Origin of the sequence: Streptomyces canarius (assembly GCF_014650735.1) — a bacterium.
GTDB classification, from domain to species: domain Bacteria; phylum Actinomycetota; class Actinomycetes; order Streptomycetales; family Streptomycetaceae; genus Streptomyces; species Streptomyces olivaceoviridis.
On record NZ_BMVN01000006.1, the window covers coordinates 226719 to 283456 of the forward strand.

Genomic DNA, 56738 nt, shown 5'->3' on the forward strand with positions numbered 1-56738 from the left:
CGTGGTGGCCGGGAGTTCGCGGACCTGCTCATTTCCCATGGGGGGTCACCTTCCACCAGGGCAGGAGCCGGTTCTCCACCGGCGTGGGCGGCCGCCGCCCGGCCGCTGTGCCGGGCGCGGCGACGGGTGCTGTGACGACCCGGAGCTGGATGAACTCGAACGTGCCTCCGCGGTGACCGGCGACGCGGGCCGCGGCGATGTTGCTCAGGTACTTCTGCATCATCGCGGCCCGCGGCGAGCGTGCCGTGTCGTCAGCGCCGTGTGTGTCGACGTAGGAGGTCCAGGCACGGCGCAGGAGGTTCTGAGCTGTGTGGCTGGGAAACGGGTCGTGTTCGACGGCGGCACGATCCAGGGTGGTCAGGTCGATCCAGGGGCTGACCCGCGTCGAGCCGTCGTGCCCGGTGTGCGCGGTCCTCGCCCACACCCTGTGATTGACGGAGTCGGGATTGGGTGCGAAAAGCCGCCAGTTCTGTTCGAAAAGGGGGTACACCCACGCATCGACCTGCCGGCTGTACCGCTGTGAGACGGGATTGGGGGGCGCCACATGGAGAAAGACGGCACCGAGATGAACCAGGGTCGTCACCACGCACATGAGGACGGCGGTGTGCAGCCCCGCTCTCAAGACCCTGGCACCACGGGACCGCTCGCGGGGCGGTTCGGCGTCCTTTCGCCGTTCCCCCGGCAGCGGGCCGGCATCGGTCCGTCGGTATTCCCTTACGTGTGCTGAATCAGTTCCGCTCGACACCGCCCACCTTGCTTTCTCTGTGTTCGCTGCCTGGCGCCCGAGGATTTCCGCGGACCGGCATCGGCGGCGTGCGGCGGAATCGAGAGATCCCGCCGCACGCCGTCATCCGGTGTACGGGCTCGCAACCTGCCGACTAGCTTTCGTGGCCTTCCTGACCGTCGGACTTCGGTGCGTCGCCGTAGCCGTAATTGCCGAAGTCGCCGTAGTCGCCGTAGCCATGACCGTTGTTGTCGTCCGGCCGATCACCATGGCCGTGGTCCGGCTTGCCCGGCGCGCCCTGATGTTCCTCGCCCGGCTTGCCGTGGTGGTCATGCCCGACACCGTGGTCCGCTCCGCCGTGCTCACCCGGCTTGCCGTGGTGTTCACCGGGTTGGCCGCCGCCGTTCTGACCCGCGGTGTTTCCGGCGGTGTTGCCCGAAGTGTTGCCCGTGGTGACGTTGTTGCCCGCGGTGTTGCCCGACGTGTTCCCGGTGGTCGCGCCGGCCGTCATGTTGACGCTCGGCCCGCCCAGGAGACCACCGCTGACCAGGCCGCCGCTGACCAAGCCTCCACCGATCAGACCGGTGGTGGTGCCGGTCGTCGATCCGGTGGTGGTGCCGGTCGTCGATCCGGTGGTGGTGCCGGTGGTGGTGCCGGTCGTCGATCCGGTGGTGGTGCCGGTCGTGGTGCCGGTCGTCGTTCCGCTGGTGGTACCAGTCGTCGTGCCACTGGTCGTTCCGGTCGAGCAGGAGTTGAGGAAGATCCGGTTGGTGTCGAGCGTCACGGCGCCGTTGCGAGCCAGCGCCCGGCCCTCGATGTTGGTCCCCGTGGTCACGTGGATGTCCGTCAGAGCCATGATGGTGCCCACGAAGGTGGAGTTCGTCCCGAGGGTGGCCGAACTTCCGATCTGCCAGTACACGTTGCACGGCGAAGCGCCGTTCGTCAGGAGTACGCGGCTGGAGGAGGCCGTCGTCAGGGCCTCCGGAATCTGGAACACCCACACGGAGTTCGGGTTTCCTCCGGCGTCCAGGATCAGATCGCCGGTGAGGCCGACACCCGAGGAAGCGGTGTAGACGCCCGGAAGCAGCGTGGTGCCGTTGCCGATGCCCGCCGCGAGTGCGAAGTCCGTGGCCTGGCCAGCCGCGTTGTTGTACGCCGTGACCAGGTCGGACTTGGCCTGAAGCGCCACGGCGTCGGCGGCGTGCACAGCGCCGAGCACCTCGCCGGGCGGGAAACCGGTGATGGACGGGTTCGGGTGCGTCCCGAGGTCGTGACTGATCACCGTGGGGCCCGTGTTGGTGACTCCCGCGCCCGCCAGAACGGAGAAACTCGCCGCCGTGGCCAGCGGTACCGGCGTGGCGATGGCGACTGCCTGGGCGGGTGACAGGACGACCATCGCGGCGGCGACCGTGGCGGCGACGGCCGAGGCCAGCAAGCCGGGCACGGTACGCCGACGAGCCATTTCAGGGATCTTCAGCTTCATCAGGAGGCCATTTTCTGTGGGGGGCCGTGGCATGCCGGGCCCTAATCAAACGCCCGGGGAGCCTTGATCTGGTCGTGCATATTACGGAGGAATCTCACAGGTGCCGCAGAGAACGTGCGAGAGTCGCGATTTCCGGGCATTGAGCCGCCGAATGCAGGGCAATTTTTGGGGTGTTCATTTATCCGATCATCCACTGTGTTGGCCTGGTTCAGCCCCGGTCTCCGCACCTCCCGGCCCACTGCTCGGACCCGTCGGCCGAGGAGAATGACAAGGTCACAGTCCGTTTTTGCTGTCCTGCGCACACGGGGGCGTGGCGGTGATCGACAGGCGTCTTCCTGTGGCAGCCTTCGGACCCGGCAGTGACGTGAGGTCGGAGGTACACACCGCTCATGGCGGCGAAGGGGCACCCAGCCGTGCTGATGCGGTGGGGTGCCCCTTGCGTCTTTCTCGGGTCAGGTCAGTCGCGGCCGGCGGCCTTCCTCCCAGGCCCGGTCAATCGCAGCAGCGGCCGCATTCCCAGCCAGCCGCTCGATCTCCTCGGGTACCTCGCGCTCGTCGAGGACGAAGAGCCTTCCGCCGACGAGGTGAGTGGTCGCCTTCCAGCCGAGACGTCGTCCCGCCTCCCTGGCAGCACGTCGGACGTCTTTGAGCTCGCCCATCTCCGCAAGATCGTCCGTGCCGAGGACCAGATGCCCGTAGTAGCCCTGGTACTCCGGCTTCAAAGCGCCCTGCATCAGCGACTCAAGCCGCTCCACCAGCTTCTCGTACCGGCGCCGGGCCAGCTCGTCCTTCGCGGGCATATCGCACAGCTCCCCACCTCTGCCCGCAGCCCGTGTGTGCCATATGTGTGCTGCGAGCGCGAAGGCCCTCCCGTCCGTCGGACGGAAGGGCCTCTGACCAGGTGTTTCTCTGTGCCCCCGGCAGGATTCGAACCTGCGACACCCGCTTTAGGAGAGCGGTGCTCTATCCCCTGAGCTACGAAGGCGTGGGTGGGCGTCCTGGTGGGCGCTTGGTCCACAGGGTACCGGATCAGGACGGGGGGACGTGGGTGAAGCGGGATGCGGTGTGCAGGTCCCGCTGGATGTGGTCCGCCGTCGCGTGGAGGGCGGGGAGGAGATCGTGGACACAGTCCCGCAGGGTGCGGCGTGCCGCGTGGGTGGAGACGTTCAGGGCGGCCACCGTCCGGCCCGTGCGGTCCCGTACCGGTACGGCGATGGACCGCAGGCCCGATTCCAGTTCCTCGTCGACCAGGGCGTAGCCCTGGGAGCGGACCTCGGTGAGCGTCGGGGACGGGGGAGCGGCGGTGTCCGCCAGGAGGACACGGCCCAGGGAGGTCGCCGTGGCCGGCAGCCGTGTGCCCACGGTGATCCGTACGGTCAGGACCCGGCTGGTGCCCGCCCCGGCCGTGTACTGGATCTCCTCGCCGTCGCTCGTCAGCACCGCCAGTGCCGTCGGTTCCCGTACCGCGTCCGCCAGGGCCCGCAGGTGCGGTTCGGCAAGGCGGGGGAGTGTCGTCCGGGACAGGGGCGGGAAGCCGAGGTCCAGGACGCGCGGGGTGAGGGTGAAGGTGCGGTCGGGGAGTGCCGCCACCAGGCCCAGGTGCTCGTGGGTGAGCAGCGCCCGGCGTGCGGTGGCCCGGGACAGGCCGGTCGCGCGGGCCACCTCCGTCAGGGGCAGCGCCGAGCGGCCCTCGCCGAACGCCGTCAGCACCGTCAGACCCCGGGCCAGCGACTCCACGAAGTCCCGGCCGAGTTCGTGCTTGGACGCCGTGGTCCAGGTCGCCAGGCCGGCCGGTGCCGGACCTGGCACAGGTGCGGGTGCGGTGCGCAGGTCCGTCTCCATCGCCTTCACCGCCGTACGCAGCCGGGGCAGCAGGCTGACGCGCAGGTCCGCCGCGGAGTGCCGGCTGGTGTGGCTGACCACGCTCGCCACGCAGGCCACGCGGCCGGTGCCGGGATCCCGTACCGGTACGGACACCGCGACCAGGCCCGGCTCGATCAGCTGGTCGTCCACGGCCCAGCCGTCCCGGCGCGCCCGCTCCACCCGTTCCGTGAAGGAGTCCGTGGAGGAGTCGGGGGGTGAGCCGGGAGACGAGGCTGTGGAGGAGTAGTCGTCGGTGGGTTGTGCTCTGGGTGGTACCGCTGGGAAGGACGCGTCCTGTACGTCCTCGGCCCGGCGTTCCCGCCAGTGGGTCCAGTCCGGTTCCGTCCACTCGGTCGCGAACAGCGCGCCCGGCGCGGTGCGTTCGGCCGGCAGCAGGTCGCCGATGCGGAAGCTGACGGACAGCGCGCGGCGGCGGGTGGCCTGGTGGATGAAGCGGATGCCGTCGCGGTCGGCCACCGCCAGCGACACCGACTCGTCCAGCTCGTCGGCGAGGGCGTCGGCGCGCGCGTCGAGCAGCGCGGGCAGGCGCAGGGCGGCCAGGTAGGCGTTGCCCAGCTCCATCACGCGGGGGGTGAGGACGACGTCCCGGCCGTCGAGGCGGACGTAGCCCATGCGGCCGAGGGTGCCGGTGATCCGGTCCACCGTGGAGCGGGCGAGGCCGGTGGCCCGCTCCAGCGCGCTCGGGCTGAGCGTGCCGCCCGCCTCGGTGAGCCGCCGTAGCACCGCGACTCCGCGCACCAACGGCCCGACCGCCTCCCCCGGCGTCCCGGCCCCGGCGCGGGCATCGGCATCCACTGCGGTCATGGCGGGCATCGTCTCTCCGGTACGGCATCCCATCGGGGCATCGGGGCACGCCTACGGTAAACCCCTGCCGGCCGGACCTGAGCGGGCCGCGTGCCGGCCCCGGGCACGCTGCTGACCCGGTGAGCTCCCGGGCCGGTGGGTCCACATGCCCCGACCTCCAGCCCCCCAACCCTCAGGGCACCACCCTCACGCCCCCACCCCCGCCCCCGCCCCCCTCGTGATCCGTATCCGGTAGTTGCGCTCCTCGTCCGTGCTCAGGACCTGGACGGTGATGCCGTGGCGGGGGTCCTTGAAGGTCTCGCCGGGGGCGAAGGGCGCGTCGGAGAGTTCGGCGTGCACGTTGGGGCTGCGGGTGCAGCCGCCGCTCTGGCGGTGGCTGTCGTAGACGGTGACCGGGCCGCGGCCGGTGTCGACGCTGCCGTCGACCTTGTAGATGAGCAGTCCCGGGCGGCACACCGCCTCGTCGTTGCCGCCCTGCGCCCGGACCTCCAGCGCGTAGGTGCTGCCCGCGGTGACCGGCACCAGGACGAGCTTTCCGCCGCCCGGCCTGTACAGCGGGGACAGGGTGAACTCGGTGCTGCCCCGCGCCGCCGCGCAGCCGACCTGGCCGCCGTCCAGCCAGCCCAGCTTCCACTTGTGCCAGCCGAGCAGGTCGTTGTTGGCGCCCCAGTCCTCGCTCATGATGTCCCAGTGCCCGACCGCGCCCCCGCCCGCCTGGGTGTACAGGTCGGGCAGGCCGAAGGTGTGGCCGTTCTCGTGCGGCAGCACCCGGTAGCCGGTGCGGGAGTAGGAGCCGGAGCCGTCGTCCTGGCGGGAGTAGACGAAGGAGGCGTTGGAGATGCGGACGCCGTCGGCGACCGGGGCGTCGTCGTTCCCGGCGAAGGTCACGGACAGCACGGTGTCCAGGGCGGAGGGGCCGGCGTTCGGGGTGATGAGCACGTTCAGCAGGTCGTAGTCGCGGAAGTCCACCGTCGGGTCGGCGGCGGCCACGATGTCCTGGACCAGGTTCCGGTAGCCGGGGTCGAAGGGCGCGCCGCGCTCTATGCCGTACGCCTGGAAGGTCTTCGGCATGCGCAGCCAGGTGGTGACGGGGGTCTCGGGGCGGTAGTCGAGACGGCCGTACGACGCGGTGCGGAACCACTCCTGGGTCTGCGGGAAGAACTCGTGGAAGCGGTCCATCGCGCTGCCCGGTCCGGGTGCGTCGGGGAAGTCCACCATCAGGGTCAGGGCGTGCACGGTGCCGGTGGCGCGCGAGTAGCCGGACGGGGTGGGCAGGCCCTCGGTCATCTGCACGTCCAGACCGCCGTGGATCATGCAGGGTACGAGCGCGGAGTTGCGGGCCAGGCTGTCGGGCCCGGCGGCGGAGGTGGGCGCCGTGAGGTTCCCGGTCCCGGCCGAGGTGCTGACCGCGAGGGTCAGTGCGGTCACCATCGACAGGGCGGCAACCCGGCGCGAGCGTATGCGGCGGCGGCGGGGCTGCGGCTGCATGCGGGGACCTTTCGCGCCACGGCAGCCACCGGTCTCCGGCTGCACCCTTGCGCTCACCCTGTGTCGGCGGGACGGCGGGCGCGCGCTGGAGGAGACCGATCGTGGGAAAGCGGGGCCGCAGCGGGGTGAATCCCAGGGGACGGTGATTGTGTCTCAGGTCACATCGCTTCTTTCGGTTGGCGGGAAATAACCGGGGATGGTTTCCCCGTTTAGCCCTGTGTCCGACCGAAACGGGGACCGGTTCCCCGGATCCCGCCCGGCGCGCGAACGCTCACCGTCGAGTGCTCGTCGCCGAATCGGCGCATCGACGAGTCGTCTGGTCGCCGTCGCCGAATCGCCGAGTCACCGGATGCGCCACCGTGCACCACGGCACACCACCGTGCGGCACCCCGACCGACCCAAGGAGTTCACCGTGACCGCCACGACCGCCCCCTCCGTGCGCAAGGCGCCCCGGCCGCGCGCCGATGCCCTGCGCAACCGGGAGCGGATCGTCACCGCCGCCCGGGAGATGTTCGTCGAGCACGGTCCGGACGTGCCGCTGGACGAGATCGCCCGCCGGGCCGGCGTCGGCAACGCCACGGTGTACCGCAACTTCCCCGACCGTGACGCCCTCGTCCGTGAGGTCGTCTGCTCCGTCATGGACCGTACGGCCGAGGCGGCCGAGCTGGCCCTCGCGGAGACCGGGGACGCCTTCGCCGCCCTGGAGCGGTTCGTGCACACCGCCGCCGACGAGCGGATCAGTGCGCTGTGCCCCATGGTGTCCAGCACCTTCGACCAGCACCACCCCGACCTGGAGGCATCCCGCGAGCGCGTGGAGCAACTGGTCGAGGAGGTCATGGGCCGGGCCAAGGTGGCCGGGCAGCTCCGGCCGGACGTCGGGGTCGGCGATCTGATGATCGTCGTGGCCCAGCTGAGCCGGCCCCCGGCCGGCACGGACTGCATGCGCGGCGACCGCTTCGTCCACCGTCATCTGCAACTGTTCCTCGACGGTCTGCGGGCGCCCGCCCGCTCCGCTCTGCCGGGCCGGCCCGTCGACATCAGGGAGCTGCGCGACTGCTGACCGACGACCGACCGATCAGTTCAGCTCCCGTACCCGGTCCACCTTCCGCGGCACGACCGGTCCACCGTCCGTAGCACGGCCTCTTCATCTTTCCGCCGTACTCCGTTTTCTCGTCATTTTTCCGTCACGCCTTTCGTCACCGTCTCCTTCACGAAGTCCCGACCTTCTCCTTCACGAAGTCCCGAACTTCTCCGTCACGAAGTCCCGAAGTGGGTATCTCCATGTCCGAAGCAGCCCTCAAGGCTCCCGGCGCCGCCGCTCCGAGCGGTGATGCCAACCGCTGGAAGGCGCTCGTGTTCATCGCGCTCGCCCAGCTGATGGTCGTCCTCGACGCCACCATCGTGAACATCGCCCTTCCCTCCGCCCAGACCGACCTCGGCATATCCGACGGCAACCGGCAGTGGGTCGTCACGGCCTACGCCCTCGCCTTCGGTGGCCTGCTGCTCTTCGGCGGCCGGATCGCCGACCTGTGGGGCCGCAAGCGCGCCTTCGTGCTCGGCCTCGCCGGTTTCGCCGCCGCCTCCGCGCTCGGCGGTGCCGCCACCACCGGTGCGATGATGTTCGGCGCCCGCGCCCTCCAGGGCGTCTTCGGCGCGCTGCTCGCCCCGGCCGCGCTGTCCCTGCTCGCGGTGATGTTCACCGACGCCAAGGAGCGCGCCAAGGCGTTCGGCATCTACGGCGCCATCGCGGGCGGTGGCGGTGCCGTCGGCCTGATCCTCGGCGGTTTCCTCACCGAGTACCTGGACTGGCGCTGGACCTTCTTCGTGAACGTCCCGTTCGCCGTGGTCGCCGCGGCCGGCGCCTACTTCGTCATCCGTGAGCCGGAGGGCGGGCGCAACCGCAACCCGCTCGACATCCCGGGCGTCCTGCTGTCCACCCTCGGCCTGGTCGCGCTCGTCTACGGCTTCACCCGCGCCGAGTCCGCCGGCTGGGGCGACGCGGTGACCGTGTCGATGTTCGTCGCCTCCGTGGTGCTGCTGGTCGCGTTCGTGATCGTGGAGTCCAAGGTCAAGGCCCCGCTGCTGCCGCTGCGCGTGGTGACCGACCGCAACCGCGGCGGCATCTACCTGTCCCTCGGTCTCGCGATCATCGGCATGTTCGGCCTGTTCCTCTTCCTGACCTACTACCTCCAGGTCGTGAAGGGCTACTCGCCGGTCAAGACCGGCTTCGCCTTCCTGCCGATGGTGGCCGGCATGATCACCGGCTCCACCCAGATCGGCACCCGGCTGATGACCCGCGTCCCGGCCCGCCTGCTGATGGGCCCCGGCTTCCTGGTCGCCGCGATCGGCATGCTGCTGCTGACCCAGCTGGAGATCGACTCCTCCTACGCCGCCCTGCTGCTGCCCGCGATGGTGCTGCTCGGCCTCGGCATGGGTACGGCGTTCATGCCGGCCATGTCCCTGGCCACCCAGGGCGTCGAGCCCCGGGACGCCGGTGTCGCCTCCGCGATGGTCAACACCTCGCAGCAGGTGGGCGGCGCGATCGGCACCGCCCTGCTGAACACCATCGCGGCCTCGGCGACCACCTCGTACATCAAGGACCACATCGCCGGTGCCGCCTCCAAGCCGCAGCAGCAGCTGGTGATGCTCCAGGGCCAGGTGCACGGCTACAGCTCCGCGATCTGGTTCGCCGTCGGCATCCTGGCCGCCGCCGCCCTGATCGCCTTCACCTTCGTCAACGCCGGCCGTCCCGGTTCCACCCCGGTGGCCTCCGGCGCGGGCGTCGAGGACGAGGTGCCGGTCCCGGTGGTGGCCCACTGACCGGCCGTACGGACCGACCCGCCCTGGGTCGACTGGCTGACTAGCGGAGCCAGGGCAGGTCCGCACCCGCTTCGTTGGGCTGGAGGCCCTCGGCGACGATCTCCATGATCTCGCCGAGGGCCTTCTGCTGTTCCGGGCTCAGCCGGTCGAACAGCGCCTGCCGCACGGCGGTGACATGGCCGGGCGCGGTGCGCCGCAGCACTTCGCGCCCCGCGTCGGTGAGGACGGCGAACTGGCCGCGCTTGTCGGAAGGGCAGTCCTCACGGTGTACCCAGCCGTTCTTCTCCAGCCGGGCGATGGCGTGCGAGAGCCGGGAGCGGGTGATCTTGGCCTTCATGGCCAGCTCGGTCATCCGGAGCCGGCGGCGCGGCGCCTCGGCGAGGCTGACGAGGAGGCCGTAGTAGATGTGCGGCATGCCCGCGTCGCGCTGGAGCTGCCGGTCGAGGTGGTCCTCCAGCAGGGTGGTGGCGTGCAGGTAGGCGCGCCAGATGCTCTGTTCCTCGTCGGTGAGCCAGCGGTGCCGCGCGGCGGCGGGGTCCGGTGCCGTGTTCATATCCCCCACTGTACGAGTCAGCTTCTTGAAACTTGAACAAGTCACGCGTAGAGTTTCCGTGAGAGCTTGAGAGTTAAAGCATCTGGATCACCGGGAGCCGCCGCGATGTCCGCCACCGCCCAGGAGCGCATGCCCGCGCTGTACCTCAGCCACGGCGCCCCGCCGCTCGCCGACGACCCCGTCTGGCCCGGCCAGCTCGCCGCCTGGTCCGCCGACCTGCCCCGGCCCAAGGCGATCCTCATGGTGTCCGCGCACTGGGAGGAGGCCCCTCTCGCCCTCGGCGCGGTCGAGACCGTTCCGCTCGTCTACGACTTCTGGGGCTTCCCCGAGCACTACTACCAGGTGCGGTACGCCGCCCCCGGCGCCCCCGCGCTCGCGGAGTCCGTCCGCAAGCTGCTGCGCGCCCCCGGCATCCCCGTCCAGGACATCCCCGACCGCGGCCTCGACCACGGCGCGTACGTCCCCCTCGTCGAGATGTTCCCGGACGCCGACATCCCCGTCCTTCAGATCTCCCTGCCCACCCTCGACCCGGTGCGCCTGATGGACATCGGCCGCAAGCTCGCCCCCCTGCGCGACGAGGGCGTGCTGATCGTCGGCTCCGGCTTCTTCACCCACAACCTGGCCGCCCTGCGGTACGCCGGCCCGGGCGTGCCGAGTTGGTCGTCCGAGTTCGACGACTGGGGGCGGCGAGCCCTGGAGACCCGCGACTGGGACGCGCTTCTCGACTTCCTGAACAAGGCCCCGGCCGGCCGCTACGCCCATCCGCGCACCGAGCACTTCGCCCCGCTCTTCGTGACCATGGGCGCGGCGGAGGCGGGCGGCGAGCTGGACGCGCAGAAGTCCGTCATCGACGGCTTCTGGATGGGAATGGCGAAGCGGTCGGTGCAGTTCGGCTGAGGTGAGGGCCGGGCCGCGGCGGTCCGGCCGAGCCGCGCGGTTCGGCGGGGCTGCGGGGCGTCCCGGCTGAGCGGCGAGGGTCCGGCCGGGCCGCGGCGGTCCGGCCGAGCTAGAGGGGCTTCTCGTACCAGGCCACGTCCCAGTAGCGGCCGAACTTGCGCCCCACCTCGCGGTACGTGCCGACGTGCGCGAAGCCGAAGCGCTCGTGGAGCCGGGTGGAGGCCTCGTTCGGCTGGGCGATGCCCGCGTAGGCGCGGTGCACGTCCTCCCCGGCCAGGGCGTCGAACAGGGCGCCGTAGAGCAGCGTGCCGATCCCGCGCCGGCCGGAGTCGGGGGCGACGTACACCGAGGTCTCCACGGACGTCGCGTACGCCGGCTTCGGCCGGTAAGGGCTGGATGTGGCGTACCCCAGAATCTCCTGTGACTCCGCGTCCGTGGCAACCATCAGCCGGTGCGGGCCGTCTTCCGGGTGGGAGAGCAGCCAAGGGCGGCGCTCTTCCGGAGTGAAGACCGCGGTATCGAATGTGATGGCCGTCCCACGCACATAGTGGTTGTAGATCGCCGTGAGGGTGTCGAGGTCCGCCTCGATTCCTGGTCTGACCTGCGTCTCAGTGGGCTCCGACCGCATCTTGCCTCCCAGCGTGGCGGACAGGGTACTGCATGATCAGAAAAGTCGGGGGGCGGGTTGGGAATTCTGTCCGGATTCCAGTCGTTGTTTCCCACGGATGCAGGGCACTCGGAGAGGGTCTCGGAGCGAGAGCGAGTGAGCGAGTCCCAGAGACTCCCCCGTCAGTGCCGAGCGTTCGCCAGGACCACCCGCCAGCCCACCATCGCAAGGGAGCACGCATGGCAACCCGTGCCGTCGCCCGTCGTCAGTCCGCCACCGGCGAGACGGCCGACTCGGCAAGCAGTGTTCGCGCTCATGGCGGCGAGATCGCAGACCGCGACCTGGTCGGCATGTACCTCGACGAGATCGCGCGTACGCCGCTGCTCGACGCCGCCAAGGAGGTCGAGCTGTCCCAGACCATCGAGGCGGGTGTGTTCGCGCGGCAGGTCCTCGACGGTGAGGAGGAGTCCAAGACGGACGCCACCCGCGAGGAGCTGGAGGCCCTGGTCGCCGCCGGAGAGCGGGCCAAGGACGTCTTCATCCGCTCCAACCTCCGCCTGGTCGTCGCGGTCGCCCGGCGCTACCCGCGCAGCGGTCTGCCGCTGCTCGACCTGGTCCAGGAGGGCAACGCCGGCCTGGTGCGCGCCGTCGAGAAGTTCGACTACCGCAAGGGCTTCAAGTTCTCGACGTACGCCACCTGGTGGATCCGGCAGGCCATCACCCGCTCGATCGCCGACCAGTCCCGCACGATCCGGCTCCCCGTCCACCTGGTGGAGGAACTGGGCCGCATCCGCCGCGTGCAGCGCGAGTTCAACCGCGAGCACGGCCGCGAGCCGGAGCCGGCCGAGATCGCCGCGGAGCTGGGCTCGACGCCGGAGCGCGTCACGGACGTCCTCGACTGGTCCCGCGACCCGGTCTCGCTGAACATGCCGGTGGACGACGAGGGCGAGACCCAGTTCGGCGACCTGCTGGAGGACACCTCGGCGGTCTCTCCCGAGCAGTCCGTCATGACCCTGCTGCGCAGCGAGGAGCTGGACGACCTGATCGGCCGCCTGGACCAGCGCACGGCCTCCATCATCAAGATGCGGTACGGCATCGAGGACGGCCGCGAGCGCACCCTGACCGAGGTCGGCAAGGAGCACGGGCTCACCCGTGAGCGGATCCGGCAGATCGAGAAGCACGCGCTGCTGGAGCTGAAGAAGCTGGCCCGCCAGACCGGTTTCGACGCGGCGGCGTAACGCAGGGGGTGCACGGGGCGCACACCCGGTGGCGAAAGACGGCGCAAACATGGCGTGGTCCTATCGCTTCAACCGCTGGGCCCGAGGGAACAACCCTTCCGGGCCCGGCAGCGGGCCCCGGGAACCGCACTCCCCACTCCACCGCACAGCCCCGGCCGGTCCCACCCGGCCGGCCCACGTGAACCACGTCCCGTCGCAATCCCCCCCCGGCGCCGGGACCTTCCCGAGCCGGACTTCGGCGCCCATCCCCCCCCGGGCGCCGGAGTCCGGCTTCTTCTCGTGAGGGGGCCACGGGGGCCGGGGCCCGAGGGTCAGTGGGGCCGTGTCCGGCCCTGACCTGCTGGAAAGGCGGCCCACCCCGTACCTGAACCCCGGGGTGGACCACCGGATGGCAGATTCTGCCACACGGGCATAGCCTGCCGGGATGAGCACCACCCCCAGCGCCGCCCACCAGCCGTTTTCCGCCTCCGCACCGGTGTCCCTCACCGAACGCAGGAAGGCCGAGACACGGATAGAGATCGCCCGGGCGGCGGCAGCCCTCTTCGTCCAGCACGGCCTGCGGGCCACCCGCGCCGAGGACATCGCCCAGGCCGCGGGTATCGCACCGCGCACCTTCTACCGTTATTTCGCCACCAAGGAAGAGGCGGTGTCCCCCCTCTACGCGGCCGGCGCCCAGCGCTGGACCGAGGCGGTCCGTACGGCCCCGGCCCATCTGACCCTCCCCGAGGCCCTGGAGCACGCCGTCCGGCACACCCTCACCCCCGGCCTCGGCGTCTCGGTCGCGTCCTGGGAGTGGCTCCGCACCCTGGTCCGCCTCGCCGACACCAGCCCGGCCCTGCGCAAGGTGTGGGCGGAGGTGTGCCAGACGTCGGAGGGGGCGCTGGGGGAGATCCTGATGAGGCGAGCCGAAGCGGCGGGGAGTCCGGCCCCGCTCACCCCGCACCTCCGCTTCGCCGCGGCCGTGGCCGGTGCCGCCGTGCGCGTGGCCGTGGAGTCCTGGGCCGCCACGACGACCCCACCCACCGGCCCGGACGGCCCGGCGTCCCTGGCCCTTCAGAACCTGCGCGCCCTCCGGTCCTTCGAGTGGGGCGAGAGCGAGGGCCGGGGCGGGGGGTGGTGAGGCGGCCTGGACAGAGGTGAGGTGCCCCAGGGGAAGGGGAGGCAGGCGCCCCGGCCCACGGTGAGCGGTCCGGGTGGCGGTGAGGCGCCCGCGAACGTGAGGCCCCCGCGAGGGTGAGGCGCCCGCGAACGTGAGGCGCCCGCGAACGTGAGGCGCCCGCGAGGGTGAGGCGCCCCGGTCACGGTGAGGCGGTCCTACACCCTCCCGTCGGTGTCGGTGTCGGTGTCGGTGTCGGTGTCGGTGTCGGCGTGGGCGTCGGCCCCCGCCGCTCGGCTCAACCGGCCCCCCAACTCCCGCACGGACTCCACCAGTTCCTCGGGCTCGCGCACCGCGAACTCGTAGCCGGCCATCACCAGCCGCACCGCCAGCCACTCCAGGGGGTCGCCGGTGGTGCCCCGCAGGACACAGCCGCCCGAACCGTCGTCCTCGGGCACCCCGAGCCACCGCGGCAGGCGTCCGGACACCCGGTCCGCCGGTGCGGCGAACCGCACCTCGAACGCGTACGTCTCCTGCCGCCGCTGGATCGACTGCCGCAGGAACTCGGCGGCGCTCCCCGTCGGCAACTCCCGGGGCGCGAACCGGACTCCGGTCGCGAACGGCTCGCTCACCCGGTCGACCCGGAAGGTGCGCCAGTCCGCCCGGTCGAGGTCGTACGCGACCAGGTACCAGCGTCGGCTCGTCGACACCAGCCGGTGCGGCTCGGTCAGCCGCCGGGACGCGCTGCCGTCCTTGTCGCGGTAGGCGAACCGCAGCCGCTCCCGCCCGGCCACCGTCGACGCCATCACGGTCAGCGTCTCCGGGGCGATGCTCGGCCCGTCCCCGCTGGTCAGCGGCGTGGTCGCGGACTGGAGCGTGGACACCCGGTGGCGCAGCCGGGAGGGCAGCACCTGCTCCAGCTTCGCCAGGGCCCGTACGGACGCCTCGTCCACCCCCTCCACGGCGTGCCCGGCGCCGGCCCGCAACCCCACCGCGATGGCGACCGCCTCCTCGTCGTCCAGCACCAGCGGAGGCATCGCCTTGCCCGCCACCAACCGGTACCCGCCGTCCGCGCCCTTCGTCGCCCGCACCGGATAACCCAGCTCCCGCAGCCGGTCGACGTCCCGCCGCACGGTCCGCCGCGACACCCCGAGCCGCTCGGCCAGCTCACCGCCGGGCCACTCACGGGGCGTCTGGAGGAGCGAGAGGAGCTGGAACAGCCGGGCCGGAGTGTCGGTCGTCATACAGCGAGCATGCCGGAAAAATAGGACACGATCCGACCTAATGCGGCCCTAAGGTCGCTCCATGACCCCGAACGACAGCACCACCGCACAGAGGCGCGGAGAACTGCGCGCACCGACCGCCGACCGCTCCCGCTGGCTCGCCCTGGCCATCGTCATGACCGCGGCCTTCATGGACCTGGTGGACGTGACGATCGTCAACATCGCCATCCCGTCCATCCAGCGCAGCGCGGGCGCTTCGGTCAGCCAGATCCAGTGGATAACCGCCGGCTACGCCCTGGCCTTCGCGGCGGGCCTGATCACCGGCGGGCGGCTCGGCGACATCCACGGCCGCAAGCGGCTGTTCCTCATCGGTGTCGGCGGCTTCACGCTCGCCTCGGCCCTGTGCGGCTTCGCCGTGAACCCGGAGATGCTGGTCGCCTCCCGCATCCTCCAGGGCGGCATGGCGGCGCTGATGGTGCCGCAGGTGCTGTCGATCGTGCACGCCACCTTCCCGGCCCATGAACGCGGCAAGGTCTTCGGTCTGTTCGGCGCGATCGTCGGCCTCGGCGCGGTCTCCGGCCCGCTGCTCGGCGCACTGCTGACGGAGTGGAACCTGTTCGGCCTCGAATGGCGGCCCATCTTCCTCATCAACCTCCCTGTCGGCGTCCTGGCCTGGCTGCTGGGCCGTCGTTTCATCTCCGAGTCCAAGGCCCCCAGGGCGCTGAAGCTGGATCTCGTCGGCGTCGCCCTGGTCACGCTGGGCCTGCTGATGCTGCTCTATCCGCTCACCCGCGGGCGGGAGCTGGGCTGGCCGCTGTGGGGGTACATGTGCATGGCCGGCGCGCTCGCCGTCTTCGCGGCGCTGGTGTCGTACGAGAAACGGAAGGCCGCCAGGGACGGTTCCCCGCTCATCGAACTCTCCCTCTTCCGGGTGAAGAGTTTCGCCGCGGGCATCGCCGTACAGACCGTCTTCGGGGTCGCGCTCGGCATCTTCTTCCTGGTCTGGACGCTGTACATGCAGATCGGCCTGGGCTGGAGCCCGCTGCGGGCCGGGCTGACCGGGGTGCCGTTCTCGATCGCCGTGTCCACGGCGGCCGGGCTGTCGGTGCAGCAGCTGGTCCCGCGGTTCGGGCGGAAGGTGCTCCAGGCGGGCGCGCTGGTGATGGGCGCGGGCGTGCTGCTGTACCTGTGGGAAGCCCGCCACTACGGTCTCGCCATCGCCTCCTGGCAGATGGCCCTGCCGCTGGTCGTGATGGGTGCCGGCATGGGGCTGATCGTCGCCCCGCTGACCGACGCGGTGCTTTCGGAGGTGCCGCGCGAGCACGCCGGTTCCGCGTCCGGGCTGATCAACACCGTGCAGCAGATGGGCAACGCGCTGGGGCTGGGGCTGGTGTCGGTGGTCTTCTTCGGGCAGATCGGGGACCGGCTGACCCGGGCCCAGGTCGGCCCGGCCTTCGTGCACGCCTTCCAGCACGCGCTGTGGTGGGTCGCCGGGATCATGGCCGCGATCTTCCTGCTGATGTCCGCCCTGCCGAAGCGACCGGCCCAGCATGTGGAGGGCGGAGCCGAGGAGGCGCCGGCCGCGGAGAAGGAACCCGCGCTGGCGCACTGACCAGGCAGGACGAGGGGCCCGGTACCGGTTCGGTACCGGGCCTCCGCGCTGCCCGGACCGCGCCGGAGGTTCGCCGGACGCCCACCCGGAATCGCCCGGAAGTCCGTTCATGCCCACACCAGGCCCGGATCTGTTTACTTTCCGGAAATCCGAGCGTAGCCTGCCGCTGAAACCACACGTTCGGGCATGACCCGGAAATGGTCGGACATCGGTCGGACATCGAGGCGGAGGCGAACGGACATGTACGCACCGGAACGGCAGCAGGAGATCCTCCGGCTCGCCCGTGACGGCGGCCGGGTGGACGTGCTGTCGCTGGCCGAGGAGTTCCAGGTCACCGCGGAGACGATCCGGCGCGATCTGAAGGCCCTCGACCGGGCCGGTCTGCTCCGCCGGGTGCACGGCGGTGCCATCCCGGCCGGCCGCCTCGACTTCGAGCCGGACCTCGCCGAGCGCGAGACCACCGCCGCCGACGAGAAGGACCGCATCGCCAAGGCCGCCCTGTCCGAACTGCCGGCCGAGGGCACGATGATCCTCGACGCCGGTACGACGGTGGCCCGCGTCGCCGCCGCCATCCCGCTGGAGGCCCGGCTCACCGTCGTCACGCACTCCCTGCCGATCGCCGCCCGCCTCGCCGACCACCCGGGCATCCAGCTCCATCTGATCGGAGGGCGCGTACGGCACCGTACGCGCGCCGCCGTGGACGCGTGGGCGCTCCGCGCCTACGGCGAGATCCGCGCCGACGTGCTGTTCGTCGCCGCCAACGGCTTCTCCGCCGAGCACGGCCTGACCACCCCCGACCTCGCCGAGGCCGCGGTCAAGCGGGCCGCCGTCGCCGCCGCCCGGCGCGTGGTGCTGCTGGCCGACTCCTCCAAGCACGGCCAGGAGCACTTCGCCCGCTTCGGCGACCTGAGCGACGTGGACCTGCTGATCACCGACAGCGGGCTGAGCCCCGAAGACACCGCCGCCATCGAGCGCGGCGGCACGGAAGTAGTGCGCGCATGATCCTCACCGTCACCCCGAACCCGTCCCTCGACCGCACCTACGAGGTCCAGGCCCTCAGGCGCGGCGAGGTCATCCGCGCCGAGACCGAGCGCATGGACCCCGGTGGCAAGGGCGTGAACGTCTCGCGCGCGGTCGCCGCCGCCGGCCGGCGCACGGTCGCGGTGCTGCCCCTGGGTGGTGCGCCGGGGGCGCTCGTCGCCGAACTGCTCCACGCGCAGGGCATCGAGGTCGCGCCGGTCCCGGTCGTCGGAGCCACCCGCTCCAACATCGCGCTCGCGGAGGCCGACGGAGTCCTCACGAAGATCAACGCGCCGGGTCCGGAGCTGTCGGGGCCCGAGCAGGAACTCCTCCTGGACACCGTCCGGTCCCAGTCCCGCGACGCCGACTGGATCGCTTGCTGCGGCAGCCTGCCCCGGGGGCTCGTGCCCTCCTGGTACGCCGATGTCGTCACGCGGGCGCACGCCGGGGGCGCCCGGATCGCGCTGGACACCTCGGGGCGCGCGCTCCTGGAGGCGCTGCGCGCGCGGCCCGACGTGGTCAAGCCGAACGCCGAGGAGCTGGCGGAAGCCGTCGCGCGCCCCCTGACGACCGTGGGCGACGCGCTCAAGGCGGCGGAGGAGGTGCGCGGGATGGGTGCCCGCGCCGTGCTGGCGAGCCTGGGCGCCGACGGCCAGCTGCTGGTGTCGGACGACGGTGCGTGGTTCGGTAGCGCGCGCGTGTCCGCGGTCCGCAGCAACGTCGGCGCCGGTGACGCCTCCCTGGCCGGCTTCCTCATCGCCGGCGGCACCGGTCCCGACGCCCTGGCCTCCGCCGTCGCCCACGGCGCCGCCGCCGTCCAGCTCCCCGGCAGCGTGATGCCGACCCCGGCCGACCTGGACCCGGCGGCGGTGACCGTGACCACCGACATCCCCGTGGACCGCGAACTGAGGGAGCCGGCGTCATGACCGCCACGCCGTGTACGACCGCTCCGGACGGCGTGACACTCGCTCCGGCCGCCCGTGGAACGTGGGCGCGTGCCTCGGCCGCTCCGGTGGTGGGCGGCGTGAGCGCTCCGGCGCAGGGGCCGACCGTGCGCGGTTCATCCGTTACGCGTAAGTCCCTCACGGTTCCGCCCGTTACAGGCGCGTCTGTTGCCTTCGGTAGGGGTCTCCCGCCGGCCCCGTACCGCTCCACCGCTCCCCACCTGCCCCCCGCCCCCGATACGGCGGCCCCGCCCCGCTTCCCCCGTCGCGGTGTCCCGTCGGCCCCCGTCCGCCCCACCGCCCCCCACAAGACCCCCGTCCCCACCTCCGCCCACTCCTCCCCCCGGGCGGCACGCGTGCAGAGGAGCCCGCGATGAGCGACATGATCACCGCGGACCTGGTCGATCTCGACCTGTCCGCCGACACCAAGGAAGCGGCGGCCCGTGCCCTCGCAGAGCGCATGGTGAGCCAGGGCCGGGTGACCGACCTGGAGGGCTTCCTCGCCGACGTGGCCGCCCGGGAGGCCCAGATGCCGACCGGCCTGGACGGCGGTATCGGCATCCCGCACTGTCGCAGCGCCCATGTCACCGAACCGACCCTCGCCTTCGGCCGCAGCGCGGCCGGCATCGACTTCGGCGCAGCGGACGGCCCGGCCGACCTGATCTTCCTGATCGCGGCACCCGCCGGCGCCGACGACGCCCACCTCACGATCCTCTCCTCCCTCGCCCGCCAGCTGATGAACGACGAGTTCACCTCCGCGCTGCGGGCGGTGGGCGATGCGGAGACGGCGGCGGCGCTGATCCGGGGAGACGAGGCACCGTCGGCGAAGAGCGCCGAGGACGCCTCCGAAGACACCGCTGCGGCCCCGGTGGCGGCCTCCACCGGCGCCGCAGCGGGCAGGACGGCGCACACGCCGGACGCGGACGCGAGCACCGGGGGCGCAAGCCCGCAGGACGCGCCCGCGGCGGACACCGCACCGCCCGCCGCGGAGCCCCGAGACTCCGGCGAGCGTCCCTTCCGTGTCGTCGCCGTCACCTCCTGCCCGACCGGCATCGCCCACACCTACATGGCGGCCGAGTCCCTGGAGAACGCCGGTCGCGAGGCGGGCGTCGAGGTGGTCGTCGAGACGCAGGGCTCGGCCGGCTTCGCCCGGCTGGACCCGGCGGTGATCGCGGCGGCGGACGGCGTGATCTTCGCGCACGACGTCCCGGTGCGCGACAAGGACCGCTTCGCGGGCAAGCCGACCGTGGACGTCGGTGTGAAGGCGGGCATCAACCGCCCCGCCGCACTCCTCGCGGAGGTCCGTGAGAAGGCGGCGCGCGGCGAGGCGAGCGCCCCGGCGCACGCTTCGGCCGGTACGCCGGTCGACCGCGCGGGCGACTCCACCGAGGGCTACGGCACCAAGCTCCGCAAGTGGCTGATGTCCGGCGTCAGCTACATGGTCCCGTTCGTCGCCGCGGGCGGTCTCCTCATCGCCCTGGGCTTCGCGATCGGCGGCTACAAGATCAACAAGGCGCCGTCGGTGATGGACCACTTCGTGTGGACCCAGGCCGACAGCTGGGGTGCCCTGCTGTTCCAGATCGGCGGCGTGGCCTTCGGCTTCCTGGTCCCGGTCCTGGCCGGCTACATCGCCTACGGCATGGCCGACCGGCCCGGCCTGGTCCCCGGCTTCGTCGGCGGCGCGATCTCCCTCACCATCAACGCCGGCTTCCTGGGCGGTCTGGCGGCCGGTCTGATCGCCGGTGGCGTGGTGATGGCGATCCAGAAGGTGAACATCCCGGCGGCGTTGCGCGGCATCATGCCCGTGGTGGTGATCCCGCTGATCTCCTCGGCGATCGTCGGGTTCCTGATGTTCGTCGTGATCGGCAAGCCCATCGCCTCCGCGCAGAAGGGCCTGACCGACTGGCTGAACGGCCTCACCGGCACCAACGCCGTCCTGCTGGGCGCCCTGCTCGGCCTGATGATGTGCTTCGACCTCGGCGGCCCGGTCAACAAGGTCGCCTACACCTTCGCCACCGCCGGCATCGCCGTCTCCGACCCCAGCGACTCCGCCATGAAGATCATGGCCGCGGTGATGGCGGCCGGCATGGTCCCGCCGCTGGCGATGGCCCTGGCCACCACCGTGCGCGGCAGGCTGTTCACGCAGACCGAGCGGGAGAACGGCAAGGCCGCCTGGGTGCTGGGCGCGTCCTTCATCTCCGAGGGCGCGATCCCGTTCGCGGCGGCCGACCCGCTGCGGGTCATCCCGTCCTCGATGGTGGGCGGTGCGCTCACCGGCGCCCTGTCGATGGCCTTCGGCGCCACCCTGCGCGCCCCGCACGGCGGCATCTTCGTGGTCCCGCTGATCGGCAACCCGTTCCTGTACCTGGTGGCCATCGCGGCCGGCGTCTGTGTCACCACGGCCCTGGTGGTCCTTCTCAAGGGGCTGCGCAAGCCGGTCCCCGGGGCCACGGCCACCGATCCCGCCGCACCGGCGGCCACCGCGCCGAAGGGGACCAAGCAGCCGATAGCGGCCTGACCGCCGCACCGCCGGCCACGGCGCCGCGCCCCGCTGCTCCTGCCTCTTGTCCCTTTGGTTCGCTGTGAGTTGTTCACGGCACCTGCGAGATACGTCACGGTCCGGGACCAAAGTCCCGGACCGTGGTGTGTACTGGGAGGCATGCCTGAGCACGCCCCGACCTTCCAGCTGATCGGCGTGGCCGTCCTCGCCGTGGCGGCCGTCGTCTGGGCCGTCGTTCTGATGCGTCTGCTGCGCCGCGCCGGCCGCCGGACCGTCGTCCGGCGCTCCACCGCGCCGCTCCCGGCCCTGCCGAGCCAGACGCGGGTCGGACCCTCCCGGGAGTCCGTCGAGCTGACGCCCGCCGAACAGGACGCGTTCGCGGGCCTGGTACGGCACCTCGCCAACGGCTGACCTCAGCCCTGCCGCGCCGCGCGCCGCTCCATCGCGTCCCGGGCCGCGTCCTCCGACAGGTAGACCTCGCACATGTGCCGTCCGTCGGGCGTCGCTGTGTGCTCGACCTCCCACAGGGAGATCTCGGTGCCGTCCGGCAGCAGGAAGGCGTGCTCGTACAGCGCGTAGCTCAGCCCGGCCCGTCCGGCCCGCCCCGGCCGGCCGAACGCCTGGGTGATCTCGTGCGCGGTCGCCGTCGCCAGCAGTGCCGCCGTCCGCGCGTCGGGCCGGTCCGGGTTCTCCGCGCGGCGCAGCAGCCGGCGCGCGTGGTCCGCCGAGTCGTCGGAGGCGTACATGTGCCGGGGCTCGGGAATCGCCCACAGGCGCATCAGCGCGGGCAGCTCGAAGTCCCGCGTCTCCGGGGGCAGACCGAGCCGTGCCGTGGCGGTCTGCACCTCCTCCTCGTCGACGTACACCTCGTGCTCCGGCGCGCTGCCCGGCGTGGGGTTGTGCACCAGCTCCCACAGCGTCACCGCCGAGCCGTCGGCGAGCAGCCAGGTGTGCCGGTACGTCTCCCGGTGCAGCCCCGCGCTGTGGTACGCGGAGTGCAGCGAACTGTCGTGCGCCAGCGCGCAGTCGAGTCGCCTCAACACCTCGTCGGGCAGCTCGAAGGAGTTCAGGGCACGGCCGAGGAGCCGCGCGAGATGCTCCTCAGGAGACTCGGGCGACTCGGCTGGTTCGTACGCTGCGGTCTCGTACGGAACGCTCAAGGCTTCTCCCGGCGTTGCTGCATGTCACCTTGTGGGTGCATACCGTAGCCCCTCGGTAGGACATCATGTCCGGGAACCGAGAAAACGTACGCCGGGGAAACGCGCGGGCCGCGCGAAAAGTTCCCGCGCGGCCCGATGTCCTGTCAAAACCTGCCGCTCAGGCGGCACTTCCCGCGGTCCAGGCGCTCCACGACATGTTCCAGCCGTTGAGGCCGTTGTCCGGGGCGACCGTCGTGTCGGGGGAGTTCTTCACGATCACCACGTCGCCGACGAGCGAGTTGTCGAAGAACCACTTGGCCGACGTGGCGCCCTGCGCCCCCTGCACGTCCGCGAGGCCGACGCAGCCGTGGCTGGTGCCCTCCCGCCCGAACGGCGGATTGGCCTTGTTGTACCAGTAGCTGCCGTGGATGAACGTCCCCGACGACGTCAGCCGCATCGCGTGCGGCACGTCCGGTATGTCGTACTCCCCGCCGAAGCCGACCGTCGAGCCGTTCATACGGGTCTGCACGAACTTCTCGGAGATCACCATCTGCCCGTTGTACGTGGTGTGCTGCGGGCTGCCCGCCGAGATCGGCACCGTCTTGACGGTCTGCCCGTCCCGCACGACCGTCATGGTCTGTGTGTTGACGTCGACCGTGGAGACCTGCGACCGGCCGACCGTGAAGTAGACCGTCTTCTTCTGCACCCCGTAGACGCCCTGCGCGCCCTGGACCCCGTCCAGGTCGATGTCCATCGTGACCTTGGAGCCGGCCTTCCAGTACTCCTGCGGCCGGAAGTCGAGCCGCCGGTCACCGAACCAGTGCCCGACCACCTGCTGGCCGCTGGTGGTGTTGACCGTGATGTGCGACTGCACGGCCTTCTTGTCGGTGATCGACTTGTCGAAGGTGAACGACACCGGCATGCCCACCCCGACCGTCGTGCCGTTGTCCGGCGTGTAGGTGCCGATGAAGCTGTTCGCCGAGGTGACGGTGGTGAAGATGGAGTTGGCCGCCGCGGTGCGCCCCTCGGCGTCCTTCGCGGTCGCGGATATCTGGTACTTGGTCCCGCGCTCCAGCCGCTCCTTCGGCTTCCAGTTGTGGCCGTCCCCCGATATCGCCCCCGGCACGGTCTGCCCCGACCCCGCCACGGTCATCTTCACATCGGTCAGCTTGCCGTCGCTGACCTTCACCCCGGTCGCGTTGATGGACGCCCCCGTCGAACCGTCCTTGGCCGAGATCGCGATCTTCGCCGTCGACGTCTTCGGGGAGCCCTTGCCCCCCTTGCCGTCGTCGTTGTCGGCCTTGGCGCTGCCGCCGCAGGCGGTCAGGGTGAGGGCGCCGACCATCAGGGCGGCACAGGCCCCCAGTGCGCGCCGCGCTGCAATGTCCGGCGTTGTCACGGGCTGCTCCCAGTTCGTGTGATGTGCGTGATCCGTTCCAGTGCGTGGAGGAAGAGGGCACCGACGCCGGGGAAGGTTCCCTCCCCCTCCCATGAACGCCATCGCGTGACAGAACCGCGACAATCCACCCCGACCCCGGGGCCGTACCGTTACCTCTGCCCGTACAACTCCCCGTACGACGGCCACATTCCGCCCGGCCCGTCGACCGACTCGGCGGCGCGTACGGCCCGGACGATGGCGCGTGTCACCAGGTCCGCGCCGGCGGCGAGGATGTCGTTGAGCGCCAAGGGGTGCGTGTCCAGCGCGTGCGTGCCGGTCGCCAGCGCGAACACCGTGTCCCCGTCGTGCAGGAGGTGCACCGGCCGCACGGCCCGCGCGATCCCGTCGTGCGCCGTGCCCGCCAGCTTCTGTGCCTGCGCCTTGGAGAGGTCGGCGTCCGTCGCGACCACCGCCAGCGTCGTGTTGAGCGGCGCCGGCCCGTTCCCGGCGGCGGCCTCGTCCAGGCGCCGGCACGCGGCCTCGTGCACCCGCTCCTCCGGATACTCCACCCGTCCCTGGAACAACTCCCCGTACAGCACCCCCGTTTCCGGATCCAGCACCGACCCCGCGGCGTTCGCCACCACCAGTGCCGCCACCGTGATCCCCGAGTCGAGCACCGTGCTCGCGGTGCCCACCCCGCCCTTGAGCCGCCCGGCGACGGCGCCCGTGCCCGCGCCGACGCACCCCTGCGCCACCCGGGCCCCCGGCACACCGGCCGCCGCGGCCTCCACCGCCGCGCGTCCCGTCCCCGCGTCCGGACGGGCCCGGAAGTCCCCGCCGCGCCCCAGGTCGAAGACGCACGCGGCGGGTACCACCGGCACGACATGCGCCGGATCCGTCCCCACCCGCACGCCCCGCTCCCGCTCCTCCAGCCAGGCCATCACCCCGGAGGCCGCGTCGAGTCCGTACGCGCTGCCTCCGGTCAGCACGACGGCGTCGACCTTCCGCACCACGTTGCGCGGGTCGAGCGCGTCGGTCTCCTTGGTGCCGGGGCCGCCGCCGCGCACGTCCACGGCCGCGACCGCGCCGCCCACGGGGGCGAGGACGACCGTCGTGCCGGTGAGCCACCCGTCGCCGGTACGGGTGGCGTGCCCCACGCTCAGCCCGGCGACGTCCGTCAATGCGTCAGCTGTCATGGACGCCAGTCTGGCCCAGCCCGGCGCGCTGCCCGTGAGGTCAGCCGGCCGCGGCGGTCGCGCTCGCCGCGCGCTCCCGGCCGGACGCGCGCGCCGTCAGGACCACCCCGACCGCCACCGAGACCGCGGACACCAGCCCCGCCGCGAGCACCGCCCAGGCGCCCAGGAAGGTGCAGCAGATCACCAGCAGAGCCGTGGCCGGCAGCACCAGCTGCTGGGTGAGGCCCGCCTTGAAGTGCCGGGCGTGCAGCGCCCACACGGTCAGCAGGTACAGCGCCGTCGGCAGGGTGACGGCGGCGGAGGCGGACAGGGTGGAGATGTGCGCCTTGCCGACCGCCTGTTCCACGGCGACCTCCAGGCCCGCGCCGATCGCCGCCGCCGAGGCGAAGACCAGATAGTGGCCGTAGCCCCAGACGAACGCCCGCCGACTGGAGCGCAGGTGGCCGTGGATGGGCACCACGAAGTAGATCCACCACGCGGAGAAGACGATCAGCAGTCCGCCCGCCGCGATGGGCAGCAGCTCGCCCAGCGCGTTGTGCTCGTCCGCGGCCGACTTCACCGCCACCGTGGCCGCGGCGATCGTCTCGCCGAGCACGATGATCGTGAACAGGCCGTACCGCTCGGCGATGTGGTGCGGATGCCAGGAGGTGTTCTGGGCCCTCTCGGCGTAGAGCGGCACACACAGTTCCGCGACCACCATCACCAGGAACACCCAGGGGCGGGCCGGCTCGGGCAGTACCACCAGTCCGAGCCAGCCGATCTGGCACAGCAGCACGCCGCACGCGTACCGCAGCGCCATGGTCCGCTCCGCGCCCGGCGCCGATTTCGCGGCTCTCAGCCACTGCCAGACCATCGCCAGCCGCATGATCACGTAGCCCAGCAGGACCAGGAGGAAGTCGTGCTGCGTGGAGGCCCGGGAGACACCGGCGGCCAGCACCAGGACGCCGGCGATCTGCACCAGCGTGACCACCCGGTAGAGGGCGTCGTCGTTGTCGTACGCCGAGGCGAACCAGCTGAAGTTCATCCACGCCCACCAGATGGCGAAGAACACCATCGCGTAGTTGAGGATCCCCTCGCCCGCGTGGCCCGCCGCCACGGCGTGCACCAGCTGCACGCCCGCCTGCGCGACCGCCACGACGAAGCACAGATCGAAGAAGAGCTCCAGCGAGGAGGCGACGCGGTGCGCCTCGCCCCGTTCGCGGGCGGTGAGCCGCCGCAGGGGACGGGAGGGCTTCGGTGCGCCCGAGGGGGCGGGCGTGGGAGGGGAACTCGACGTCATGGTTCCTAGCACAGCAGAAAACCGGGACGAAATCTTGTGCAGACTTTCACCAGCGGGGGAGGGGCCACCGGTCCGGCGAAAGCCCCAGGCCGGGGGCGTCGGCAGGCGCCGTACCCTGGAGGCATGAGCACCGCCCGTGAACCCGAGCCGCGCGACCCGAAGCCCGCGCTGGTCTTCGACGACCCGCTGGACCAGCAGTCCTCGGACGACACCGACCGCGGGTGGGGCGAGCGCCCGGACGGCGACAGCGCCGCCGACCTGAAGCGCTTCCTGGACGAGAAGCCGCCCCACCACCTCTGAGCGGTCCGCGGGCGGCGCCGCTAGCGTTCGTCGTGCCCGGCCGCGCGCTGCGCGACCAGCGCGTCGCGGATCTCCTTGAGCACCTCCAGTTCGGTCACCTCGACCACTTCCTTGGTGCCCTCCCGGGCCGCCTTCCGGGCCGCCTGCCGGGCCAGGTACTTCGACATCGGCAGGACCATCAGGAAGTACACCACCGCCGCGGTGATCAGGAAGCTGAGCGTGGCTCCGAGGACGGAGCCCCACATGATCGGCACGCCGCTCTGGACCGTGCCGTCCGCGCTCACCCGGCACGGGTCCTTCAGGCAGGAGCTGTAGTTGTCGAGGCTCTGGGTGCCGATCGCGCCGACCAGCGGGTTGATGATCCCCTTCACGATCGAGTTGACGATGTTCGTGAAGGCTGCGCCGATGACCACCGCGACCGCCAGATCGACGACGTTGCCGCGCATCAGGAAGGCCTTGAAGCCCTGCCAGACGCCCGGATCCTTCTTCACGCTCACTTGGGGGACTCTCCTCGCGTGCACAGGGTGTGGAACGAAACGCTCCGCAACCTACGGCACGGTGCGGACGTCGTGTCCACTCCCGTAACCGGATCGAGGCCCTCGCCCATACGCCGGCCACGGCACCAAGGGCGCGCATGAGCCGGTTCAGCACAGCGTCACCGCCAGGCGCGCGGTGGCGCTCGCGCCGACCAGGCGGGCCGCCGTGGGCCGCGGCACCGACAGCACGACCAGCGCACCGCTCTCGGCCGCCCCGGACGGCGGTTCCGGCACCTCCGTCACCCGTGCACCGCGCGCCAGCACCCGGACGCCGGCCCCGGTCGACGGGTCCTCCGCGGCGATCACGTCGACACGGTCACCGGAGCGCAGCAGGCGTACCGCGGCGGCGTCGGCGATCCGCACCGGCGCCGTCACCACCTCGACCGCCGGGTGGGGTCGTACGGGCTCCGCCACCCGATGGCCGTGGGCGCGCTGCGTGCCGTGCGGTTCCGCACCGGTCCGGGGCCCCGCGGCCACGAGCGCCACCGCCGTCACCGCGAGCCCGGCCGCGACGGCCCGCCCGCGCTGCCGTAGGAGCCGCTGCGACCGGTACCGCCCGCCGCGCACCCGCACCGGATCGAACGGGGGCACCTCGCGGGTCGGCGGGGCATCCGTGCCCAGCGGACGCGGAGGCCGCAGCGGCGGCGGGAACGAGGAGCGAGCGGGGGAGAGCGAGGGCGGGATCGGGGTGGAGGAGAACGAGGCGGAGGGAGAGGGGGAGGGGGAGGGCGGGAGCGAGGGGGAGGACGAGGGCGGGAGGGGAGACGAGGGCATGGGAGTCACCGCCTGCGACGAGGAGTTCGGCTTGCGATGCCACGATGACGCCTCGCGCCGGATCCCGCCGGGGCCGGTGGATCACGGACGGATTGTGGATAACTCACCCACCCGAACGAGGAGTTCCGCGCCGCCGCGCCCCGCTGCCGCGCCTCGCCGCCGAGTCGCGCTGCGCTGCCGTGCGCGCCGTTGAGCCGCCCCGCTGCCTCCGCGGCCAAGCCTCGCCGCGCCCCCACGTCACCGAGCCCCTCGCTCGGCCTTCTCCGCTCGGCGTTCCCCGGCTCGGCCTCCCCCGATCAGCCTTCCCGGCTCCGCCTCCCCCGCTAGGCCCTGTCGTTTGGATCAGGCCGGCTACGAGGAGCGGTGCCGTCGAGCCGAGCCGAGCGGAACCTGGTGCGTGCAGCTGCAAGGCGGAGGAGGGCGCCAACGCGATGGGGGTCCCCCGCGCGAGCGCAGCCGAGCGTGGGGGAGTCGGCGACCGACGACGACGCGGCAGATGCGCGTGCCAGGTCCTGCGACACCGGGATAATCCAAACGACAGGGCCTATGCCTCCCCCACACCCCCGCACTACGGCAGCGCGAACCCCGGGTCCATCCCGCCCAGCGCGTTCACGCACAGGCAGTCCCGCCCCCCGGTCTCCGGAAGGGCCGCCACCGCGTCGAAGAGCACGCCGCGCAGCCGGTCCACGTTGGCCGCGAACACCTCCAGCACCTCCTCGTGCGAGACGCCCTCACCGGTCTCGGCGCCCGCGTCGAGGTCGGTGACCAGGGTCAGCGAGGTGTAGCACAGCTCCAGCTCCCGGGCGAGTGCCGCCTCGGGATGGCCGGTCATGCCCACCACCGACCAGCCCTGGGCCTGGTGCCACAGCGATTCGGCGCGCGTCGAGAAGCGCGGGCCCTCGACCACGACCAGCGTGCCGCCGTCCACCGGCTCCCAGTCCCGTCCGCGGGCGGCCTTCAGCGCGGCGGCGCGCCCGGTGGGGCAGTAGGGGTCGGCCATGGACACGTGCACGACGTTCGGCACGGTGCCGTCCGGCAGCGGCAGCCCGTCGAAGTAGGTCTGTGCCCGGGACTTCGTACGGTCCACGAACTGGTCGGGCACGAGCAGGGTGCCCGGCCCGTACTCGGGACGCAGGCCGCCCACCGCACACGGACCGAGCACCTGCCGTACGCCGACGGAGCGCAGGGCCCACAGGTTGGCGCGGAAGTTGATGCGGTGCGGGGGCAGATGGTGGCCACGGCCGTGCCGGGGCAGGAAGGCGACCTTCCGGCCGGCGATCTCCCCGAGGAAGAGCGAGTCACTGGGCGCCCCGTAGGGGGTGTCCACCTGGACCTCGGTCACGTCGTCCAGGAAGGAGTAGAAACCCGAACCGCCGATTACGCCGATCTCTGCTTTGGCCATGACCAGCACACTAGCGGGCCGCGACGACGTGGGGGAGCCGGTGCCGGAGAACGCCGAAGACCCTGCCGTCGTGCGACGGCAGGGTCCGGACGGGAGGTGTCAGGCGGCGGAGCTGCTGGCGGAGCCGGAGCTCGACGAAGACGAGGACGTCGACGAGGACGAGGACGTCGAGGAGGACGCCTTCGCGTCGGACGACGAGCCGGCCGGCTTCGACGCCGGGGTGCTGCTCGACGTGGAGCCGCGGGAGTCGTTGCGGTAGAAGCCCGAGCCCTTGAAGACGATGCCGACTGCGGAGAACACCTTCTTCAGGCGGCCGTTGCAGTTGGGGCACACGGTCAGGGCGTCGTCGGTGAACTTCTGCACCGCCTCAAGGCCCTCGCCGCACTCGGTGCACTGGTACTGGTAGGTCGGCACTGTCTTCCTCCTGGCACTCTCACTCGATGAGTGCTAACGACGGTCCATAGTGACGTATTCCCGGGGATCAGTCCACCGTGACCGGCACGCGGTGACCGACGCCACGCGCGACCGTGCGGTTCCCGTGCCGTGCGGCCAGGCGCGACCGCAGCGTCACCAGGGTCACCAGCGCGAGCACGGTGCCGCCCATCGGCACCAGGAACCCGGAGCCGCCCCACAGCCGGTCCTCCAGCTGTCCCGCGACCGTGACGGCGGCGGCCTGGCCGAGCGCGACGGCGCCGGTCAGCCAGGTGAAGGCCTCGGTCCGGGCGCCGGCCGGGACCAGGCCCTCGACCAGCGTGTAGCCGGTGATCAGCGCCGGGGCGATGCACATACCGACCAGCAGGCCGAGCGCGGCGAGCAGCAGCACCGAGTGTGCCGTCCACAGGGCGGACGCCGCCACCGCGAGCGCCGTGTAACCGATCACGAGGCGCTGCTGCGGAGCCGTCTTCCAGGCGACCGCGCCGCAGACGATGCCGGACAGCATGTTCCCGGCGGCGAAGACGCCGTACAGGACGCCGTTCAGGCCGGGCTCGCCGATCGACTCGGTGAAGGCCGCGAGCGACACCTGCATGCCGCCGAAGACCGAGCCGATGCCGAGGAAGGTGACGACCAGCACGCGCACGCCCGGGACGCGCAGGGCGGAGGCGTGCCGCACGCGCGCGTGCCCGCTCTCCCGGGACACCGGCGGCTGCGTGCTCTTCCGCGCGGCGAACAGCAGACCGCCGACGAGGGTCAGCCCGGCCTCCGTGACCAGGCCCGCGGCCGGTGTCACGGCCGTGCACAACGCGGTCGCCAGCAGGGGGCCGACGACGAAGGTCAGCTCGTCCGTGACCGACTCGAACGCCGCCGCCGTGGTCATCAGGGGCGAGCCCTGGAGCTTCACACCCCAGCGCGCCCGCACCATGGGGCCGACCTGCGGTACGGAGGCACCGGTCGGGACGGCGGCCAGGAACAGCGCCCACAGGGGCGCGTGTGCCAGCGCGAGCGCCGTCAGGGACAGGCCGGAGAGCGTGTGCACCAGGACGCCGGGGATCAGTACGGCCCGCTGGCCGTAGCGGTCGGCGAGGCGCCCGCCGTACGGCGCGAACAGCGCCATGGAGACGCCGGTGGCCGCCGCGGCGGCGCCCGCGGCACCGTACGAGCCGGTGGTGTGCTGGACGAGCAGCACGATCGAGAGGGTGAGCATCGCGAACGGCTGGCGCGCGGCGAAGCCGGGGAGCAGGAACGTCCAGGCGCCGCGGGTGCGCAGCAGCTGTCCGTATCCGGGGCGGGGCGACGTCGACGGGTTCTCCGCCGGCTCGGTGGTGACCGTGGACTCCACGGCCCGTGCCTTTCTTCCGCCTGGTAGCGCGCCCGTGCGGGGGCGCCGAGAGCTGTCCTCTTGCGCGGAACTGCGGTAGATACCGGTGCCTCCGCAAAGGATGTTCCGGCCGCCATACGGTCGCGCCAGCTCTGCATCAGGCAGAGTTGGTTCGATCAGGGTGCCTTCATACTACAGGGATCATGGCTTGTGCCCCTGTGAAAGTGAGCACGCTCGCAGGGGGCGCCTGCGATTGCCGCGGGGCTCACCCGCGGTTGCCGTCCGTGCCCAGCCAGCCCGCCAGCTTGCCGCCGTGGGCGACCGCGCGCAGTCGCCGTTCCGCCGCGTCGCGGACCGGGTCGGTGGCGACGACCAGCAGTTCGTCGCCGTGCCGCAGCACGGTCGAGGGCAGCGGCACGAACGACTTCTCCTCGCGCACGACGAGGGTGACGGCCGCGCCGGGCGGCAGCCGCAGCTCGCTGACCTCCACGCCGTGCATCCGGGAGCCCTCGGGGACGGTGACGGACAGCAGGTGCCCCTGGAGCCGCTCCAGGGGCGCCGACTCGATGCCGAGGTCGGCGGCCTCGCCCTTCTCGCCCAGCCGGAGCGTGCGGGCCAGCCAGGGCAGGGTGGGCCCCTGGACGAGGGTGTAGACGACGACCAGGACGAAGACGATGTTGAAGATGCGGCGGCTGCCGGCGACGCCGTTCACCATGGGGATGGTCGCCAGGATGATGGGCACGGCGCCGCGCAGCCCGGCCCAGGACATCAGGATCCGCTCCGGCCGCGGCACCCGGAACGGCACCAGGCTGACCACCACGCTCAGCGGGCGGGCCACCATCGTCAGCACCAGCCCGATGACCAGCGCGGGCACGATGTCGTCGCCCAGCTCGTGCGGGGTGACCAGCAGGCCGAGCACGACGAACATGCCGATCTGGGCGATCCAGCCGAGCCCCTCGGCGAAGCCGCGGGTGGCGGGCCAGTGGGGGAGCCTGGCGTTGCCGAGGATCATGGAGGCCAGGTAGACGGAGAGGAAGCCGCTGCCGTGCGCCAGGGAGCCGGCGGCGTACGCCGTGACGGCGATGGCCATCACGGCGATCGGGTAGAGACCGGAGGCGGGCAGCGCGACGTGCCTGAGCCCCCAGGAGCCGAACCAGCCCACCGCGAGGCCCAGGGCCGCGCCGATGGCCAGCTCCAGGACTATCTCGCCCAGCAGCAGGTACCAGTGCTCGACCGGGCCGGCCGTGGAGAAGGCGACGACCAGGATGACCACCGGGGCGTCGTTGAAGCCGGACTCGGCCTCCAGTGTGCCCGTCACGCGCGCGGGGAGGGGGATTTTCCGCAGGACCGAGAAGACCGCCGCCGCGTCCGTCGACGACACCACCGCCCCGATGATGAGCGCCTGCCGCCACTCCAGCCCGACCAGATAGTGCGCGCCCGCCGCGGTGACGCCCACGCTGACCGCGACTCCCACCGTCGCCAGCACGGAGGCGGCCGGCAGGACCGGCCGGATCTCCTTCCACTTCGTGCCCAGACCGCCCTCGGCGAGGATCACGACCAGGGCCGCGTACCCCATGACCTGGGTCATCGCGGCGCTGTTGAACTGGATGTGGCCGATGCCGTCCTGGCCCATGAGGACGCCGATCCCCAGGTACACGAGCAGGCTGGGGAGCCCGCTGCGGGACGAGACCCGGACGGCCGCGACGGCGACGAGCAGGACGATGGAGCAGATGAGCAGGAGCTGGTTGAGGTGGTGAACAGTCAGGGGGCGTTCCTCCTCCGGGATCGGGCCCACGGATCTTCGGTTACTTCGTTACCTTACCTAACTCTTGACGATTTCTTGACGTTCGGCGAGGCAAGATCGAACGCTCGTGCGCGCTGGTTCCCGACTCCGCGTCAAGCGGGACAGGGCCCTGCGCCTATGGTTGCTCCAGCGCTCATTCAAAGTCACAGCCCGACCTGCCGCTCGCGTTAGGACAGCAAGGACAGCGATGCCCCCCAACACCACCGCCACCACGGGTGACACCGCCGCAGCGGGTGCCACGTCCGTCAAGTCCGGCAGGAAGAAGGGGCGCAAAGCCCGACTCATCGTGCTGGTGCTGGTCCTGGCCATCATCGGAGGCATCGCCTACGGGGCGTACTGGTCGATCAGTACCGTCCGTGCCTCCTTCCCGCAGACCACCGGTTCGATCAAGCTCGACGGCCTGTCCGGGCCGGTCGACGTCAAGCGGGACGGCTACGGCATTCCGCAGATCTACGCGTCCTCGGACGAGGACCTGTTCATGGCGCAGGGCTACGTCCAGGCGCAGGACCGGTTCTACGAGATGGACGTGCGCCGGCACATGACCTCCGGGCGCCTGTCGGAGATGTTCGGCAAGGGCCAGGTCAAGAACGACGAGTTCCTGCGCACCCTCGGCTGGGACCGGATCGCGCGGCAGGAGTACGACACCAAGCTGTCGGCTTCCAGCAAGAAGTACCTCCAGGCGTATGCCAAGGGGGTCAACGCCTACCTCCAGGGCAAGGACGGCAAGGACATCTCCCTGGAGTACGCGGCCCTGGGCCTGACCAACGACTACAAGCCGGAGAAGTGGACCCCGGTCGACTCCGTCTCGTGGCTGAAGGCGATGGCCTGGGACCTGCGCGGCAACATGCAGGACGAGATCGACCGCGCCCTCATGACCAGCCGCCTCGGCCCGCAGCAGATCCAGGACCTGTACCCGGCGTACCCCTACGGCCGCAACAAGCCGATCGTCCAGGAGGGCCAGTACGACGCGGTGACCCAGGCCTTCCAGCAGAGCGGCGCCACGAGCTCCGCTGCGGGCACGACGGGCACGACCGGCACGACCGGCACGACGGGTACGACGGGCGCCCAGGGCACGACCGGCGGCGCCACGGGCTCTTCTCAGGGCACCACGGGCACGACCGGCTCCTCCACCTCGGCCGGGACGGGTTCGGGCCTCACGAGCCAGCTGGACGGCCTCTACAACGTCCTGGACGACCTGCCCACGGCCGTCGGTGTGAACGGCCAGGGCATCGGCTCCAACTCCTGGGTGGTCGCCGGGAAGTACACCATCACCGGCAAGCCGCTGCTCGCCAACGACCCGCACCTGTCGGCGTCCCTGCCGTCCGTCTGGTACCAGATGGGCCTGCACTGCCGCACCGTCTCCGCCAAGTGCCAGTACGACGTGACCGGCTACACGTTCGCCGGCATGCCCGGTGTGGTCATCGGCCACAACGGGAAGATCGCGTGGGGCCTGACCAACTCCGGCGTCGACGTCACCGACCTCTACCTGGAGAAGGTCAGCGCGAACGGCTACCTGTACGACGGCAAGATCCGGCCGTTCAAGACCCGCGAGGAGACCATCAAGGTCGCCGGGGGCTCGGCCAAGACGATCGTCGTCCGGCAGACCCAGGACGGGATGCCGCTGCTGTCCGACCGTGACGACGAACTCGTCCAGGTCGGCAGGAAGGCCACCGTGAACACCGCCGCGCCCGACCGCGGCGACGGCTACGGCATCGCCCTGCGGTGGACCGCGCTCGACCCGGGCACGACCATGGACGCCGTGTTCGCCCTCGACAAGGCCGGGGACTGGAGCGACTTCCGCGCGGCGGCGGCCCTGTTCGACGTGCCCTCGCAGAACCTGATCTACGCCAGCACGGACAACCACATCGGCTACACGCTGCCCGGCAAGATCCCCACCCGCACGGCCAAGGACTCCGGCGCCGTCCCGGTGCCGGGCTGGGACTCGAAGTACCGCTGGAAGGGCTTCATCAAGCAGGACGAACTGCCCTACGAGTACGACCCGGAGCGCGGCTACATCGTCACCGCCAACCAGGCCGTGGTCGACCCGGACAAGTACCCGTACACCCTCACCACCGACTGGGGTTACGGCACCCGCAGCCAGCGCATCACCGACCTGATCGAGTCCAAGATCAAGGACGGCGGCAAGATCTCCACCGACGACATGCGGCAGATGCAGACGGACAACAGCAGCGAGATCGCCAAGCTCCTGGTGCCCAAGCTGCTGAAGATCAACCTGGACGACCCGGAGGTCCGCCAGGCGCAGAAGCTGCTGGAGGGCTGGGACTACACCCAGGACGCCGACTCCGCGGCGGCGGCGTACTTCAACGCCGTCTGGCGCAACATCCTCAAGCTCGCGTTCGGCAACAAGCTGCCCAAGGAGCTGCGCGTCAAGGGACAGTGCCTGTGGGTCGACAAGATCGACAGCACCGGCCCGGTGGACGACGACACCAAGGTGCGCGAGTGCGGCCAGCGCGACGCCGACCAGGCGCAGCCGGACGGCGGCGACCGCTGGTTCGAGGTCGTGCGCACCCTGATGGACAAGCCGGACAGCGACTGGTGGAAGACGCCCAAGTCGGGCACCCGTCCCGCCGCCGAGAACCGCGACCAGCTCTTCGCCCGCGCCATGATCGACGCCCGCTGGGAGCTGACCGCCAAGCTCGGCAAGGACATCGACACCTGGAGCTGGGGCCGTCTGCACCGGCTGTTCCTGAAGAACCAGACGCTCGGCACCGAGGGCCCCAAGGTTCTTCAGTACCTCCTCAACCGCGGCCCGTGGAAGCTCAGCGGCGGTGAGGCGACGGTGAACGCGACCGGCTGGAACGCCGCCGGCGGCTACAACGTGGTCTGGGTGCCGTCCATGCGGATGGTCGTCAACCTCGCCGACCTCGACAAGTCCAAGTGGATCAACCTGAGCGGTGCCTCCGGGCACGCCTTCAGCGCGCACTACACGGACCAGACGGGCAAGTGGGCCAAGGGCGAGCTGCTGCCCTGGTCGTTCTCGGGCAAGGCGGTGGACAAGAGCACGAGCGACACCCTGGTCCTCCAGCCCTGACCACCGGCACACAACGGGGAACGGCCCTCCACGCGCGCGTGGAGGGCCGTTCCCCGTTGCAGGGGAAGGGTCAGCCCTGCGGGAAGCGGCGCACTCCCGACGGCGTCACCACCGCGTGCACCGGCTTGTCGTGCGCCTCCGCCGGGACGCGCGCGACGACCTCCGTGTCGTAGAGCAGCACCACGAGCCGGGGGCGCGCGCCCGCGCGCTCCAGCCGGGCCAGCACCCGGTCGTACGACCCTCCGCCGCGCCCGAGGCGCATCCCGCGCGCGTCCACCGCGAGCCCGGGCAGCAGGACCACGTCCGCGTCCGACACGGCGTCCGGGCCGAGACGCGGACCGGAGGGCTCGAAAAGAGCCATCTTGCCGCCGTGTTGCACCCGGGCGAGGGAGTCCGGACCGGCGTACTCCCCCCAGTCCAGGTCGTTGTCGGGCAGCAGCGCGGGGAGCAGGACGCGCACGCCCCGCGCGCGCAGCGCGTCCATCAGGGCGAGCGTGCCGGGTTCGCCGCCCACCGAGACGTACGCCGCCACCGTGCGGCCACGCGCCAGCTCGGGCAGCTCCAGGGCGCGCTCGGCCAGCGCGCGGCCCGCCACGCGGACGTCATCCGCTGTCAACCTGTTCCTCACCCCGAGGAGCTCTCGCCGAAACGCGCGCTTGTCAGGCTCGCCCGTACGTCCGTCGTGTTCCACTGGTCGTCCTCGCACCCTTCCTAATGCAGGCCATATAAGGGTCAAGCAACCTGAGCCACAGATTCCCCACAAAGGCACCGGATATGGTTGCGGGCATGACTCAGTCCCACCCCAGGATCAGCAAGGCTGTCATTCCCGCAGCCGGCCTCGGCACCCGGTTCCTGCCGGCTACCAAAGCCACTCCCAAGGAGATGCTGCCGGTCGTAGACAAGCCGGCGATCCAGTACGTGGTCGAGGAGGCCGTGTCGGCGGGGCTCGACGACGTCCTCATGATCACCGGGCGCAACAAGCGACCCCTTGAGGACCACTTCGACCGCAACTACGAGCTGGAATCGGCGCTGGAGAAGAAGGGCGACGCCGAACGGCTCGCGAAGGTGCAGGAGTCCAGCGACCTGGCCACCATGCACTACGTGCGCCAGGGCGACCCCAGGGGCCTCGGGCACGCCGTGCTGTGCGCCGCCCCGCACGTCGGCCACGAGCCCTTCGCCGTCCTCCTCGGCGACGACCTGATCGACCCGCGGGACCCGCTGCTCGCGCGCATGATCGAGGTCCAGGAGCGGCACGGCGGCAGCGTCGTCGCCCTGATGGAGGTCGCGCCCGAGCAGATCCACCTCTACGGCTGCGCCGCGGTGGAGGCCACCGCCGACGTCGACGTGGTCAAGGTGACCGGACTGGTCGAGAAGCCGGACCCGGCGGACGCCCCCTCGAACTACGCGATCATCGGGCGCTACGTCCTCGACCCGCACGTCTTCGGCATACTGCGCAAGACCGAGCCGGGCCGCGGCGGCGAGATCCAGCTCACCGACGCGCTCCAGCAGCTCGCGCAGGACGAGAAGGTCGGCGGCCCGGTGCACGGCGTCGTCTTCAAGGGCCGCCGCTATGACACCGGTGACCGTGGCGACTACCTGCGTGCCATTGTCAGACTCGCATGCGAACGTGAGGACCTGGGCCCGGACTTCCGGACCTGGCTCCGCAGTTACGTAGCCGAGGAGATGCAGCAATCTTGAGCAGCGCCGCGACCCGCCCCGCCGGCCCGGACGACCTGTGGTCGGTGGACGAGCATCTTGAGGACATCCTCTCGACCGTCCGCCCCCTCGAACCCATCGAGCTGCAACTGCTCGACGCCCAGGGCTGTGTCCTGGTCGACGACGTCACGGTGCCGGTGTCCCTGCCGCCGTTCGACAACAGCTCCATGGACGGGTACGCGGTGCGGGTCGCGGACGTGGCGGGCGCCGGGGAGGAGTTCCCGGCCGTCCTGGAGGTCGTCGGGGACGTCGCGGCCGGCGCGGCCGACCTGGTGCGGGTCGGCCCCGGACAGGCCGCGCGCATCATGACCGGCGCGCCGCTGCCGCCCGGTGCCGAGGCCGTCGTCCCCGTCGAGTGGACCGACGGCGGGCTCGGCGAGGGCCCGGTCAGCGGCATGCGGGCGCGCAGCCTGGCCCCCGAGGGCGCCGAGGGCCACGTGCACGTGTACCGCTCCGCCGAGGCACGCGCGCACGTGCGGGCCAAGGGCAGCGACGTGAAGGCCGGGGACCTCGCCCTGGAGGCCGGGACGGTCCTCGGCCCGCCGCAGATCGCGCTGCTCGCCGCGATCGGCCGCGGCACGGTGCGCGTGCGCCCCCGCCCGCGGGTGGTCGTGATGTCCACCGGCAGCGAACTCGTCCAGCCCGGCGAGCGACTGGCCGGCGGGCAGATCTACGACTCCAACAGCTTCGCCCTCACCGCCGCCGCGCGGGACGCGGGCGCCATCGCCTACCGGGTGGGCGCCGTCGCCGACGACGCCGAGACCCTGCGCTCCACCATCGAGGACCAGCTCATCCGCGCCGACCTGCTGGTGACCACGGGCGGGGTGAGCGTCGGGGCGTACGACGTCGTCAAGGAGGCGCTGTCGTACGCCGGGGACGCGGACGAGGCGGGCAGCGGCGTCGAGTTCCGCAAGCTCGCCATGCAGCCCGGCAAGCCCCAGGGCTTCGGCTCCATCGGCCCCGACCACACCCCGCTGCTGGCACTGCCCGGCAACCCCGTGTCGTCGTACGTCTCCTTCGAGCTGTTCGTCCGGCCCGCCATCCGCGCGCTGATGGGCGTCACGGACCTCCACCGGCCCCGTGTGCGGGCCGTCCTCAAGGCCGACGGGACGCTGCGCTCGCCGAAGGGGCGCCGCCAGTTCCTGCGCGGCACGTACACCGACGGCGAGGTGGCCCCCGTGGGCGGTGCCGGCTCCCACCTGATCGCCGCGCTGGCGCAGGCGGACGCGCTGATCGTCGTGCCCGAGGACGCGGAGTCCGTCGAGCCCGGCAGCGAGGTCGAGGTGGTCCTGCTCGGCTGAGCCCCGCCGGTTGGCGGTACCGTGTCGCGCACAGCAGGCCCGCGCGCCGTACCGCGCCGGGCCCGGACCGGGAGCGCCACAGCCATGACCCAGCCTTCCCGGGGGGAGACCCCCGGAGCCCCTGCGCAGGACCGACTGACGCACATCGACGAGGCGGGCGCGGCCCGCATGGTCGACGTGTCCGGGAAGGACGTGACCGCGCGCACCGCCCGCGCCAGCGGCCGGGTCCTCGTCGCACCACGCGTGGTCGAGCTGCTGCGCGGCGAGGGCGTGCCCAAGGGGGACGCCCTGGCCACCGCGCGGATCGCCGGGATCATGGGCGCCAAGCGCACCCCGGATCTGATCCCCCTGTGCCACCCGTTGTCGGTGTCCGGTGTGACACTGGACCTGTCGGTCGCGGACGACGCCGTGGAGATCCGGGCCACCGTGAAGACCACGGACCGCACGGGCGTCGAGATGGAGGCCCTCACCGCCGTGACGGTCGCCGCGCTCACCGTGATCGACATGGTCAAGGCGGTCGACAAGGGGGCGGTCATCACGGACGTACGGGTGGAGGAGAAGACGGGCGGCAAGTCGGGCGACTGGAGCAGGACATGACCTACCGTGCTCTGGTGATCACCGCTTCCAACCGGGCCGCCGCGGGCGTCTACGCGGACAAGGGCGGCCCGCTGGTCGCCGACGGCCTCAGGAGCCTCGGCTTCGACGTCGACGGCCCGCGGGTCGTCCCCGACGGCGACCCCGTGGAAGCGGCCCTGCGCGCGGGCGTCGCCTCGGGGTACGACGTCGTCGTCACCACCGGCGGCACCGGCCTGTCGCCCACCGACCGCACCCCCGAGGCGACCCGCGCGGTGATCGACCACGAGGTGCCGGGCATCGCGGAGGCCGTTCGCGCGTACGGCCGGGAGAAGGTGCCGACCGCCGCGCTGTCCCGGGGACTGGCGGGAGTGGCCGGGCGCACGCTGATCGTCAACCTGCCCGGGTCGACCGGCGGGGTGCGCGACGGCCTCGCCGTGCTGGAGCCCCTGCTGATCCATGCCGTCGACCAGATCTGCGGCGGTGACCACCCGAGACCCGGCGGTACGGGGGGTGCGAGCTGAACACCCCTTCCTGGCCCGTCGTACTGGTGGACGGCGATGTCGTCCTCCGGCCGATAAAGCTGCGCGACCAGCGGGTCTGGCGCGAGGTGAACCGGCGCAACCGCGACTGGCTGCGCCCGTGGGAGGCGACCATCCCGCCGCCCACGCCGAGCGGGCCGATAGCGCACCGGCCGACCTACCGCCAGATGGTCCGGCACTTGCGCTCCGAGGCGAACGCGGGCCGGATGCTGCCGTTCGTCATCGAGTACCAGGGGCAGCTGGTCGGGCAGTTGACGGTCGCCGGGATCGCCTGGGGCTCGATGTGCTCGGGGCACGTCGGGTACTGGGTGGACGAGGCGGTGGCCGGGCGCGGGGTGATGCCGACGGCCGTCGCGCTGGTGGTGGACCACTGTTTCCGCACCGTCGGCCTGCACCGCGTCGAGGTCTGCATTCGCCCCGAGAACCGGCCGAGCCGGCGGGTGGTGGAGAAACTCGGATTCCGCGAGGAGGGGCTCCGGCCGCGTTATCTGCACATCGACGGCGCCTGGCGCGACCATCTCGTCTTCGCGCTCACCGCGGAAGAGGTGCCCGACGGGTTGCTCACGCGGTGGAAGCGGGCACGCTCTCGCGGGAGCCAGCGCACCGAGAGCCAGTAAATTGAATATATGTTCGAAAATGATCGGCTGTTGACCGCCTCGGGGCGCTGAATTTCCCGGCTGCGGTGGTCCTCTGATCGCAAGGGTCGCAAAAAATGCTGGAAATATGAGCCAGATCGTGCGACACACCGGCCCAATTGGCGGATGGCCTCACGCAAACCCCTCTACGGTGTGAGCGTGAGCAGCAGCGGCCTCATCTACGCAGTCATTGTCGGGGCCTGGGCCGCCTACTTGGTGCCGATGTGGCTCCGTAGGCAGGACGAGCTGAACGAGGCCCGTCCGACGGAACGCTTCAGCACCGCCATCCGGCTGCTGTCCGGACGGGCGGGTATGGAGCGTCGGTACGCCAGGGACCTGCGGGCGCGCTCCGCCCAGGAGGGGGAGCAGGGCGCCGTCGATCCGGACGCCGTCACCGACTCGGTGGACGTCCGGGCCTTCGCGGTGCCTCCGACCCGCCGTCAGGTGGCCGCGGAGGCCGAGCCCGAGGCGCCCGGCGGCACCGAAGCGGCGAGCGACCACGCCTCCGTTCCGGCGTCCCGGCCCGCCCCCGCGCCCGTGCCCGCGTCCGGGACCCCGCCGGCCCAGCAGCGTGAACCGGCAGCACGGAGCGTGCCCTCGGCGCAGGCGGCCGCGGCACGCGCCCGGCGCACGAAGGTGCTCGCGCGCCGTCGGCGCACCACCGTGATGCTCTTCCTCGCCTTCACGCTCGGCGCGATCGTCGCCGCCGTCGGCGGCCTCGCCTTCCTCTGGGTGCCCGGCGCGCCCGCCGTACTGCTCAGCGCGTACATCGCCTATCTGCGGGCGCAGGAGCGCCGCCGGTTCGCCTACCAGATGGACCGACGCCGTGCCGAGGCCGCCGCCCAGCGCCTGCGCGAGCGCCAGCCGCGCCGGCGCGCGTCCCTCGACACGGGACCGGCCGCCGAGGAACCTCAGGAGGGTCAGTCCGCCGAGACCGACACCGGCCTGTCCGCGCTCGCCGCCGACCGGCGCGCCCTCGTCGAGCAGACCGACCACGCCGAGTGGGTCGACCAGCAGCGCGAGCGGCAGCGGCGGCCCGGTCACGGGGACAGCTGGGATCCGGTGCCGGTGCCGCTGCCGACGTACGTGACCGCGCCCGTCGCCCCGCGCGCCACCTCCGACGTCGATCTCGGCGCACCCGACACCTGGAGCTCGGCGCGGTCCAGCGCGGTCGTGCCGGAGCATGAGGCGGGCTCCGCGCCCAAGAGCGAGGCGCGCGACCCGGAGGCGGTGCCCGGGGAGAAGAAGGGGGACAAGGCCGCGGACGGCCGCCCCCACGCCCGGACCCGCTCGCGCGGCGCGGCCTCCGCCGTGGCCGCCGCACGCCGGGCACGGGAACGCGGACGTACGCCGCTCTTCGACCAGTACGAGGACGGCGACCGCCCGCGCGCGGCCAACGAGTGACCCGGGTCACCCCGGAAACCCCCGTCCTGACCAGTCAGGGAGCGGATTTCCAAGCACCCCGATCGGGATGCTAAAGTTTCACTCGTTGCAAGGGCCTGTGGCGCAGTCCGGTAGCGCACCTCGTTCGCATCGAGGGGGCCAGGGGTTCAAATCCCCTCAGGTCCACTGCACGACGAAGATCCCGACGGTCATCATGACCGGTCGGGATCTTCGTCGTTTCCGGCGGCGACAGCGGCAGAGGTGGCGGCATCGCCGCCGCTTGAGCGGCGGCTTCACCACCCCCCCGGGTCAGAGCCGCTTGGCGTAGCAGAGGCTTTCCTCGTGGTGCCGGTAGTAGCCGAACTTCGCGCACGGTTCATAGCCGCTGGAGGCGTACAGGGCGATGGCCTCCGGCTGCTTGGTGCCCGTCTCCAGGACCATGCGGACCCGGCCGGCCATGCGGGCGTCCTCCTCCAGGGCCGCGAGCATGCGGCGGGCCAGGCCCCGGCCGCGCATCTCGGCGACGACGTACATGCGCTTCAGTTCCGCGTCGCCGTCCTCGTTGCCCTCCTCGTTGCGGTTCTGGCTGCGCCAGCCGCCGGTGGCCACGGGGCGGTCGCGCTCGTCGTAGGCGATCAGGTACACGCCCTGGGGCGGGTCGAAGTCGGCGGCGTCCAGGACCGTGGCGTCGCCGCCGTCGCCGTAGCGCTGGTCGTACTCGGCCTGGACCTCGTCGTTGAGCTTCACGGCGTCGGGGTGATCGAAACGAACGCGGCGGATAATCATGCTGGGCATCGTACTTCTATGCAGTCGGCGAGGGTCCCCGGATTTTGTGGACCCGGACCAGTGTGCCGGTATCGTGCCCGGGTGCTGACTGTGACCTCGGTGAACGTGAACGGGCTGCGGGCCGCCGCGAAGAAGGGCTTCGTGGAGTGGCTCGCCGGGACGGACGCGGACGTCGTCTGCCTTCAGGAGGTGCGCGCCGAGCCGCACCAGTTGCCCGACGAGGCCGGCCGGCCCGACGGCTGGCACGTCGTGCACGCCCCGGCCGCCGCCAAGGGCCGCGCGGGCGTCTCCCTCTACACCCGGCGCGAGCCCGACCGGGTCCGGGTCGGCTTCGGCTCCGCAGAGTTCGACGGCGGCGGGCGGTACGTCGAGGCCGAGCTGCCCGGTGTCACCGTCGCCTCCCTCTACCTGCCCTCCGGTGAGGTCGGCACCGAGCGGCAGGACGAGAAGGTCCGCTTCATGGGCGAGTTCCTGGCCCATCTGAAGGAGCTGCGCGAACGGGCCGCCGCCGACGGGCGCGAGGTCCTGGTCTGCGGCGACTGGAACATCGCGCACCGGCAGGCCGACCTCAAGAACTGGCGCGGCAACACCAAGAACTCCGGCTTCCTGCCCGAGGAGCGGGACTGGCTCGGCCGGGTGTTCGCCGCCGAGGAGGGTGGCTACGTCGACGTCGTCCGCGCCCTGCATCCGGACGCGGAGGGTCCGTACACCTGGTGGTCGTACCGGGGGCGGGCCTTCGACAACGACTCGGGCTGGCGCATCGACTACCACGTCGCCACGCCAGGCCTGGCCGGCAAGGCGGTCAAGGGCCTCGTCGAGCGCGCGGCCACGCACGCCGAGCGCTGGTCGGACCACGCCCCGGTCACGGTCGTCTACGACCTCTAGGCCCTGCCGTTCGGATCACGCCGGCGGCGCGAGGCCAGATCCCGCTGGTCCTGGTCTTGTCAGCCCCGCTTGTTCAGCCGGCGGTCCAGTGCCAGCGAGAGTTCCGCCTCCACGACGCTGCGGGCCAGGGGGCGCAGCCGGCGCAGGTCCTCCTCGGGGCCGTGACGCAGGATCAGGTCGGCGAAGAGCTCGGCCAGGGCGTCGGCGTGCTCGCGGACGCGGGCGCCGGCCGCCAGGACCTCGGCGAGCGGGATGCCCTCGCGGACCAGCGCGGAGGAGACGTCCAGCAGGCGCCGGCTGATGTGGACGATCTCGTCGCCGTCGGTGCCGAGATAGCCCAGTTCCAGGGCGGCGGCCAGGTTCTCGGGGGTGACCTCGCCCTCGAAGCGGGCGGCGAGTTCCTCGGGGGTGAGGCGGACGGGCTCCTCCTCGGTGGGGGTGCCGACGCCCAGCAGGTCGGCGACATCGCGGCCCTGCTCGAGGGCGTCCGCGAGTTCCGCTATGCCGTTCAGGGTGTGGCCGCGCTCCAGGAGTGCCGCGATGGTGTGCAGCCGGGCCAGGTGGTGGTCGTCGTACCAGGCGATACGGCCCTCGCGGCGGGGCGGTCCTATCAGCTTGCGTTCGCGGTAGAAGCGCAGGGTGCGCACGGTGATGCCCGCGCGCCGGGCCAGCTCCTCCATGCGGTACTCGCGCCTGACCGTGGGGTGTTCCGCGTCCTCTGCCACGACCGCAGCCTATGGCGTACCGACGGTAACTTTCCTTCCGCCGCCCCCTACCGCTCAGTAGGCGGCTGCTCTACAGTCCCATTGCGCCAGTGTTCACTGGCAGAGTTCCTAGGTGATGCGTGGAGGCTTCGGGATGGCCGAGCACGAGCATGTACGGGTGGCGGTGATCGGGTCCGGGTTCGGCGGGCTGGGGGCCGCCGTGCGGCTGCGCCGCGAGGGAATCACCGACTTCGTCGTCCTGGAGCGGGCCGACAGCGTCGGCGGCGCCTGGCGCGACAACAGCTACCCCGGGTGCGCCTGTGACGTGCCCTCGCACCTCTACTCCTTCTCCTTCGCGCCCCACCCGGACTGGCCGCGCGTCTTCTCCGGGCAGCGGCACATCCGCGCCTATCTGGAGCACGTCACCGACCTCTTCGGACTGCGCCCGCACCTCCGCCTCGACTCCGAGGTCAAGCTGATGACCTGGGACGACGAGAACCTGCGGTGGACCATCGAGACCACGCGCGGCGCGCTGACCGCCGACGTCGTCGTCTCCGCCACCGGGCCGCTGTCCGACCCGAAGATCCCCGAGGTCCCCGGCCTGGACTCCTTCCCCGGCAAGGTGTTCCACTCCGCCCGCTGGGACCACGACTACGACCTGCGCGGCAAGCGGGTCGCCGTGGTCGGCACCGGTGCCTCCGCCATCCAGATCGTCCCCGCCATCCAGCCGCAGGTCGGCCGGCTCACCCTCTTCCAGCGCACCCCGCCCTGGGTGCTGCCCCGCGTCGACCGCGCCATCAGCGGCGCCGAGCGCTGGCTGCACCGCCGGCTGCCCGTCACCGCCCAGGTCCGGCGCGGACTGCTGTGGGGCATCCGGGAGCTCCAGGTCCAGGCGTTCACCAAGCGCCCGGACGAACTCGGCCTGGTCGAACAGCTCGCCAAGCGGAACATGGCCCGCGCGATCAAGGACCCTGCCCTGCGCGCCAAACTCACCCCGGACTACCGCATCGGCTGCAAGCGGATCCTGCTGTCCAGCGCGTACTACCCGGCGCTGGCCAGGCCGAACGTGGACGTCGTCGCCAGCGGGCTGAGCGAGATCCGCGGGTCCACGGCGGTGGCGGCCGACGGCACCGAGGCCGAGGTCGACGCGATCGTCTTCAGTACCGGCTTCCACGTCACGGACATGCCCATCGCCGAGCGCGTGGTCGGCGCGGAGGGCATCACGCTCGCGGAGTCCTGGAAGAACGGCATGCGGGCGCTGCGCGGCGCCTCGGCGGCCGGATTCCCGAACTGGATGACGATCATCGGGCCCAATACCGGCCTCGGGAACTCCTCGATGATCCTCATGATCGAGTCCCAGCTCAACTACATGGCCGACTATCTGCGCCAGCTCGACGTCCTGGGCGGCCGTACCGCCCTCGACGCCCGGCCCGCCGCCGTCGACGCCTGGAACGACAGGGTGCAGGAACGCATGAAGCGGACCGTGTGGAACACCGGCGGCTGCACCAGCTGGTACCTGGACGCGAGCGGCCGCAACACCACCATCTGGCCCGGTACGACGACCGAGTTCCGGCGCGCCACCCGGCGGGTGGACCTCGCGGAGTACGAGGTCCTGCGCAGGCCCGCGCCGGTGTCCGGCCCCGGCGCCGGGCCGGCCGGCCGGAAGAGCGGGGCCGCCGCATGAGCCGGAGCGCCCACGTCACCGCCGGCCCCTACGCGCCGCCCGCCCCGGCCCGCACCCTCACCGCCGTCTCCGCCGACGGCGCGCGGCTGCACGTCGAGGTGCACGGCCCGAAGGACGCGCCACCGGTCGTCCTCGCCCACGGCTGGACCTGCTCGACGGCGTTCTGGGCGGCCCAGATACGGGACCTGGCCGCCGACCACCGGGTGATCGCCTACGACCAGAGGGGGCACGGGCGCAGTCCCGCGAGCCCCGCCTGCACCACCGAGGCGCTGGCGGACGATCTCGAAGCGGTGCTCGCGCAGACACTGACGCGCGGGGAGAAGGCGCTCGTCGTCGGTCACTCCATGGGCGGCATGACGGTCATGGCCGCGGCCGAACGCCCCCGCTTCCGGGAACACGCCGCCGCCGTCCTGCTGTGCAGCACGGGGAGTTCGCGGCTGGTCGCCCAGTCGCGGGTGGTGCCGTTGCGCGCCGGGCGCGTGCGCACCTGGATCACCGGGCGCGTCCTCGGTTCCCGCGCGCCCCTCGGGCCCGTCACACCGGTCGCGCGGAGCATCCTCAAGTACGCCACGATGGGCGCCGGTTCCGCCCCGCACATGGTGGAGGCGTGCGCGCGGATCGTGCACGCCTGCCCGCGCACCGCGCGCCACGCCTGGTCGGCCGTCCTCGCCGCGCTCGATCTCGACCACGGCGTACGGCGGTTGAGCGCGCCCACCGCCGTGCTGCACGGCGCGTCCGACCGGCTCACGCCTCCGGCGCACGCCCGGTCGCTGGTCGCCGCGCTGCCGCACTGCGTCGGCCTGACCGAGCTGCCCGGCGTCGGCCACATGACCCCGATCGAGGCCCCGGAGCCGGTGACGGCCCGCATCCGGGAACTCGTCGGCACGTATGTCACGGGGGCTGCCCCCGAGCACGGTTCCACCCCCGCGCGGATCAAGGAGGGCGCATGAGCAGGGTCAGTCTCGAAGGGCAGGTCGCGGTCGTCACGGGAGCGGCGCGCGGCGTCGGTGAGCTGCTGGCGCGCAAACTGTCCGCGCGCGGCGCGAAGGTGGCGCTGGTCGGGCTGGAGGAGGAGGCGCTGAAGGAGGTCTCCGGGCGGCTGCACAGCGACAGCGCCCACTGGTACGCCGACGTCACCGACCACGAGGCGATGAGCCGGGTCGCCGAGGAGGTGAAGGCGCGGTTCGGGAAGGTCGACATCGTGGTCGCCAACGCCGGTGTGGCGACGGGCGGTCCGTTCGCCGACTCCGATCCGCAGGCGTGGCGGCGGGTGATCGAGGTGAACCTCATCGGTTCGGCGGTGACCGCGCGGGCGTTCCTCCCGGTGCTCGTGGAGAGCCGCGGCTATCTGCTCCAGATCGCCTCGCTCGCCGCGATCACACCCGCGCCGATGATGACGGCGTACTGCGCGTCCAAGTCGGGCGTGGAGGCGTACGCGCACAGTCTGCGCGCCGAGGTCGGCTACCAGGGCGTCCGCGTCGGCGTCGGGTACCTGTCCTGGACCGACACCGACATGGTGCGCGGCGCCGACCAGGACGACGTCATGCGGGAGCTGCGGCAGCGGCTGCCGTGGCCGTCCAACAAGACCTACCCGCTGGGCCCCGCCGTGGACCGGATGGTGGAAGGGATCGAGCGGCGCTCGGCGCATGTGTACGGGCAGTGGTGGCTGCGTGGCATGCAGGGCGTGCGCGGCTGTCTGCCGGCACTCATCGGGACGGTCGGGCAGCGCGAGATGAAGCGGTTCGCGCCCCGTCTGAAGGGCATGCGTTCCGGGCTCGTCGGCGCAGGTGGGGCGGCCGACGAGGCGGCCCGCGCTACGCACCGTAACTGATCGACATGCAGGGCGTGTTCGCCCGTGTGAATCTGGTCGAGGCCCCACCGACGGGGCCGGACCCCCACTCATCACGGGAGTGAACCCACATGGGTATGAAGGACCAGTTCCAGGACAAGTCGCGCCAGGCCAAGGAGAAGATGGACCAGGGCCGCGAGAAGGCCGGCCAGCGCGGTCCGCAGCAGGGCCGCCAGGGCCAGCAGCAGGGCCGTCAGGGCCAGCAGCCGCCGGAGCGGGGCGGCCACCAGAACCACCGTGACATCGAGGACACGGAGCAGCAGATGGAGGACCGGTTCGACCGGGACTACGACGCCTGACCGCTGCGCTCGGCCTCGGCCGGTTGACGTGGGTGCCCTTCTTCCGGGAGGGCACCCTGCGTCGGTTCCGGGAGGCTCAGGACGTCGCCCTCGGGGGCAGTTTCGGGCGGGACCTGTTCGGGACGTCGCTGTAGGTCGGGGGGATCGCCGCCGGGTTGGACTCCAGGAGTTCCAGGGCGAGTTCGACCGCGTCGGCGAGCTGGGCGTGGCGGCCCTCCGCCCAGTCCAGGGGGGTGCGCAGGATCTCCAGGTCGGGAGCGACGCCGTGGTTCTCCACGGACCAGCCGTAGGCGTCGAACCAGGCCGCGTTCATGGGTACGGTGATGACCGTGCCGTCGCCGAGGCGGTGCCGGCCGGTCATGCCGACCACTCCGCCCCAGGTGCGCTGGCCGACGACCGGGCCGAGCTTGAGCAGCTTGAAGGCGGCGGTGATCATGTCGCCGTCGGAGGACGTCGCCTCGTCGGCCAGGGCCACCACGGGCCCGCGCGGGGCGTTCGAGGTGTACGACACCGGTTGCGCGTTCCGGGTCAGGTCCCAGCCCAGGATCGTCCGGGTCAGCTTCTCGATGACGAGTTCGCTGATGTGCCCGCCCGCGTTGCCGCGCACGTCCACGATCAGCGCGGGCCGGGACACCTCCATGCGCAGGTCGCGGTTGAACTGGGCCCAGCCGGAGCCGCCCATGTCGGGGATGTGCAGGTAGCCGCACTTGCCGCCGCTCAACTCCCGGACGACCTCGCGGCGTTTGGCCACCCAGTCCTGGTAGCGCAGCGGCCGTTCGTCGACGAGCGGGACGACCGCGACCCGGCGGGCGTGCCCGGTCTCGTCCTCGGACGGGGTGAACGTCAGCTCCACCGTCGTACCGCCCGCGCCGGCCAGCAGCGGGTACGGGCCCGTCACCGGGTCGACCGGGCGGCCCTCGACGTGGGTCAGGACGGCGCCCTCGCGGATGCCCGTGCCGGCCAGCGGCGAGCGGGCCTTGGAGTCGGAGGAGTCGCCGGCGAGGATGCGCTTGACCACCCAGCGGCCGTCCCGGCGGACGAAGTTGGCGCCGAGGAGGCCCTGCCAGCGCTGGTAGTGCGGCGGGCCCTCGTTGCGGCGGGCGGCGGTGACGTAGGCGTGCGAGGTGCCCAGCTCGCCGAGGACCTCGCGGAGCAGGTCGGCGAACTCGTCGGGGGACGCGACCCGTTCGACCAGCGGACGGTACTGGTCGAGCACCGCGGCCCAGTCGATGCCGCACATGCCCGGCTCCCAGAAGTAGGCGCGGATCAGACGGCCGGCCTCGTCGTAGGCCTGGCGCCACTCGGCGGGCGGGTCGGCCTGGTGCAGGATGCGGCGCACGTCGATCCAGACGGTCGAGTCCGCGTCGCCGACCTCGGTCGACGGCACCGCCCGCAGGTCGCCCTCGTCCACGACGACCAGCCGGGTGCCGTCGCCGCTCACGGTGAACCAGTCCAGGTGGTCGACCAGTTCGGACTTCTTCGCCTTGGTGATGTTGAAGTACTCCAGGGTCGGACGTCCGCTGACGTCGGCCGGATTGACGAAGGTCTCGCCGAGCGCGCCGGAGATCGGCCAGCGCAGCCAGACCAGACCGCCGCCCGCGACCGGGTGCAGCCCGGAGTACTTGGAGGCGATGACCGGGAACGGGGTGACCCGGTTCGCCAGCCCCTCGGCCTCGACCGTCACCGTGCCGGCCTCGCCGGTCTCCTCGTCCTCCAGCGGATCGAGCCCGCCGGCGGCCGGGCGGCCCTCGGGGTTCAGGGCGAACGGGGAGGGGGTCGCCGAGGAGAGCGGGACCAGGTACGGGCGGCAGCCGAGCGGGAAGGACAGGTCGCCGGTGTGCACGTCGTAGACCGGGTCGAAGCCGCGCCAGGAGAGGAAGGCGAGGTAGCGGCCGTCGCGGGTGAAGACCGGGTTCTCGTCCTCGAAGCGGCCGTCCGTCACGTCGACGATCAGCCGGTCCTTGATGCGGGCCAGCTTGATCTTGCGCAGGGAGCGGCCGATGCCGGGGTGCGACCAGGTGAGCCAGGAGCCGTCGGGGGAGAAGGCGAGGTCGCGGACCGGGCCGTTGAGAGACCGGATCAGCTCGGTGATCCGGGGCTCCGCCCCGGCCTCCCCCTCCTCCGGCTCCGGCGCCCCCTCTTCCGGTTCCGCCGCCCCGTCCTCCGGCACGTCGATCAGCAGCAGCCGCCCGTCGTGCGAGGCCACCGCCAGGCGTTCGCCCTGGGGGTCGCAGGCCATCTCCAGGACCCGGCCGAGCGCGCCGGACGCCCGCCGCCGGGGCGCGCGGTCACCGGTGGCGCGGGGCAGGTGGACGATCTCGACGGCGTCCTCGCCCTCGGCGTCGGTGACGTAGGCGATCTGCCCGGTGGAGCCCAGCATCTCCGGCAGCCGTACCCGGACGCCGGGCGTGTCGGTGATCGTACGGGCGGGGCCGTCGCGGTGGGTGAGCCAGTACAGGCTGCCGCGGACGACGACCGCGCTGGCCCGGCCGGTGTCGTCCACGGAGATGCCGTCGATGTTCTGTGCGGCCGGCACCTGGTAGCGGCGGCGGCCGGTGCGCGGCCCGGCGAGCCGGACGTCGAGCTTGCGCGGCGTGCCCCCCGGCGAGAAGTCGTCCACCAGCCACAGGTCGCCCGCGCACTGGTAGACCACCCGCTCGCCGTCGCCGGCGGCGTGCCGGGCGTAGAAGGCGTCGTGGTCGGTGTGTCGGCGCAGGTCGGTGCCGTCGTGGGCGCAGGAGTAGAGGTTGCCGACACCCTCGTGGTCGGAGAGGAAGGCGATCCGGCCGGCGACGAACATGGGGCAGGCCAGATGGCCGTCGAGGTCCGGCAGCAGGCGTCGCCCGTGCAGCCACAGCCGGCCCGTGGCGCCGCCGCGGTACCGCTTCCAGGAGGCCGGTTCGTGCGGCGGGGTGCCGGTGAGCAGCAGGGTCCTGTGCTCGCCGGCGAGATCGGCGCACTGGATGTCGGCGACCGGGCCCCAGGGCAGCCGCCCGCCCGGATCGCCGTCGGCGGGGACCTTGTAGGCCCAGGTGAAGTGGGAGAAGGGCTGGCCGTGGGAGGCCACGGCCAGGATGTCGCCGTCCGGGGTCCAGCCGCACACCTGGGTGTCGGCGCTGCCCCAGTACGTCAGCTGGCGTCCGGGGCCGCCGTCGACGTCGACGAGGTGGATCTCGGGGACGAGGCTGCGCCAGGTCGTGTAGGCGATCCGGCGGCCGTCGGGCGAGAAACGCGGGTGGCCGGTCTTGGTGCGGTCCGCGGTGAGCCGCCAGGCGCGGCCCGGGGCGTCGAGGGGGGCCAGCCAGAGGTCGTCCTCCGCGACGAAGCACAGCAGGTCACCGCTGAGGTGGGGAAGGCGCAGATAGCTCACGTCCCCATGCTTTTCCGGTCACACGGCACGAGCAACTTGTGGGGTCCGCGCTGCGCCCTTCCTTACAGGCCCTTCACCTTCGTGACCCACCGCACGTACGAAACGGTTTCGTTTCGCTGGTGGGCGGGGTATCTTCATGGATGTACGAGGAAGAAGCTCCGGAGCGGGAAGGTGACGGGCATGACCGAAGCCGTCGCGGCGACACGTCGCAGCCGGATCACCCCCGAGCGCGAGGCCGAGCTGTACGAGGCCGTGCTCGACCTGCTCCGCGAGGTCGGCTACGACGCCCTCACCATGGACGCCGTGGCCGCCCGCACCCGGTCCAGCAAGGCCACGCTCTACCGCCAGTGGGGCGGCAAGGCCGAACTGGTGGCCAAGGCCGTGCGGCACAACAAGCCGGGCCGGGTCGGCGACGTCGACACCGGCTCCCTCAAGGGCGATCTGCACGCGCTCACCCTGCGCGCGGACGACTGCGAGATGGAACAGAGCTCCGCGCTGATGCGGGGCCTGGCCATGGCGGTGCACGGCAACCCGGATCTGCTCAAGGCGTTCCGGGAGCACCTCATCGAGCCGGAGACGGCGGAGTTCCACCGCGTGCTGCAACGGGCGGTCGACCGGGGCGAGGTCCGTGCGGACAACCCCGCGATCAGATTCGTGATGCACATGATGATCGGCGCGTTCGCCGCCCGCACCATGATCGACGAGCAGCCGCCGACGCAGGACTTCCTCCTTTCGTACATCGACGCCGTGGTTCTCCCCGCCTTCGGCGTACCCGCGAGCTGAACGCTCTTCCCGAGCAAGCCCACCACCTGACGTCACCGCTCACGTCGTCGGGCTGATCACCCCTGCCCAGCTGAACCCAACGACTGACCGGGAGTACGCCTCCGTGGCCACGTTCCTCTACAAACTCGGCCGCCTCGCCTTCCGGCGACGGCACTTCGTCGCCCTCATATGGGTCGCGCTGCTCACCCTCGCCGGGGTGGGCGCCGCCTCCGCGCCGGCCGCCGGCAACACGTCCTTCTCCATCCCCGGTACCGAGGCCCAGAAAGCCTTCGACCTGCTGGAACAGCGCTTCCCCGGGATGAGCGCCGACGGCGCCACCGCCCGGGTCGTCTTCAAGGCCCCGAAGGGCGAGAAGATGACGGACGCCGTCAACAAGGCGACCGTCGAGAAGACCGTCAAGGAGCTGCGCAGCGGCTCCGAGGTCGCCTCCGTCGCCGACCCCTACACCGGGCACGCCGTCAGCAGGAACGGCTCCATCGCCTACGCCTCGGTGAAGTACGAGGTATCCGGCATGGAACTGGCGGACTCCTCCAAGGACGCCCTGACGGACGCGGCCCAGGACGCGCGGGACGCGGGCCTCACCGTCGAGATCGGCGGTGACGCGCTGAGCGCGACCCCCGAGACCGGCTCCAGCGAGATCATCGGCATCGCGGTCGCCGCGGTCGTCCTGGTCATCACCTTCGGCTCGCTGCTCGCGGCCGGGTTCCCGCTGCTCACCGCCATCATCGGGGTCGGCATCGGCGTCTGTGCGATCACCGCGCTCGCCAGCGCCCTGGACCTGGGCACCACCACCTCCACCCTGGCCTCGATGATCGGCCTCGCCGTCGGCATCGACTACGCCCTCTTCATCGTCTCCCGCTACCGCGCCGAACTCGCCGAGGGCCGCGAGCGCGAGGACGCGGCCGGACGCGCCGTCGGCACGGCGGGCTCGGCGGTCGTCTTCGCCGGCCTCACCGTCGTCATCGCCCTGGTCGGCCTGTCCGTCGTCAACATCCCGATGCTGACGAAGATGGGCATCGCCGCGGCGGGCACGGTCGCCATCGCCGTCCTCATCGCGCTGACCATGATCCCGGCGCTGCTCGGCTACGCCGGCCGCAGGATCAAGCCGGCCGGCCAGAAGAGCAGGCTGCTCGGCGGCGGCCGTACGCCGAAGGAGCCGGGCCGCCCCAACATGGGCACCCGCTGGGCGAGCTTCGTCGTCCGCCGCCCGGTCGCCGTCCTGCTGCTCGGTGTGCTCGGCCTCGGCGCGGCGGCGATCCCGGCCGCCTCCCTGGAACTGGGCCTGCCCGACGACGGCTCCCAGCCGGCCTCCACCACCCAGCGCCGCGCCTACGACCTCCTCTCCGAGGGCTTCGGCCCCGGCTTCAACGGCCCGCTGATGATCGTCGTCGACGCCAAGGACAGCGCCGACCCCAAGGCCGCGTTCGCCGAGGTCGGCGACGAGATCAAGGGCCTGAAGGACGTCGTCACGGTCACCCCGGCCGCGTCCAACAAGGCCGGTGACACCGCGACGATCACGGTCGTCCCCGACTCCAAGCCGTCCTCGACCACCACCGAGGACCTGGTGCACGCCATCCGCGACAAGGGCGCGGACATCGCCCGGAAGACCGACTCCCAGGTCCTGGTCACCGGCTCGACGGCGATGAACATCGACGTCTCGCAGAAGCTGAACGACGCGCTCCTGCCGTATCTGGCCCTGGTGGTCGGCCTGGCCTTCCTCCTGCTCATCGTGGTCTTCCGCTCGATCCTGGTCCCGCTGAAGGCGGCGCTCGGCTTCCTGCTCAGCGTGATGGCGGCCCTCGGCGCCGTGGTCGCGGTCTTCCAGTGGGGCTGGCTGTCGGGCCTGATGAACGTCGAGGAGACCGGCCCGGTCATGTCGATGATGCCGATCTTCATGGTGGGCGTCGTCTTCGGCCTCGCGATGGACTACGAGGTGTTCCTCGTGACCCGGATGCGGGAGGCGTACGTCCACGGCGAGAAGCCCAGCCAGGCGGTGGTGACGGGCTTCCAGCACGGCGCCCGGGTCGTGACCGCCGCCGCCGTCATCATGATGGCCGTCTTCTCCGGCTTCATCGGCTCCAGCGAGTCGATGGTCAAGATGATCGGCTTCGGCCTCGCCATCGCCGTCTTCTTCGACGCGTTCCTCGTGCGCATGGCCATCGTCCCGGCGGTCCTCGCCCTGCTCGGCAAGCGGGCCTGGTGGCTGCCGAAGTGGCTGGACCGCGCACTGCCCAACGTGGACGTGGAGGGCGAGGGCCTGCGCGCCCACGCCGCCCCCGAGGAGGAGAAGGAGCTGGTACGCGCCTGACGTACCGCTCCTGACACAGAGCCGCCGGTGAGGGTGCCCGTGGGGACGGGGCTGCACCCTCACCGGCTTTCCCGCTAGCGTGCGCGTATGACGACGACCGCTCATCCTCGTTTCGCCGCCGCCGTGGAGGAATCGGGACTGGGGGAGTTGCTGCCCCGGGTCCGGAGCTTTTCCGAGGCGACCCGGACCGCCGCCGAGGCCGCCGCCGCCATCGGGTGCGAGCTGAGCCAGATCTGCAAGTCGCTGGTCTTCGCCGCCGACGGGGTGCCCGTGCTGGTGCTCATGGACGGGGCCTCGCGGGTGGACGTGGAGCGGGTGCGGCAGGAGCTGGGGGCCGGGAAGGTCACCCGGGCCGATGCCGGGCTCGTGCGGGAGACCACCGGGTACGCCATCGGCGGGGTGCCGCCCTTCGGACACCGTACGCGCACGCGTGTCCTCGCCGACCGTTCGCTGCTCGCGCACGACGTGGTCTGGGCGGCGGCCGGCACGCCGTACACCGTCTTCCCGATCGAGCCGAAGGAACTCGTCGCCCACGCGGGAGCGACCCTGGTGGACGTGCGCGAGCAGCGCGCGTGACACCGCTGGTCGCGACGGCCGTGCTGCTCGCCGCCGTCACGCACGCCGGCTGGAACGCCATCGCGCACCGCATCACCGACAAGCTCGCCGGCTTCGCCCTGATCTCCGGCGGCGGGCTGCTCATCGGGCTCGCGGCGACACCGTTCACGGCGTTCCCGGCGGGGCCCGCCTGGCCGTACCTGTTCGCCTCCGCCGCCGTGCACATCGCCTACTACGCGCTGCTGATGACCTCGTTCCGGCTGGGCGACTTCGGGCAGGCGTACCCCATCGCGCGCGGCAGCGCCCCGCTCGTGGTCACCGTGCTCGCCGCCGTCTTCGCGCACGAGGTGCCCGGCGCCTGGGCGGGCGCCGGCATCGCCGTGTCCTGCCTGGGGCTCAGCGGGGTCGGGCTGTGGGGGCTGCGCGGGAGGCGGCCCGACTGGGCGGCGATCGGCGCGGCCCTCGCGACCGGTCTGACCATCGCCGCGTACACCGTCATCGACGGCATGGGCGTACGGGCCTCGGGCACCTCCCTCGGCTACATCGCCTGGCTCATGGCCGTCCAGGGGGCGGTGCCGCCCGCGTTCCTGTACGCACGCGCGCGTGCCGGCACGGTCGGGCTGCTCCGGCCGTACGCCGTCCTCGGGTTCCTCGGCGCCGCCCTGTCCGTCACCGCGTACGGCCTGGTGCTGTGGGCCCAGACCCGGGCCGCGCTCGCCCCCGTCGCCGCCCTGCGCGAGTCGTCCGTCATCGTCGGCGCGGCCATCGGCGCGCTGTTCTTCAAGGAGCGCTTCGGGGCGCCCCGGATCGCGGCGGCGGGCCTGGTGGTCGTGGGCATCGGGCTGATGCTGCGGGCCGGTTAGCGCGGCGCACGGCGCCGACATGACGGGCCGGGGTGCCGGGGCGCACCCTGGAAGCAGCGGTTTTCGGAGGTGGTCGTCATGATGCACACCGCTGTGGGATGGCACATCGAGATGGAGTTCATGGAGGACGATCAGCACACACGGGCGGCGGCCCTGGTGCGCTTGCCCGACGGTTCGGAGGTGCGGGCCCACGGCCGTGCCAGCCGGCACAACGTCGACGCGAACCAGCCCCGGGTCGGCGAGGAGATCGCCGGTGCCCGCGCCCTCAACGAACTGGCCATGCAGCTGCTGACCAAGGCCCACGAGGAGATCGACCAGGCGTCCGGACGGACCTCGCACCCGATCCACGTGTGACACGCGCCCGGCGTGCGCCGAGGGCGCGCACGGCTCAGGCGAGCACCGTGCGGACCGCTCGTACCAGCGCCTGCGCCCTCGGGTCCGCCGTCACGCTCTGCCGGAAGCCGTTGGTGACGTAGCCGAAGGCGATGCCGGTGTCCGGGTCGGCGAAACCGAGCGCGCCGCCGCGTCCGGGATGGCCGAAGGAGCCGGGGGTGAGCAGCGGGGACGCGGGGCCGTGCAGCATGTGGCCGAGGCCGAAGCGGGTGCCCACCACCAGGACCCGGTCCGGGCCGGCGGACTGCTCCGTGCGGGCCAGTTCCGTGGTCCGGGGGGTGAACAGCCGGGTCCCGCCGTCGACCTCGCCGATGAGCGAGGCGTAGAAGCGGGCCAGTCCGTCGGCCGTGGCGATGCCGTTGGAGGCGGGCAGGGCGGCGGCGCGGTAGCCGGGGTCGTTCTCGTCGGGGAGCGGGGTGATCGCGGCGAACGCGCGGCTGGTCAGGGAGTCCGGGTCGGCGTAGGCCTCGGCCACCGCCCGCTTGGGGCGGGTCCTCAGGCCGCCCGCGCTCTCCGGGGTGTCCACCGGGCCGACGCGGCCCACGCGCGCGTGCTCCGATTCCGGCAGGCCGAGCCAGAGGTCCGCGCCGGCCGGCCGGG

52 protein-coding genes and 2 tRNA genes (2 of these 54 cut by a window edge) are annotated in these 56738 nt (G+C 71.9%); 29 read left to right on the forward strand and 25 right to left on the reverse strand.

What is annotated here, in order from left to right:
* From IE294_RS11785 to IE294_RS11815, 7 genes are all read right to left on the reverse strand, one after another.
* Positions 1-39, reverse strand: the 5' portion of a protein-coding gene (locus tag IE294_RS11785) for an HTTM domain-containing protein (RefSeq protein ID WP_189885050.1). The gene continues 1173 nt to the left of window position 1, outside the view; only the first 39 of its 1212 coding nucleotides appear in the window; the start codon lies at positions 37-39; the stop codon falls past the left edge of the window.
* Positions 29-592: a DUF5819 family protein gene (locus IE294_RS11790; RefSeq protein WP_189885238.1), complete on the reverse strand. Its 564-nt coding sequence runs from the start codon at positions 590-592 to the stop codon at positions 29-31. The genes IE294_RS11785 and IE294_RS11790 overlap by 11 nt, the downstream gene beginning before the upstream one ends.
* A gap of 286 nt (positions 593-878) precedes the next feature.
* Positions 879-2207, reverse strand: coding sequence for an ice-binding family protein (locus IE294_RS11795; protein WP_189885052.1), 1329 nt, complete (start codon positions 2205-2207; stop codon positions 879-881).
* 452 nt (positions 2208-2659) lie between these two features.
* Positions 2660-3007, reverse strand: coding sequence for a hypothetical protein (locus IE294_RS11800; protein ID WP_189885054.1), 348 nt, complete (start codon positions 3005-3007; stop codon positions 2660-2662).
* Between the two features lie 112 nt (positions 3008-3119).
* Positions 3120-3192, reverse strand: a tRNA-Arg gene (locus IE294_RS11805).
* Between the two features lie 44 nt (positions 3193-3236).
* The gene (locus IE294_RS11810; RefSeq protein WP_189885056.1) at positions 3237-4904 is read right to left on the reverse strand and encodes an IclR family transcriptional regulator domain-containing protein; all 1668 of its coding nucleotides are present in this window, start codon (positions 4902-4904) and stop codon (positions 3237-3239) included.
* A 177-nt stretch (positions 4905-5081) separates the two neighbouring features.
* On the reverse strand, positions 5082-6383 hold the full coding sequence (locus tag IE294_RS11815; RefSeq protein WP_189885058.1) for a M6 family metalloprotease domain-containing protein: 1302 nt from the start codon (positions 6381-6383) through the stop codon (positions 5082-5084).
* Positions 6384-6795: 412 nt separating this feature from the next.
* Here IE294_RS11815 and IE294_RS11820 point away from each other — a divergent pair, with 412 nt between their 5' ends.
* Positions 6796-7443 carry a TetR/AcrR family transcriptional regulator gene (locus tag IE294_RS11820; protein ID WP_189885059.1) on the forward strand — a complete coding sequence of 216 codons (648 nt, stop codon included), beginning with the start codon at positions 6796-6798 and terminating at the stop codon, positions 7441-7443.
* A 221-nt stretch (positions 7444-7664) separates the two neighbouring features.
* A complete protein-coding gene (locus IE294_RS11825) occupies positions 7665-9203 on the forward strand; it encodes an MFS transporter (protein WP_189885061.1) in 1539 nt (512 codons plus the stop codon).
* A 40-nt stretch (positions 9204-9243) separates the two neighbouring features.
* Here the strand turns inward: IE294_RS11825 and IE294_RS11830 are convergent, their stop codons facing one another.
* A complete protein-coding gene (locus tag IE294_RS11830) occupies positions 9244-9756 on the reverse strand; it encodes a MarR family winged helix-turn-helix transcriptional regulator (RefSeq protein WP_189885063.1) in 513 nt (170 codons plus the stop codon).
* Between the two features lie 105 nt (positions 9757-9861).
* Between IE294_RS11830 and IE294_RS11835 the strand changes: the two genes are divergently transcribed.
* Positions 9862-10653 carry a dioxygenase family protein gene (locus tag IE294_RS11835; protein ID WP_189885065.1) on the forward strand — a complete coding sequence of 264 codons (792 nt, stop codon included), beginning with the start codon at positions 9862-9864 and terminating at the stop codon, positions 10651-10653.
* 109 nt (positions 10654-10762) lie between these two features.
* Here IE294_RS11835 and IE294_RS11840 read toward each other — a convergent pair whose 3' ends face one another.
* On the reverse strand, positions 10763-11281 hold the full coding sequence (locus IE294_RS11840) for a GNAT family N-acetyltransferase (protein ID WP_189885067.1): 519 nt from the start codon (positions 11279-11281) through the stop codon (positions 10763-10765).
* A 218-nt stretch (positions 11282-11499) separates the two neighbouring features.
* Between IE294_RS11840 and IE294_RS11845 the strand changes: the two genes are divergently transcribed.
* Positions 11500-12498, forward strand: coding sequence for a sigma-70 family RNA polymerase sigma factor (locus tag IE294_RS11845; RefSeq protein WP_189885069.1), 999 nt, complete (start codon positions 11500-11502; stop codon positions 12496-12498).
* A gap of 511 nt (positions 12499-13009) precedes the next feature.
* Positions 13010-13618, forward strand: coding sequence for a TetR/AcrR family transcriptional regulator (locus IE294_RS11850; protein ID WP_189885240.1), 609 nt, complete (start codon positions 13010-13012; stop codon positions 13616-13618).
* 194 nt (positions 13619-13812) lie between these two features.
* On the opposite strand, the gene IE294_RS11855 is transcribed toward IE294_RS11850, so the two are convergent.
* Entirely contained in the window at positions 13813-14838 is a 1026-nt protein-coding gene (locus tag IE294_RS11855) for a helix-turn-helix transcriptional regulator (RefSeq protein WP_189885071.1), read from the reverse strand.
* 61 nt (positions 14839-14899) lie between these two features.
* Here IE294_RS11855 and IE294_RS11860 point away from each other — a divergent pair, with 61 nt between their 5' ends.
* From IE294_RS11860 to IE294_RS11880, 5 genes are all read left to right on the forward strand, one after another.
* On the forward strand, positions 14900-16429 hold the full coding sequence (locus IE294_RS11860; RefSeq protein WP_189885073.1) for an MFS transporter: 1530 nt from the start codon (positions 14900-14902) through the stop codon (positions 16427-16429).
* A 240-nt stretch (positions 16430-16669) separates the two neighbouring features.
* Positions 16670-17431: a DeoR/GlpR family DNA-binding transcription regulator gene (locus tag IE294_RS11865; protein WP_014673267.1), complete on the forward strand. Its 762-nt coding sequence runs from the start codon at positions 16670-16672 to the stop codon at positions 17429-17431.
* Complete coding sequence (gene pfkB / locus IE294_RS11870) at positions 17428-18375, forward strand: 1-phosphofructokinase (RefSeq protein ID WP_189885075.1); 948 nt, start codon at positions 17428-17430, stop codon at positions 18373-18375. The genes IE294_RS11865 and pfkB overlap by 4 nt, the downstream gene beginning before the upstream one ends.
* A gap of 391 nt (positions 18376-18766) precedes the next feature.
* The gene (locus IE294_RS11875; RefSeq protein ID WP_189885077.1) at positions 18767-20911 is read left to right on the forward strand and encodes a PTS fructose transporter subunit IIABC; all 2145 of its coding nucleotides are present in this window, start codon (positions 18767-18769) and stop codon (positions 20909-20911) included.
* Positions 20912-21052: 141 nt separating this feature from the next.
* Entirely contained in the window at positions 21053-21304 is a 252-nt protein-coding gene (locus IE294_RS11880) for a hypothetical protein (protein WP_189885079.1), read from the forward strand.
* 2 nt (positions 21305-21306) lie between these two features.
* Here the strand turns inward: IE294_RS11880 and IE294_RS11885 are convergent, their stop codons facing one another.
* The 4 genes from IE294_RS11885 to IE294_RS11900 all read right to left on the reverse strand — a co-directional run bounded on the left by IE294_RS11885 (position 21307) and on the right by IE294_RS11900 (position 25885).
* The gene (locus IE294_RS11885) at positions 21307-22053 is read right to left on the reverse strand and encodes a DUF6227 family protein (protein ID WP_189885081.1); all 747 of its coding nucleotides are present in this window, start codon (positions 22051-22053) and stop codon (positions 21307-21309) included.
* A 157-nt stretch (positions 22054-22210) separates the two neighbouring features.
* Complete coding sequence (locus IE294_RS11890; RefSeq protein WP_189885083.1) at positions 22211-23431, reverse strand: L,D-transpeptidase; 1221 nt, start codon at positions 23429-23431, stop codon at positions 22211-22213.
* A 149-nt stretch (positions 23432-23580) separates the two neighbouring features.
* The gene (locus IE294_RS11895; protein ID WP_189885085.1) at positions 23581-24606 is read right to left on the reverse strand and encodes a P1 family peptidase; all 1026 of its coding nucleotides are present in this window, start codon (positions 24604-24606) and stop codon (positions 23581-23583) included.
* Between the two features lie 40 nt (positions 24607-24646).
* On the reverse strand, positions 24647-25885 hold the full coding sequence (locus tag IE294_RS11900; protein WP_189885087.1) for a low temperature requirement protein A: 1239 nt from the start codon (positions 25883-25885) through the stop codon (positions 24647-24649).
* Between the two features lie 123 nt (positions 25886-26008).
* On the opposite strand from IE294_RS11900, the gene IE294_RS11905 reads away from it, so the two are divergent.
* Positions 26009-26185, forward strand: a complete 177-nt coding sequence (locus IE294_RS11905) for a hypothetical protein (protein WP_014673258.1) — start codon at positions 26009-26011, stop codon at positions 26183-26185.
* A 20-nt stretch (positions 26186-26205) separates the two neighbouring features.
* On the opposite strand, the gene mscL is transcribed toward IE294_RS11905, so the two are convergent.
* The 6 genes from mscL to IE294_RS11935 form a co-directional block, all read right to left on the reverse strand.
* A complete protein-coding gene (mscL, locus tag IE294_RS11910) occupies positions 26206-26682 on the reverse strand; it encodes a large conductance mechanosensitive channel protein MscL (RefSeq protein ID WP_189885089.1) in 477 nt (158 codons plus the stop codon).
* 147 nt (positions 26683-26829) lie between these two features.
* Entirely contained in the window at positions 26830-27495 is a 666-nt protein-coding gene (locus tag IE294_RS47520) for a hypothetical protein (RefSeq protein ID WP_229917135.1), read from the reverse strand.
* A 568-nt stretch (positions 27496-28063) separates the two neighbouring features.
* Positions 28064-28897: an S-methyl-5'-thioadenosine phosphorylase gene (locus tag IE294_RS11920; RefSeq protein WP_189885091.1), complete on the reverse strand. Its 834-nt coding sequence runs from the start codon at positions 28895-28897 to the stop codon at positions 28064-28066.
* Between the two features lie 99 nt (positions 28898-28996).
* A complete protein-coding gene (locus IE294_RS11925) occupies positions 28997-29311 on the reverse strand; it encodes an FmdB family zinc ribbon protein (protein ID WP_189885094.1) in 315 nt (104 codons plus the stop codon).
* A 67-nt stretch (positions 29312-29378) separates the two neighbouring features.
* Positions 29379-30674, reverse strand: a complete 1296-nt coding sequence (locus tag IE294_RS11930; RefSeq protein ID WP_189885096.1) for an MFS transporter — start codon at positions 30672-30674, stop codon at positions 29379-29381.
* A gap of 244 nt (positions 30675-30918) precedes the next feature.
* On the reverse strand, positions 30919-32448 hold the full coding sequence (locus IE294_RS11935; protein WP_229917136.1) for a potassium/proton antiporter: 1530 nt from the start codon (positions 32446-32448) through the stop codon (positions 30919-30921).
* Between the two features lie 196 nt (positions 32449-32644).
* On the opposite strand from IE294_RS11935, the gene IE294_RS11940 reads away from it, so the two are divergent.
* Positions 32645-35509, forward strand: a complete 2865-nt coding sequence (locus IE294_RS11940; protein ID WP_189885098.1) for a penicillin acylase family protein — start codon at positions 32645-32647, stop codon at positions 35507-35509.
* A gap of 70 nt (positions 35510-35579) precedes the next feature.
* Here IE294_RS11940 and IE294_RS11945 read toward each other — a convergent pair whose 3' ends face one another.
* On the reverse strand, positions 35580-36200 hold the full coding sequence (locus IE294_RS11945) for a 5-formyltetrahydrofolate cyclo-ligase (RefSeq protein ID WP_189885100.1): 621 nt from the start codon (positions 36198-36200) through the stop codon (positions 35580-35582).
* Between the two features lie 95 nt (positions 36201-36295).
* On the opposite strand from IE294_RS11945, the gene galU reads away from it, so the two are divergent.
* The 7 genes from galU to IE294_RS11980 all read left to right on the forward strand — a co-directional run bounded on the left by galU (position 36296) and on the right by IE294_RS11980 (position 41845).
* The gene (gene galU, locus IE294_RS11950; RefSeq protein WP_189885102.1) at positions 36296-37207 is read left to right on the forward strand and encodes a UTP--glucose-1-phosphate uridylyltransferase GalU; all 912 of its coding nucleotides are present in this window, start codon (positions 36296-36298) and stop codon (positions 37205-37207) included.
* Positions 37204-38526, forward strand: a complete 1323-nt coding sequence (glp, locus tag IE294_RS11955; RefSeq protein ID WP_189885104.1) for a molybdotransferase-like divisome protein Glp — start codon at positions 37204-37206, stop codon at positions 38524-38526. Before galU ends, glp begins: the two co-directional genes overlap by 4 nt.
* An 84-nt stretch (positions 38527-38610) precedes the next feature.
* The gene (gene moaC, locus IE294_RS11960; RefSeq protein ID WP_014673247.1) at positions 38611-39123 is read left to right on the forward strand and encodes a cyclic pyranopterin monophosphate synthase MoaC; all 513 of its coding nucleotides are present in this window, start codon (positions 38611-38613) and stop codon (positions 39121-39123) included.
* Complete coding sequence (locus tag IE294_RS11965; protein WP_189885106.1) at positions 39120-39623, forward strand: MogA/MoaB family molybdenum cofactor biosynthesis protein; 504 nt, start codon at positions 39120-39122, stop codon at positions 39621-39623. The genes moaC and IE294_RS11965 overlap by 4 nt, the downstream gene beginning before the upstream one ends.
* 26 nt (positions 39624-39649) lie before the next feature.
* The gene (locus tag IE294_RS11970) at positions 39650-40258 is read left to right on the forward strand and encodes a GNAT family N-acetyltransferase (RefSeq protein WP_189885108.1); all 609 of its coding nucleotides are present in this window, start codon (positions 39650-39652) and stop codon (positions 40256-40258) included.
* Between the two features lie 177 nt (positions 40259-40435).
* Positions 40436-41680, forward strand: coding sequence for a divisome protein SepX/GlpR (sepX, locus tag IE294_RS11975; RefSeq protein ID WP_189885110.1), 1245 nt, complete (start codon positions 40436-40438; stop codon positions 41678-41680).
* A 91-nt stretch (positions 41681-41771) separates the two neighbouring features.
* A tRNA-Ala gene (locus IE294_RS11980) sits at positions 41772-41845 on the forward strand.
* A 123-nt stretch (positions 41846-41968) separates the two neighbouring features.
* On the opposite strand, the gene IE294_RS11985 is transcribed toward IE294_RS11980, so the two are convergent.
* Positions 41969-42445 (reverse strand): GNAT family N-acetyltransferase, encoded by a 477-nt coding sequence (locus tag IE294_RS11985; RefSeq protein WP_189885112.1) that lies wholly within the window; start codon positions 42443-42445, stop codon positions 41969-41971.
* A gap of 81 nt (positions 42446-42526) precedes the next feature.
* On the opposite strand from IE294_RS11985, the gene IE294_RS11990 reads away from it, so the two are divergent.
* Positions 42527-43330: an exodeoxyribonuclease III gene (locus IE294_RS11990; RefSeq protein WP_189885114.1), complete on the forward strand. Its 804-nt coding sequence runs from the start codon at positions 42527-42529 to the stop codon at positions 43328-43330.
* 59 nt (positions 43331-43389) lie between these two features.
* Here the strand turns inward: IE294_RS11990 and IE294_RS11995 are convergent, their stop codons facing one another.
* Positions 43390-44010 (reverse strand): MerR family transcriptional regulator, encoded by a 621-nt coding sequence (locus IE294_RS11995; protein ID WP_189885245.1) that lies wholly within the window; start codon positions 44008-44010, stop codon positions 43390-43392.
* Positions 44011-44188: 178 nt separating this feature from the next.
* On the opposite strand from IE294_RS11995, the gene IE294_RS12000 reads away from it, so the two are divergent.
* From IE294_RS12000 to IE294_RS12015, 4 genes are all read left to right on the forward strand, one after another.
* Entirely contained in the window at positions 44189-45718 is a 1530-nt protein-coding gene (locus IE294_RS12000) for a flavin-containing monooxygenase (protein ID WP_189885117.1), read from the forward strand.
* Positions 45715-46668 (forward strand): alpha/beta fold hydrolase, encoded by a 954-nt coding sequence (locus tag IE294_RS12005; protein WP_189885119.1) that lies wholly within the window; start codon positions 45715-45717, stop codon positions 46666-46668. The genes IE294_RS12000 and IE294_RS12005 overlap by 4 nt, the downstream gene beginning before the upstream one ends.
* Positions 46665-47549: an SDR family oxidoreductase gene (locus IE294_RS12010; protein ID WP_189885121.1), complete on the forward strand. Its 885-nt coding sequence runs from the start codon at positions 46665-46667 to the stop codon at positions 47547-47549. The genes IE294_RS12005 and IE294_RS12010 overlap by 4 nt, the downstream gene beginning before the upstream one ends.
* Before the next feature lie 89 nt (positions 47550-47638).
* Positions 47639-47866 carry a hypothetical protein gene (locus IE294_RS12015; protein WP_189885123.1) on the forward strand — a complete coding sequence of 76 codons (228 nt, stop codon included), beginning with the start codon at positions 47639-47641 and terminating at the stop codon, positions 47864-47866.
* 76 nt (positions 47867-47942) lie between these two features.
* Here IE294_RS12015 and IE294_RS12020 read toward each other — a convergent pair whose 3' ends face one another.
* Positions 47943-51236: a S41 family peptidase gene (locus IE294_RS12020; protein ID WP_189885125.1), complete on the reverse strand. Its 3294-nt coding sequence runs from the start codon at positions 51234-51236 to the stop codon at positions 47943-47945.
* A gap of 180 nt (positions 51237-51416) precedes the next feature.
* Here IE294_RS12020 and IE294_RS12025 point away from each other — a divergent pair, with 180 nt between their 5' ends.
* From IE294_RS12025 to IE294_RS12045, 5 genes are all read left to right on the forward strand, one after another.
* Positions 51417-52019, forward strand: coding sequence for a TetR/AcrR family transcriptional regulator (locus IE294_RS12025; RefSeq protein ID WP_189885127.1), 603 nt, complete (start codon positions 51417-51419; stop codon positions 52017-52019).
* A 103-nt stretch (positions 52020-52122) separates the two neighbouring features.
* Entirely contained in the window at positions 52123-54327 is a 2205-nt protein-coding gene (locus IE294_RS12030; protein ID WP_189885129.1) for an MMPL family transporter, read from the forward strand.
* Positions 54328-54414: 87 nt separating this feature from the next.
* Positions 54415-54903, forward strand: coding sequence for a YbaK/EbsC family protein (locus IE294_RS12035; protein WP_014673233.1), 489 nt, complete (start codon positions 54415-54417; stop codon positions 54901-54903).
* Complete coding sequence (locus tag IE294_RS12040) at positions 54900-55745, forward strand: EamA family transporter (RefSeq protein ID WP_189885132.1); 846 nt, start codon at positions 54900-54902, stop codon at positions 55743-55745. The genes IE294_RS12035 and IE294_RS12040 overlap by 4 nt, the downstream gene beginning before the upstream one ends.
* A 78-nt stretch (positions 55746-55823) precedes the next feature.
* Positions 55824-56099 carry a DUF1876 domain-containing protein gene (locus IE294_RS12045; RefSeq protein ID WP_014673231.1) on the forward strand — a complete coding sequence of 92 codons (276 nt, stop codon included), beginning with the start codon at positions 55824-55826 and terminating at the stop codon, positions 56097-56099.
* A 34-nt stretch (positions 56100-56133) separates the two neighbouring features.
* On the opposite strand, the gene IE294_RS12050 is transcribed toward IE294_RS12045, so the two are convergent.
* Positions 56134-56738, reverse strand: partial view of a serine hydrolase domain-containing protein gene (locus IE294_RS12050; protein WP_189885134.1) — the 3' portion only. Its footprint extends 556 nt past the window's final position; 605 of the gene's 1161 nt are visible here — the last part of the coding sequence; the start codon falls outside the window, past its right edge; its stop codon occupies positions 56134-56136.

Bases quoted from the DNA above. Each gene is read 5' to 3' on its own strand.
- IE294_RS11810 (WP_189885056.1), bottom strand. From the start codon at position 4,904: ATGCCCGCCATGACCGCAGTGGATGCCGATGCCCGCGCCGGGGCCGGG.
- IE294_RS11900 (WP_189885087.1), bottom strand. From the start codon at position 25,885: ATGACGTCGAGTTCCCCTCCCACGCCCGCCCCCTCGGGCGCACCGAAG.
- IE294_RS11920 (WP_189885091.1), bottom strand. From the start codon at position 28,897: ATGGCCAAAGCAGAGATCGGCGTAATCGGCGGTTCGGGTTTCTACTCC.
- IE294_RS12045 (WP_014673231.1), top strand. From the start codon at position 55,824: ATGATGCACACCGCTGTGGGATGGCACATCGAGATGGAGTTCATGGAG.
- IE294_RS11985 (WP_189885112.1), bottom strand. From the start codon at position 42,445: ATGATTATCCGCCGCGTTCGTTTCGATCACCCCGACGCCGTGAAGCTC.
- IE294_RS12010 (WP_189885121.1), top strand. From the start codon at position 46,665: ATGAGCAGGGTCAGTCTCGAAGGGCAGGTCGCGGTCGTCACGGGAGCG.
- IE294_RS11860 (WP_189885073.1), top strand. From the start codon at position 14,900: ATGACCCCGAACGACAGCACCACCGCACAGAGGCGCGGAGAACTGCGC.
- IE294_RS11845 (WP_189885069.1), top strand. From the start codon at position 11,500: ATGGCAACCCGTGCCGTCGCCCGTCGTCAGTCCGCCACCGGCGAGACG.
- galU (WP_189885102.1), top strand. From the start codon at position 36,296: ATGACTCAGTCCCACCCCAGGATCAGCAAGGCTGTCATTCCCGCAGCC.
- IE294_RS12000 (WP_189885117.1), top strand. From the start codon at position 44,189: ATGGCCGAGCACGAGCATGTACGGGTGGCGGTGATCGGGTCCGGGTTC.
- IE294_RS11795 (WP_189885052.1), bottom strand. From the start codon at position 2,207: ATGAAGCTGAAGATCCCTGAAATGGCTCGTCGGCGTACCGTGCCCGGC.
- IE294_RS11940 (WP_189885098.1), top strand. From the start codon at position 32,645: ATGCCCCCCAACACCACCGCCACCACGGGTGACACCGCCGCAGCGGGT.
- IE294_RS11880 (WP_189885079.1), top strand. From the start codon at position 21,053: ATGCCTGAGCACGCCCCGACCTTCCAGCTGATCGGCGTGGCCGTCCTC.
- IE294_RS11995 (WP_189885245.1), bottom strand. From the start codon at position 44,010: ATGGAGGAGCTGGCCCGGCGCGCGGGCATCACCGTGCGCACCCTGCGC.
- IE294_RS11815 (WP_189885058.1), bottom strand. From the start codon at position 6,383: ATGCAGCCGCAGCCCCGCCGCCGCCGCATACGCTCGCGCCGGGTTGCC.
- IE294_RS12005 (WP_189885119.1), top strand. From the start codon at position 45,715: ATGAGCCGGAGCGCCCACGTCACCGCCGGCCCCTACGCGCCGCCCGCC.
- IE294_RS11800 (WP_189885054.1), bottom strand. From the start codon at position 3,007: ATGCCCGCGAAGGACGAGCTGGCCCGGCGCCGGTACGAGAAGCTGGTG.
- IE294_RS12025 (WP_189885127.1), top strand. From the start codon at position 51,417: ATGACCGAAGCCGTCGCGGCGACACGTCGCAGCCGGATCACCCCCGAG.
- IE294_RS11965 (WP_189885106.1), top strand. From the start codon at position 39,120: ATGACCTACCGTGCTCTGGTGATCACCGCTTCCAACCGGGCCGCCGCG.
- IE294_RS11875 (WP_189885077.1), top strand. From the start codon at position 18,767: ATGAGCGACATGATCACCGCGGACCTGGTCGATCTCGACCTGTCCGCC.
- IE294_RS11830 (WP_189885063.1), bottom strand. From the start codon at position 9,756: ATGAACACGGCACCGGACCCCGCCGCCGCGCGGCACCGCTGGCTCACC.
- IE294_RS11865 (WP_014673267.1), top strand. From the start codon at position 16,670: ATGTACGCACCGGAACGGCAGCAGGAGATCCTCCGGCTCGCCCGTGAC.
- IE294_RS11840 (WP_189885067.1), bottom strand. From the start codon at position 11,281: ATGCGGTCGGAGCCCACTGAGACGCAGGTCAGACCAGGAATCGAGGCG.
- pfkB (WP_189885075.1), top strand. From the start codon at position 17,428: ATGATCCTCACCGTCACCCCGAACCCGTCCCTCGACCGCACCTACGAG.
- IE294_RS11790 (WP_189885238.1), bottom strand. From the start codon at position 592: ATGTGCGTGGTGACGACCCTGGTTCATCTCGGTGCCGTCTTTCTCCAT.
- moaC (WP_014673247.1), top strand. From the start codon at position 38,611: ATGACCCAGCCTTCCCGGGGGGAGACCCCCGGAGCCCCTGCGCAGGAC.
- IE294_RS11835 (WP_189885065.1), top strand. From the start codon at position 9,862: ATGTCCGCCACCGCCCAGGAGCGCATGCCCGCGCTGTACCTCAGCCAC.
- IE294_RS11855 (WP_189885071.1), bottom strand. From the start codon at position 14,838: ATGACGACCGACACTCCGGCCCGGCTGTTCCAGCTCCTCTCGCTCCTC.
- IE294_RS12015 (WP_189885123.1), top strand. From the start codon at position 47,639: ATGGGTATGAAGGACCAGTTCCAGGACAAGTCGCGCCAGGCCAAGGAG.
- IE294_RS11895 (WP_189885085.1), bottom strand. From the start codon at position 24,606: ATGACAGCTGACGCATTGACGGACGTCGCCGGGCTGAGCGTGGGGCAC.
- IE294_RS11825 (WP_189885061.1), top strand. From the start codon at position 7,665: ATGTCCGAAGCAGCCCTCAAGGCTCCCGGCGCCGCCGCTCCGAGCGGT.
- IE294_RS12035 (WP_014673233.1), top strand. From the start codon at position 54,415: ATGACGACGACCGCTCATCCTCGTTTCGCCGCCGCCGTGGAGGAATCG.
- IE294_RS47520 (WP_229917135.1), bottom strand. From the start codon at position 27,495: ATGCCCTCGTCTCCCCTCCCGCCCTCGTCCTCCCCCTCGCTCCCGCCC.
- IE294_RS11905 (WP_014673258.1), top strand. From the start codon at position 26,009: ATGAGCACCGCCCGTGAACCCGAGCCGCGCGACCCGAAGCCCGCGCTG.